At 40.1% G+C, this 57,671-nt stretch carries 50 protein-coding genes and 4 tRNA genes (2 of these 54 cut by a window edge); 18 read left to right on the plus strand and 36 right to left on the minus strand.

From position 1 onward, the window contains the following. The 16 genes from truB to recN all read right to left on the minus strand — a co-directional run. Positions 1-237, minus strand: the 5' portion of a protein-coding gene (truB, locus tag FHK88_RS08025) for a tRNA pseudouridine(55) synthase TruB (RefSeq protein WP_227430223.1). The gene continues 777 nt to the left of window position 1, outside the view; 237 of the gene's 1,014 nt are visible here — the first part of the coding sequence; its start codon is at positions 235-237; the stop codon falls past the left edge of the window. 20 nt (positions 238-257) lie between these two features. Beyond that, the gene (locus tag FHK88_RS08030) at positions 258-650 is read right to left on the minus strand and encodes a ribosome-binding factor A (protein WP_227430224.1); all 393 of its coding nucleotides are present in this window, start codon (positions 648-650) and stop codon (positions 258-260) included. A gap of 142 nt (positions 651-792) precedes the next feature. Beyond that, on the minus strand, positions 793-3,513 hold the full coding sequence (gene infB, locus FHK88_RS08035) for a translation initiation factor IF-2 (protein WP_227430225.1): 2,721 nt from the start codon (positions 3,511-3,513) through the stop codon (positions 793-795). A gap of 14 nt (positions 3,514-3,527) precedes the next feature. After that, the gene (gene nusA, locus FHK88_RS08040; RefSeq protein WP_227430226.1) at positions 3,528-5,015 is read right to left on the minus strand and encodes a transcription termination factor NusA; all 1,488 of its coding nucleotides are present in this window, start codon (positions 5,013-5,015) and stop codon (positions 3,528-3,530) included. Positions 5,016-5,233: 218 nt separating this feature from the next. Next, entirely contained in the window at positions 5,234-5,731 is a 498-nt protein-coding gene (gene rimP / locus FHK88_RS08045; RefSeq protein WP_227430227.1) for a ribosome maturation factor RimP, read from the minus strand. 495 nt (positions 5,732-6,226) lie between these two features. Then, a tRNA-Met gene (locus FHK88_RS08050) sits at positions 6,227-6,303 on the minus strand. Between the two features lie 176 nt (positions 6,304-6,479). Beyond that, positions 6,480-6,564, minus strand: a tRNA-Leu gene (locus FHK88_RS08055). Positions 6,565-6,698: 134 nt separating this feature from the next. Continuing rightward, entirely contained in the window at positions 6,699-7,019 is a 321-nt protein-coding gene (gene secG / locus FHK88_RS08060) for a preprotein translocase subunit SecG (RefSeq protein ID WP_227430228.1), read from the minus strand. 30 nt (positions 7,020-7,049) lie between these two features. Then, complete coding sequence (tpiA, locus tag FHK88_RS08065) at positions 7,050-7,871, minus strand: triose-phosphate isomerase (protein ID WP_227430229.1); 822 nt, start codon at positions 7,869-7,871, stop codon at positions 7,050-7,052. Positions 7,872-8,173: 302 nt separating this feature from the next. Further along, positions 8,174-9,640 (minus strand): anhydro-N-acetylmuramic acid kinase, encoded by a 1,467-nt coding sequence (locus FHK88_RS08070; RefSeq protein WP_227430230.1) that lies wholly within the window; start codon positions 9,638-9,640, stop codon positions 8,174-8,176. Between the two features lie 107 nt (positions 9,641-9,747). Beyond that, positions 9,748-10,686, minus strand: coding sequence for a site-specific tyrosine recombinase XerD (gene xerD, locus FHK88_RS08075; protein WP_227430231.1), 939 nt, complete (start codon positions 10,684-10,686; stop codon positions 9,748-9,750). Between the two features lie 33 nt (positions 10,687-10,719). Next, on the minus strand, positions 10,720-11,022 hold the full coding sequence (tusA, locus tag FHK88_RS08080; RefSeq protein WP_227430232.1) for a sulfurtransferase TusA: 303 nt from the start codon (positions 11,020-11,022) through the stop codon (positions 10,720-10,722). A gap of 71 nt (positions 11,023-11,093) precedes the next feature. Then, positions 11,094-11,561, minus strand: a complete 468-nt coding sequence (locus tag FHK88_RS08085) for a hypothetical protein (RefSeq protein WP_227430233.1) — start codon at positions 11,559-11,561, stop codon at positions 11,094-11,096. A 14-nt stretch (positions 11,562-11,575) separates the two neighbouring features. Continuing rightward, the gene (gene ruvX / locus FHK88_RS08090) at positions 11,576-12,046 is read right to left on the minus strand and encodes a Holliday junction resolvase RuvX (RefSeq protein WP_227430234.1); all 471 of its coding nucleotides are present in this window, start codon (positions 12,044-12,046) and stop codon (positions 11,576-11,578) included. 99 nt (positions 12,047-12,145) lie between these two features. Further along, the gene (locus tag FHK88_RS08095; protein WP_227430235.1) at positions 12,146-12,718 is read right to left on the minus strand and encodes a YqgE/AlgH family protein; all 573 of its coding nucleotides are present in this window, start codon (positions 12,716-12,718) and stop codon (positions 12,146-12,148) included. Positions 12,719-12,809: 91 nt separating this feature from the next. Next, entirely contained in the window at positions 12,810-14,537 is a 1,728-nt protein-coding gene (gene recN / locus FHK88_RS08100) for a DNA repair protein RecN (RefSeq protein ID WP_227430236.1), read from the minus strand. A gap of 531 nt (positions 14,538-15,068) precedes the next feature. Here recN and FHK88_RS08105 point away from each other — a divergent pair. Together FHK88_RS08105 and rlmB are read left to right on the plus strand one after the other, a co-directional pair. Next, entirely contained in the window at positions 15,069-15,404 is a 336-nt protein-coding gene (locus tag FHK88_RS08105; RefSeq protein ID WP_227430237.1) for a pyrimidine/purine nucleoside phosphorylase, read from the plus strand. 8 nt (positions 15,405-15,412) lie between these two features. Further along, positions 15,413-16,186 (plus strand): 23S rRNA (guanosine(2251)-2'-O)-methyltransferase RlmB, encoded by a 774-nt coding sequence (rlmB, locus tag FHK88_RS08110; protein WP_227430238.1) that lies wholly within the window; start codon positions 15,413-15,415, stop codon positions 16,184-16,186. A gap of 146 nt (positions 16,187-16,332) precedes the next feature. Here rlmB and coaE read toward each other — a convergent pair whose 3' ends face one another. From coaE to pilB, 4 genes are all read right to left on the minus strand, one after another. Next, complete coding sequence (coaE, locus tag FHK88_RS08115; protein WP_413680472.1) at positions 16,333-17,034, minus strand: dephospho-CoA kinase; 702 nt, start codon at positions 17,032-17,034, stop codon at positions 16,333-16,335. 151 nt (positions 17,035-17,185) lie between these two features. Further along, entirely contained in the window at positions 17,186-18,088 is a 903-nt protein-coding gene (locus FHK88_RS08120; RefSeq protein ID WP_227430239.1) for a prepilin peptidase, read from the minus strand. An 8-nt stretch (positions 18,089-18,096) separates the two neighbouring features. Then, positions 18,097-19,320 carry a type II secretion system F family protein gene (locus FHK88_RS08125; RefSeq protein WP_227430240.1) on the minus strand — a complete coding sequence of 408 codons (1,224 nt, stop codon included), beginning with the start codon at positions 19,318-19,320 and terminating at the stop codon, positions 18,097-18,099. 113 nt (positions 19,321-19,433) lie between these two features. Continuing rightward, a complete protein-coding gene (gene pilB, locus FHK88_RS08130) occupies positions 19,434-21,137 on the minus strand; it encodes a type IV-A pilus assembly ATPase PilB (protein WP_227430241.1) in 1,704 nt (567 codons plus the stop codon). 709 nt (positions 21,138-21,846) lie between these two features. Between pilB and fabF the strand changes: the two genes are divergently transcribed. Both fabF and FHK88_RS08140 read left to right on the plus strand, forming a co-directional pair. Then, positions 21,847-23,172 carry a beta-ketoacyl-ACP synthase II gene (gene fabF, locus FHK88_RS08135; protein ID WP_227430242.1) on the plus strand — a complete coding sequence of 442 codons (1,326 nt, stop codon included), beginning with the start codon at positions 21,847-21,849 and terminating at the stop codon, positions 23,170-23,172. 256 nt (positions 23,173-23,428) lie between these two features. Beyond that, positions 23,429-24,034, plus strand: a complete 606-nt coding sequence (locus FHK88_RS08140) for a hypothetical protein (protein ID WP_227430243.1) — start codon at positions 23,429-23,431, stop codon at positions 24,032-24,034. A gap of 43 nt (positions 24,035-24,077) precedes the next feature. Here the strand turns inward: FHK88_RS08140 and FHK88_RS08145 are convergent, their stop codons facing one another. The 7 genes from FHK88_RS08145 to rsmH all read right to left on the minus strand — a co-directional run bounded on the left by FHK88_RS08145 (position 24,078) and on the right by rsmH (position 33,279). Next, a complete protein-coding gene (locus FHK88_RS08145; RefSeq protein ID WP_227430244.1) occupies positions 24,078-25,046 on the minus strand; it encodes a putative RNA methyltransferase in 969 nt (322 codons plus the stop codon). Then, positions 25,047-26,168 carry a phospho-N-acetylmuramoyl-pentapeptide-transferase gene (gene mraY, locus FHK88_RS08150; RefSeq protein ID WP_227430245.1) on the minus strand — a complete coding sequence of 374 codons (1,122 nt, stop codon included), beginning with the start codon at positions 26,166-26,168 and terminating at the stop codon, positions 25,047-25,049. Positions 26,169-26,171: 3 nt separating this feature from the next. Then, positions 26,172-27,719, minus strand: coding sequence for a UDP-N-acetylmuramoyl-tripeptide--D-alanyl-D-alanine ligase (locus tag FHK88_RS08155; RefSeq protein WP_227430246.1), 1,548 nt, complete (start codon positions 27,717-27,719; stop codon positions 26,172-26,174). A 241-nt stretch (positions 27,720-27,960) separates the two neighbouring features. Then, the gene (locus tag FHK88_RS08160) at positions 27,961-29,535 is read right to left on the minus strand and encodes a UDP-N-acetylmuramoyl-L-alanyl-D-glutamate--2,6-diaminopimelate ligase (RefSeq protein ID WP_227430247.1); all 1,575 of its coding nucleotides are present in this window, start codon (positions 29,533-29,535) and stop codon (positions 27,961-27,963) included. Between the two features lie 25 nt (positions 29,536-29,560). Continuing rightward, positions 29,561-31,651, minus strand: a complete 2,091-nt coding sequence (locus FHK88_RS08165) for a peptidoglycan D,D-transpeptidase FtsI family protein (RefSeq protein WP_227430248.1) — start codon at positions 31,649-31,651, stop codon at positions 29,561-29,563. After that, a complete protein-coding gene (locus FHK88_RS08170) occupies positions 31,648-32,136 on the minus strand; it encodes a cell division protein FtsL (protein ID WP_227430249.1) in 489 nt (162 codons plus the stop codon). Before FHK88_RS08170 ends, FHK88_RS08165 begins: the two co-directional genes overlap by 4 nt. A gap of 141 nt (positions 32,137-32,277) precedes the next feature. Continuing rightward, complete coding sequence (gene rsmH, locus FHK88_RS08175; protein WP_227430250.1) at positions 32,278-33,279, minus strand: 16S rRNA (cytosine(1402)-N(4))-methyltransferase RsmH; 1,002 nt, start codon at positions 33,277-33,279, stop codon at positions 32,278-32,280. Positions 33,280-33,689: 410 nt separating this feature from the next. Here rsmH and gltX point away from each other — a divergent pair, with 410 nt between their 5' ends. The 5 genes from gltX to FHK88_RS08200 all read left to right on the plus strand — a co-directional run bounded on the left by gltX (position 33,690) and on the right by FHK88_RS08200 (position 38,085). Further along, a complete protein-coding gene (gene gltX, locus FHK88_RS08180) occupies positions 33,690-35,213 on the plus strand; it encodes a glutamate--tRNA ligase (protein ID WP_227430251.1) in 1,524 nt (507 codons plus the stop codon). A 146-nt stretch (positions 35,214-35,359) separates the two neighbouring features. Continuing rightward, the gene (locus FHK88_RS08185; RefSeq protein ID WP_227430252.1) at positions 35,360-35,830 is read left to right on the plus strand and encodes a hypothetical protein; all 471 of its coding nucleotides are present in this window, start codon (positions 35,360-35,362) and stop codon (positions 35,828-35,830) included. A 320-nt stretch (positions 35,831-36,150) separates the two neighbouring features. Next, positions 36,151-36,226: transfer RNA gene (locus FHK88_RS08190), tRNA-Ala, on the plus strand. A gap of 110 nt (positions 36,227-36,336) precedes the next feature. Next, positions 36,337-36,412, plus strand: a tRNA-Glu gene (locus FHK88_RS08195). A gap of 584 nt (positions 36,413-36,996) precedes the next feature. Further along, positions 36,997-38,085 (plus strand): hypothetical protein, encoded by a 1,089-nt coding sequence (locus FHK88_RS08200; protein WP_227430253.1) that lies wholly within the window; start codon positions 36,997-36,999, stop codon positions 38,083-38,085. Positions 38,086-38,381: 296 nt separating this feature from the next. Here FHK88_RS08200 and FHK88_RS08205 read toward each other — a convergent pair whose 3' ends face one another. Continuing rightward, complete coding sequence (locus FHK88_RS08205) at positions 38,382-39,734, minus strand: Do family serine endopeptidase (RefSeq protein WP_227430312.1); 1,353 nt, start codon at positions 39,732-39,734, stop codon at positions 38,382-38,384. 526 nt (positions 39,735-40,260) lie between these two features. On the opposite strand from FHK88_RS08205, the gene FHK88_RS08210 reads away from it, so the two are divergent. Further along, entirely contained in the window at positions 40,261-42,339 is a 2,079-nt protein-coding gene (locus FHK88_RS08210; RefSeq protein ID WP_227430254.1) for a cation:proton antiporter, read from the plus strand. A gap of 136 nt (positions 42,340-42,475) precedes the next feature. On the opposite strand, the gene tmk is transcribed toward FHK88_RS08210, so the two are convergent. Both tmk and mltG read right to left on the minus strand, forming a co-directional pair. Beyond that, complete coding sequence (tmk, locus tag FHK88_RS08215) at positions 42,476-43,105, minus strand: dTMP kinase (RefSeq protein ID WP_227430255.1); 630 nt, start codon at positions 43,103-43,105, stop codon at positions 42,476-42,478. 81 nt (positions 43,106-43,186) lie between these two features. Next, positions 43,187-44,398 carry an endolytic transglycosylase MltG gene (gene mltG / locus FHK88_RS08220; protein WP_227430256.1) on the minus strand — a complete coding sequence of 404 codons (1,212 nt, stop codon included), beginning with the start codon at positions 44,396-44,398 and terminating at the stop codon, positions 43,187-43,189. A gap of 158 nt (positions 44,399-44,556) precedes the next feature. On the opposite strand from mltG, the gene FHK88_RS08225 reads away from it, so the two are divergent. Then, positions 44,557-45,327: a DpnI domain-containing protein gene (locus FHK88_RS08225; protein ID WP_227430257.1), complete on the plus strand. Its 771-nt coding sequence runs from the start codon at positions 44,557-44,559 to the stop codon at positions 45,325-45,327. A gap of 16 nt (positions 45,328-45,343) precedes the next feature. Here FHK88_RS08225 and FHK88_RS08230 read toward each other — a convergent pair whose 3' ends face one another. From FHK88_RS08230 to FHK88_RS08240, 3 genes are all read right to left on the minus strand, one after another. Next, positions 45,344-45,790 carry a hypothetical protein gene (locus FHK88_RS08230; RefSeq protein WP_227430258.1) on the minus strand — a complete coding sequence of 149 codons (447 nt, stop codon included), beginning with the start codon at positions 45,788-45,790 and terminating at the stop codon, positions 45,344-45,346. 149 nt (positions 45,791-45,939) lie between these two features. Further along, positions 45,940-47,004: an aminotransferase class IV gene (locus tag FHK88_RS08235; RefSeq protein ID WP_227430259.1), complete on the minus strand. Its 1,065-nt coding sequence runs from the start codon at positions 47,002-47,004 to the stop codon at positions 45,940-45,942. Between the two features lie 116 nt (positions 47,005-47,120). Next, positions 47,121-47,831, minus strand: coding sequence for a hypothetical protein (locus tag FHK88_RS08240; protein WP_227430260.1), 711 nt, complete (start codon positions 47,829-47,831; stop codon positions 47,121-47,123). Positions 47,832-48,191: 360 nt separating this feature from the next. On the opposite strand from FHK88_RS08240, the gene aroE reads away from it, so the two are divergent. From aroE to FHK88_RS08260, 4 genes are all read left to right on the plus strand, one after another. After that, positions 48,192-49,001, plus strand: a complete 810-nt coding sequence (gene aroE, locus FHK88_RS08245) for a shikimate dehydrogenase (protein ID WP_227430261.1) — start codon at positions 48,192-48,194, stop codon at positions 48,999-49,001. A gap of 191 nt (positions 49,002-49,192) precedes the next feature. Continuing rightward, positions 49,193-51,013 (plus strand): acyl-CoA dehydrogenase C-terminal domain-containing protein, encoded by a 1,821-nt coding sequence (locus FHK88_RS08250; protein WP_227430262.1) that lies wholly within the window; start codon positions 49,193-49,195, stop codon positions 51,011-51,013. A gap of 244 nt (positions 51,014-51,257) precedes the next feature. Then, a complete protein-coding gene (locus tag FHK88_RS08255) occupies positions 51,258-51,803 on the plus strand; it encodes a DUF3124 domain-containing protein (RefSeq protein WP_227430263.1) in 546 nt (181 codons plus the stop codon). Positions 51,804-51,984: 181 nt separating this feature from the next. Further along, positions 51,985-52,515, plus strand: coding sequence for a hypothetical protein (locus FHK88_RS08260; protein WP_227430264.1), 531 nt, complete (start codon positions 51,985-51,987; stop codon positions 52,513-52,515). 27 nt (positions 52,516-52,542) lie between these two features. Here the strand turns inward: FHK88_RS08260 and FHK88_RS08265 are convergent, their stop codons facing one another. Then, on the minus strand, positions 52,543-52,911 hold the full coding sequence (locus FHK88_RS08265; protein ID WP_227430265.1) for a 5-carboxymethyl-2-hydroxymuconate Delta-isomerase: 369 nt from the start codon (positions 52,909-52,911) through the stop codon (positions 52,543-52,545). A 50-nt stretch (positions 52,912-52,961) separates the two neighbouring features. After that, positions 52,962-53,438, minus strand: coding sequence for a Cys-tRNA(Pro) deacylase (ybaK, locus tag FHK88_RS08270; RefSeq protein ID WP_227430266.1), 477 nt, complete (start codon positions 53,436-53,438; stop codon positions 52,962-52,964). Positions 53,439-53,547: 109 nt separating this feature from the next. Here ybaK and ylqF point away from each other — a divergent pair, with 109 nt between their 5' ends. Both ylqF and mutY read left to right on the plus strand, forming a co-directional pair. Continuing rightward, entirely contained in the window at positions 53,548-54,501 is a 954-nt protein-coding gene (gene ylqF / locus FHK88_RS08275) for a ribosome biogenesis GTPase YlqF (protein WP_227430267.1), read from the plus strand. A gap of 104 nt (positions 54,502-54,605) precedes the next feature. Continuing rightward, positions 54,606-55,874 (plus strand): A/G-specific adenine glycosylase, encoded by a 1,269-nt coding sequence (mutY, locus tag FHK88_RS08280; protein ID WP_264480644.1) that lies wholly within the window; start codon positions 54,606-54,608, stop codon positions 55,872-55,874. A gap of 66 nt (positions 55,875-55,940) precedes the next feature. Here the strand turns inward: mutY and FHK88_RS08285 are convergent, their stop codons facing one another. Further along, positions 55,941-56,702, minus strand: coding sequence for a DUF305 domain-containing protein (locus FHK88_RS08285; protein WP_227430268.1), 762 nt, complete (start codon positions 56,700-56,702; stop codon positions 55,941-55,943). A 216-nt stretch (positions 56,703-56,918) separates the two neighbouring features. Here FHK88_RS08285 and FHK88_RS08290 point away from each other — a divergent pair, with 216 nt between their 5' ends. Then, a protein-coding gene (locus tag FHK88_RS08290; RefSeq protein ID WP_264480645.1) for a lytic murein transglycosylase crosses the window boundary here: on the plus strand, positions 56,919-57,671 show its 5' portion. 633 nt of this gene lie beyond the right edge of the window; only the first 753 of its 1,386 coding nucleotides appear in the window; the start codon lies at positions 56,919-56,921; its stop codon lies beyond the right edge, outside the window.

The raw sequence follows: 57,671 nt of genomic DNA on the forward strand, positions 1-57,671 counted from the left end.
ACTTTTATTGGCATCTAACTGATAATGGCTAAACTTTGTCGCTTCACCCAAACAAATAGGCAGTAACCCTGTCGCCATTGGGTCTAGTGTCCCTGTATGTCCTGCCTTTTTACTATCATGCTGTGGCGACTTAAAGAGATATTTCACTTTAGAGACGACTTGTTGTGACGTCATTCCCTGTGGTTTATCAATCAGTATGACGCCACAGACTCGATGCTTTTGTATTGGCACGTTCATGGTCGTCCTCACTTATTTATCTACTTATCTGATGTCTGCGTCTCTTCAGTTTTAGCGACAGCCTGATGAATCAAATCCATCATATAATTACCATGTGCAGTTACTTCATCATAATGAAAGCGTAAGCGTGGCGTCGTTCTTGTTTTTAGACGATGGCTTAGCTCAGTGCGTAAAAATCCTGCTGCCTTATTTAACACTTGCAAACTTTGCTCATGGCTATATTTATTCATTGCATCGTTTAGCTCAGGCTCCATAACCGTCACATAAATGTCTGCATATCCTAAGTCAGAACTGACTTTCACACTTGAGATGGTCACAAACCCAGTCAATCGTGGATCATTGACCTCATCACGAATAAGTACCGCCAATTCTCGCTGAATTTGATCAGCCAAACGTTGTAAACGTTGATTCATTGTCATTCCCTACATTATAAAAACAATAAAAGTTATAAAAATAAAATTTAATACTTGATAGTTAATCATTCATAGTCATCATCATATAAAAAAGACCTAGCAGGAATATCCTGTTAGGTCTTTTATGATGATAACAGGTTTCCTAGATAGTGCGCTGGATTTCCTGAATTTCAAAGACCTCGATTTTATCACCGACTTCAACATCATAGCCTTTAACAGCCAGACCACATTCCATACCTGTACGTACTTCATTCACATCATCTTTAAAGCGACGTAGTGACTGTAGCTGACCAGTAAAGATAACCTGTTCATCACGTAATACACGGATTGGTTTATTACGATAAATCGTGCCTTCGACCACCATACAACCTGCTGCCGCACCAAATTTACTAGAGCGGAAGACATCACGAACTTCTGCCACACCAAGGATTTTCTCACGATGCTCAGGGGATAGCATACCACTCATAGCAGCTTTGACATCATCTATCAAACCATAAATCACACTATAGTAACGGATATCTAAACCAGCATCATCTGCTTTACGACGTGCTGCTGTATCTGCACGGACATTAAAGCCCAATAATACTGCTTCACTAGATTCTGCCAACGTGACATCAGATTCTGAAATTGGACCAACACCAGAGCTGATAACTTTTACTTTTACTTCATCAGTAGACAGCTCATCCAATGCAACCAATAATGCTTCTAGTGAGCCTCGAACATCTGTTTTTAAGATAATATTTAAGAAAGAAACATCACCTTGTTCCATCTGCTCAAACATACTTTCTAAGCGAGTTTTGTTCTGACGCTCTAGCTGACGCTCACGCTCACGATTGCTACGGAACTCGGCAACTTCACGTGCTTTTTTCTCATCGGTCACAACCAAGAACTCACTACCGGCTGCTGGTGTATCTGGCAGACCTAAAATTTCAACAGGAATAGAAGGACCTGCTGACTTAATACGCTCGCCGTTTTCATCCATCATCGCACGAACACGACCATAGAACTCACCTGCCAGAACCAAGTCACCTTGATTTAAGATACCTTTTTTCACTAGCAAGCTAGCAACTGCACCACGACCTTTCTCTAAGCGCGATTCAATGACCACACCTTGAGCAGCACCTTCAGTTGGTGCTTCAAGCTCCATCAACTCTGCTTGTAGACTAATAAGCTCTAATAGCTCATCTAGACCTTCACCAGTTTTGGCAGAAACTTTTGCCATTGGTGTATCACCACCCCATGCTTCTGTTACCAGCTCTTTACTGGTCAGCTCATTTAAAACACGGTCAGGGTCAGCAGTTTCTTTATCAATTTTGTTAATAGCAACAATAATAGGTGTACCAGCAGCACGGGCATGGTCAATGGCTTCTTCTGTCTGAGGCATCATGCCATCATCAGCAGCCACAACCAAAATCACGATATCTGTCGCCTGTGCACCACGTGAGCGCATTGCAGTAAATGCAGCGTGTCCTGGTGTGTCTAAGAAAGTAATCACACCTCTGTCTGTTTCTACATGATACGCACCCACATGCTGAGTAATACCACCTGCTTCACCAGAAGCAACCTTGGTTTCACGAATCTTATCAAGTAGCGACGTCTTACCATGGTCCACATGACCCATAATAGTCACTACAGGTGGACGCACCTGAACATTACCACTGCGTTTTTCTACAGCTTCTTGTAGATCATCTTCAACTTTAGTATCACTGACTGGAATTGGGTTATGCCCCATTTCCTCTACAACTAAGCTGGCAGTTGCTTGATCTATCTCATCAGATTCACCAACCATTTCACCCATTTTCATTAATAGGCGAATGACTTCACGAACTTTAACTGCCATACGTTGTGCCAAGTCAGACACAACGATTTGTTCACTAATCTCAACATCATGAACAATTTTTTCAACAGGCTTTTCAAATTTATGCTGTGATGCTTGTGATGATTTAAGACCATGACGGCGGTTTTTAATTTCACGCTCTTCTTGAACCTTACGACGACGACCACGTGCCGCAGTACTATTAGAGCCACGCTTAATCTCACGACGCTCTTTTTCAAAAGACTCTTCAAGTGCTGCACCAACCAGACCTTCTGCTAAAGGTTCATCTTTGCGTACTTCAGCAACAGGCTCTTTATCTGTATATTTACCTGCCATTTTACGCATTTGCTCTAGCGTTTTCTTCTGAGCTTCCTCAGCTTGTTTACGGCGAGTCTCAGCTTCAATTTTACGTAGGCGCTCTTCTTCAGCTTCACGTGCTTCGCGAGCTTTACGCTCTTCAGCTGTTTCTACTTTTGGTTTTGTTGGTGCTGGTTTTTTCTTCGCCTTACCTTTAGCCACTTCTTCAGCTTTACTGCCTTTTTTTACAACCACAGTTGCTGTGACTTCTTCATCACCATCATCACTAGAAGACTTGCTACCCAAGCTTGCTCGCATGGCTGCCAAAGTTGCCGCTTGACGTTCTTCAGCTTCTTTTTTCGCTTGCTCACGTTTCTTAGCTTCTTCTTCAGCACGCTGTTTTGCTTCGGCTGCCGCTTTTTCACGGGCAGCCACTTGCTCAGCAATCTTATTAGGATCTGGCTTTTCAAAGACTTTTTTCTTACGCACTTCAACATTAACACTCTTCGATTTTCCAGAAGAGCCAGTCACACGTGCAGTAGTGGTTGTTTTTGATTTTAAGCTGATGCGTCTTTTCTCTTGCTGACCATGGCTTTGCTTTAAATATGCCACGAGTTGCTCTTGCTCAAGCTCGGTGACTATGTCATCCTCGCCACGAGCAGGCAATCCAGCATCAACCAGCTGCTTTTTTAACGCACTGACTGATTTTTTTACCATGTCTGCTAATTCTTTGACGGTTTTGTCTGCCATTGTATAGTCACCTATTATTCTTCATTAAACCAAGATTCACGTGCTTTCATAATTAGCTTACCAGCAGTTTCATCATCTAACCCATCAATATCTTCTAGGTCAAAGACTGCCTGCTCAGCTAAATCATCTAAAGTAATGATGTCTCTTTGCGCCATTTTATAAGCCCAATCTACACTCATTCCTTCAAGATTTAAAAGCTCTTCACTTGGCTCTTTCATATTTTGTTGTTTGACTAGTTCATCTGCGATAACGACCTCTTTGGCTCGTTCCTGAATTATCTCAATCGCATCATCATCCAGTCCTTCAATATCGTAAAATGTTTCAACTGGCACATACGCCACTTCTTCAATACTGGTAAAACCAACATCTACTAAAGCTTGTGCCAAGTCTTGATCTACTTCTAAACGCTCATAGAACAGATCAATATAAGCCTGTGTTTCATTCTTTTGACGCTCTAAATACTCTTCTTCTAGCATCATATTTAGACGATAACCTGTTAACTCAGAAGCCAGTCTGACATTTTGTCCTTGTGAGCCAATGGCTCGTGCCAATTGGTCATTAGCAGTAAAGATAATATCAGCTGTTTTAGCATCTTCATCCAAAATAATGCTATTCACATCTGCTGGCTCTAGCGCACTAATAATATACTGTGCAGGGTCATCAGACCATACAATCACATCAATACGCTCACCGTCTAGCTCTTGCTGTACTGCTTGAATACGTGTACCACGCATCCCAATACAAGCCCCTACTGGATCGATGCGGTGGTCATTTGTCTTAACAGATATTTTTGCACGGACACCGGGCTGACGTGCCACACCACGTACTTCAATAATTTGCTCAGCAATTTCTGGTACTTCTTTTTGCATCAGTGCAGATAGCATATCTGGATGGGTACGTGATAACAATAATTGAGCGCCACGGTTATCACGATTGACATGATACAAAATCGCATTGATACGTGATTTGACTCGAAGTTGCTCACGAGGCAACATCTGATCACGGGCTAAGTAACCTTCTGCATTATCACCTAAATCAATGATAAAGCCATCACGAGTTTGTTTTTTAACTTCTCCATACATCATCTCACCGATACGTGGCTCAAAAGCATCTGCAACTAAAGCACGCTCTGCTTCACGAATCTTTTGGATAATAACTTGTTTGGCTTGAGTAGCAGCAATACGACCAAATTCAATAGATTCAATCTGTTCTTCTTTAATATCACCGATTGACCATTCATTTTCATCCAAATCACTTATCGCTAACTGACAAGCTGGCATCTCATGATCTTCATCAGCGACAACTGTCCAATAACGGTAAGTATCATAGTCACCAGTTTTACGGTCAATATCAACTCGTATGGCCACTTCTGGTTGATCGGTATATACCCGTTTTTTTGTAGAAACAACCAAAGCCTGCTCAATTGCCTCAAAGATATCTTCTGGATTCAGCCCTTTTTCATTACTGACTGTTTCTACTACCGTTAAAATTTCACGACTCATGTCACACCTATCCTCACATCTTAAAGTTTTATATCGTTATGCCATGCTAATGGACAATCTTTCTTTTCAGCAATCGACTACAAGTCGTCTTTTTCAAGTATCCGTTTTTAGTTTACAACTTTTAAATATGACCGTTTTAAATAGGACTGTTTGACAGTGTTATCTAACAAAGTTAATTGTTAATTATTGTGCAAATAGTCACAAAACTCAATAGTCTATTAAGGTTGATAAACCAAGTTTGCTTTATCTATATTATTAAGTTGTATCTCAAACTGCTCTTTTTCTGCGGTCGTAATCATTAACTGGTTATCATCAATGCTTTCTAACTGACCTGCAACCTTACGACGCTTTGTACTACCAGTACCAATAGCATGTATTAGACGTAAATTAATCTTTTGTCCAATATAATCCACCATTTGCTTAGCATCAAAAAAAGAACGATCCAACCCTGGAGAAGACACTTCTAACACATACTCTCCAGCTATTGGGTCATGTACTTCTAGTACACCACTGACTTGGTGTGTTACAGCAGTACAGTCTTCAATTGTAACTTGCTTACCTTGAGCCTTTTCTTCTTCTGTTGCTTCAATATAAATACGCAACAAAGAGCGACGACCTTGAGGGATAAATTCAACGCCCCATAATGTCACATCACAGGCTTCTACTGCTGGTGCAACAATCTCAGTAAGTTCTGCCACTTTGGTGGATAATTTCATAAACCTTCATTCATTACATTAAAGTTGTCAAAACAAATATATCTGTCATTAATGACATCTACTATCTGTAGCTTTTTATATTAGCAAATACCTATAGTACCTAGTATAACAAAAATATATTTTTATCTGGTATTAATACGTAGCTATCTCTTGATATTTCTTTATAATTTTGAATATCTATCACTCTAAACACTTGGTATTACTAATACTTAACCAAATCTTGTAGAGATATCAATTACGTACCTCTATAACTACAAATAATTATAGGGATTGGAGGGAAGTAAGGACATCTTAACCACAGTTTTTTTACTTGCCCAAGACATCACATATATTATGTGCTATCTGGCTAACGCACTATGATACTGCCAGAGAGTAACTTAGTAATGTAGAAGATAGATGACTGACATTAATAATTAGATAAAAATAAAATAATCAGATACAAAAAAACCCACAATCAATATGGTGGGTTTAATAAACAATAACTGTCTAAGAAAGTGGTAGCGGGGGCTGGATTTGAACCAACGACCTTCGGGTTATGAGCCCGACGAGCTACCAGACTGCTCCACCCCGCATCAATCTAGGCTGGTAATTATATATATAGGTCTAATCTTTGTCAAGGATTATTTCCTATCAACTTATTTTTATGATACATCAATGTTATATTAACAACTGATGCAGTGAAACAAGTTTTTATCAATTACCTTTTATCATCAAATAAACATATAACTGAATATGGTTTTTGATAATTTGGTGCGATTGGAGGGACTTGAACCCTCACGGCTTGCGCCACTACCCCCTCAAGATAGCGTGTCTACCAATTCCACCACAATCGCTGATGACTTTTGTCTGACTACTTTGCTTTATACTCTTAATACTAAATATTAGTAAATAAATAATCCGTAAAGAAACCAAGAGCAAAGTAGGCGCATATTCTACGCTGATTTATTTATGGTTGCAAGTTGTCGGTTTATTCTGTTGGCGTTGGTGCTTCAGGAAGCGTTGTGTCTGTTGCTGGTAAGCTACTCTCGACTGGGTCTAGTCGGTTTTGGCTATCTGCTTGCTGACGTGCATGTACAGCTAGTGTCAAACTTGTCATAAAGAAAATTACTGCCAATACTGCTGTCGTTCTTGTCAAAAAGTTTGCTGAGCCAGCCGCACCAAATACTGTGCCTGATGCACCTGCACCAAATGAAGCACCTGCATCTGCACCTTTGCCGTGTTGGATGAGAATCAAACCAATCATAGCAATAGCCACAATGATATGTAAGGCTAAAATTATCGTAAACATGATACACCTTTAAATTTTGCCATAGCCCTATTATTTATTAGGGTTAGCTACAAAAGCTTGTGCAATGGCTATAAAGCTGTCTGCATCTAGTGCAGCACCGCCAACCAAGACACCATTAATTTCATGACTACTCGCAAAAGCTTCAGCATTATCAGGCTTAACACTGCCACCATAAATCACAGGGATATGCTGTAAGTCATTATGAATATTTTTTAATACCTGTCTGATGTGAGTATGAATCGCTGTGACTTCTTCAACGGTTGGTACTTTGCCTGTACCAATCGCCCATACTGGCTCATAAGCGATGATTAGCTTTGAGGTTAATTGTTTGATAACTTCTTCTGAGATACTGCCATTGTCTGTTTCTAGAGCACTGTCATCTTGCAAATACAAGGCTATGGCTTGTATTTGCTCAGTCAGTACTGCTTTAGTTTCTCCAGCTTCATAAACAGATTCAGACTCACCAATACACAAGATAGTTCCCATCTGATATTGCTGACAATGACTGAGTTTTTTTGCCAGCTCAGAGTTACTTTCAGCATAATATTCTCGGCGCTCTGAATGTCCAATAATGACCCAATCCACACCAGCATTTTGTAATTGTACTGCGGATGTATCTCCGGTAAAAGCACCTGTTTGTGCGCTTAAAGCACTGACATCTTGGCAAGCAAGTTGAATCTTTGAGTCACTAAGACACTGTGAGACAGCCGTGACATGAAGCATACTTGGCGCAACGGCTAAATTGCATCCTGAGATAGAAGCTGATTTTTTATTAATGGCATCTACCAATTCAATGGCTTGTTGTATCTTTGCAGGATTTAGCTTCCAGTTTCCAATTACCCAAGCGGACATAACTTACATACTCTTAAAAAAATACTCAAGGTTTGTTTGATAGTACAATATATTTTTATGACCAAAATGATGAATCATGTATATTTTGTATAAATACCATCAAATACAATATTTGTACTTTTGCTTACTGGTTAAATCTTCTACTCAATTTATACCTGTTATATTTAACCATCAAAGCAACCTGACATTATAACAAACTTTATCAGTTTATATAAGTTCTATAAGGAAGTTTCATATTGCCTATACTTTTTTATTGCTTTCTTGCTGATAAGTCTTCAAGTCAGAACTTGAGCTCAATCCATTTAAGCAAAGCATACTTGCCCTAATACCACACTTTTTTCTGCACCAGTAACCGCAGGTAAGTTACCAGATGCACCCATCATTTTTTGTCTTGCTAACCAAGCAAATGCACAGGCTTCAACCCAAGCAGGTGCTAGACCTAATACTTCTGTACTTTGAATATGTACTTGCGGTAGATGATGTGCCAAACGCTGTAATAAGTAGTCATTAAACGCACCACCACCACAGACATAAACACTATTTTGGTATGGTGTCTTTGATGTTAACTGCGCTTCACTAACGTTTTCTACCTGATTTTCATGCGTAGATATGTGTGCTTGCTGAGTTTTATACAAACAATGACTGATTTCTTGACTGGCAGACACTGCGGTTAGCTCTGTTAGTGTGGCTTGAACATCGGCTGAAGAATAACGCATATCAGGATAGTTTTTCTCAAAACGCTCTAGCTCTCCTTGCAACCAGTCTAAATTAAAATCTTCTCGCCCAGTGCTTTTGGGGGCAGTTTCAGCAAAAAACTTATGGTCTAATAACTGTGTTAATAATTCATGGATAACTTGACCAGAGCTTCCCCATGCACCACCTGCATCATATGCTTTGCCAATATGCTGGTTTGCCCACGCATCTAAGAGTAAATTTGCAGGACCTGTATCATAGCCAATCACAGTTTGACTAGAGGTTGCACTTGGTATCAAAGTTAGATTAGCAATACCTCCTAAATTTAACACCACTCGTGTCTGCTGAGTATGGGAAAATAATGCTCGATGAAAAGCAGGTACTAAAGGTGCACCCTGCCCTCCTACCGCCATGTCTCGGCGACGAAAATCTGTTACCGTCGCAATACCTGTCCTCTCAGCAAGCAAATTGGCATCTACTAACTGTAAACTAAACCCCATCTGTGGGCGATGCCTCACTGTTTGTCCATGACACCCAATTGCCATCACTTCTTCAGCACTCACATTTGCTTTTTTTAATAGCTCAAGCACCACCTCACTGGCAAAGATAGCATAGGCTCTACTCGCCCAACCAAACCAGTCTAACTCGCTGGTAAGCTCACTGCCAGTTGCATTTAAAGACAGCTCTTTTAAAGACAAGGTTTTATCTGTCAACACCTTATCTTTAAACGTATCTGTTAGGCTATTTGTGGCATTGGGCTGACATAGTGCCAATAATACGCTACGCAAGGTATCTGGTAAGGCAACTGAATGTGTCTGCAACAATTGCATAGACAATGCACCCACACTGAGTTCATTTTCTGCTGGCATATCCTGCCCAAATCGACACAATACAGCATCCAAAGCATCCAGACTTGTACCTGACATCATGCCAATATATAAACCTTCATCAAAGTTCTCAAATACTGTCGTTTCAAGAACATCAGCCAAAACTTCCAAATCCAACCCCGACGTTTCGGCTAACGTTTCTAACTGACCTTGATTCAAAGTCTCTAGTGATGTGGTATCAGCATTCATAGTGACCGCCTAAATAAAATCTGTTCAAAAATAAACAGTCCAAATAAAAATTATCCCTGTACATTACAGCTAAACAGGGTCAATGCTCAACACCTACGCAATGGTCATTAACCTCTTGGGTGATGTGCTTGATGCAATGCCTGCAAACGCGCCGTTGCCACATGCGTATAAATTTGTGTGGTTGATAAGTCGCTATGCCCCAATAATAACTGCACACTACGCAAATCCGCACCATGATTTAATAAGTGGGTGGCAAACGCATGACGCAAAGTATGTGGTGATATCTCTTTAACAATACCCGCAACTTTGGCATATTTTTTTATCATATACCAAAAGTTTTGCCGTGTCATATAGCCCCCTTGTGTTGTTAAAAACACCGCCTGACAGTTTCCAGACTTTAGGGTAGCAACCAACTCACCACGCGCATGGTTAAGATAATCTTCTAATGCTTCATTTGCATAATCGCCAAGTGGTACAAGCCGAGTCTTATTACCTTTCCCTGTAATCTGAAGCCAGCCTGCATTTAAATTCACCTGCTCTAAAGATAAATTCATCAACTCAGAAACCCGAAGCCCACAGGCATAAAGTACCTCTAACATAGCTTTATCCCGTAAACCAATAGCCGTACTGGTATCAGGGGCAAGCAATAGGTTCTCAACATCTGTTTCGGACAAATCAGATGGTAATGCCCTTCCTATCTTAGGACTTTTAATACGTGCGCAAGGGTTGTCCTCTCGGCGCTCATTGCCCACCATCCAAAAATAAAACTGACGTAAACTTGATAAAATACGTGCCTGTGTTCGAGGTGTTTTTCCTGCCTTATGTAGCTCACTCAAACAATGTAAAACGTCTGTTTCTGTCCAGCAAGTTAATGCGCTATGACTCATTAGCTCACATTGATGCAAATCTCGCACATAAGCATTACGAGTACGTGTTGATAATCCACGTGCCAACATGGCTTGACGAAAAGCCACCAAATACTCTGGCTCTTCTTCAACCACTAATGGCTTAGGCTGGCGAGGTTGAACAGCACGAACCCGACTCATATGCAACCCATCATTTCTATTGCAGTGATTGACCTAAGCACTTCTTTTTTTAACCACATAACGATAACGAGATACCTCTTCTATATCCTGCTCGCCATCACTCACATCGTTTGTAGTATTTTCTACTACCTCGTTTAATAGCAACTCATGCCCTAAGTGACGACAGAAATTAGGAATATCCCGAGTCGTTGCAGGGTCAGTTGCCAATATTTCAATCAACTCTCCAGCACCTGCTTGGCGAATACTTTTATGTAATAACATCACAGGCTCGGGACAAATCAGTCCTTGTGTATCCAAATGATGATGAATCTGGTCAGCCGTTAAAAAATCAGACATATAGCGCTTTTAAACCTTTTTAAACCTTAAAAAATCAAATGTTTTATCTCAAAAAATAACTCGAAACTACCCTAGGTCTGCTCATATATAAACTTAAAAAATCGTTTAAAATTTGCCTGAAACAAAAAAGCCACCCCTATCCAAGCAACGATGCCTAACCATAGCCAATCTACCAATTGAAATAACAAACAAATCAATAATAAACTCAGTGCAATACCAATACTTAAAATCAAAATCGAAGGCTGATTTAAACGATAACGATAAATAATAAACGCATCATACAACGTTAATGGCACAGATAACCCAACCAACGCATATGGCAAATAATGAAAAAGCTGATACAGTAAATCACTGTCATGAAAATACTGCACACTAGCAAGCGTACCGAAAAATACAAAACATGCCAATGCTAAGCACACCAAGTAAATGGCAATACGATTCAGTTTTTGTGCTTCTTTAATACGAGTAATGGCAAGTGGTGGAAATCCTGCTACTCCCCCAGATTCTTCTACTGGTTTTGTTGACTCTGATTGCGACATTGTATTTTTATCACCTACTTTGTTAATTCCATGGCTTGACTACTATCTGCAAAATAACTTGATAACAATAAACAGGCGGAAATATCATCAATTGGGTCATAAGTAGACTTTATCAAACCCAACTCCCAAGCCTTTTCTTTCGCCTCAATAGAAGTTAAACGCTCATCATACATTTTTACAACAACGGATAAATGTGCCTCAATTAACCGATGAGCCAAGCGCCGAGCAAACTTGTGCGCCCGTTTTGCCAGCATTGAATCACTACCATCCATATTTAATGGCAAGCCAACAATGACCTCTGCAACTTGCCATGTATTGATAATACCAATTAAATTGTCCCAATCAGGTTGTCCATTATTCATGGCTAAAATATCAAAAGGTCGGGCATCTTGCGTCAAATGATTTCCCAATGCCATCCCCATTTTTTTGACGCCATAATCTAAACCTAATACCAAACCTGTCATTGTATTATCAGGACTCATCATTGCCTCATCTACTGTGCATCTATTTTATTTATTGCCAAATTTTATTACTCAGCACTTCTATCATCCGTTTTAATAGAGTCTAACTACTTTCAATCCAACTTACGCATGACCAATGTCATCACTTAAAAAGTCCAAATGCACCCCAATTTTTTCACCCGCCTGATGCCAACGCTCATCAAAAGGAGTCTCAAATAACAATGACAAATCCGCAGGGCATAATAACCAGTCGCCCTGTGCAATCTCAGCTTCTAACTGTCCCGCACTCCAACTGGCATGACCAAGACATAAATAATAATGCCCAACTCCCTGACCCTGAGCAATATGTTGCAGAATATCTCGGCTGGTTGTGATACAGATATTCTCTGAAATGGCAAAAGAAGATGCCCAATGTGGCTGACCTGTATGTAAGACAAAGCCAATCTCAGGATACATCGGACCACCCTCTAATGCAGTATCATGGCGCACTTGATGGTCTGTGACATCAATGTCTAAATCTTCTAATAACTTACCCACGTTTGCATCCAAAATTGGTTTATTTATCACCAGTCCCAATACACCTTGTGGGTCATGGCGACAGACATAAATAAGCGCTCGATTAAAACGTTCATCAGGCATTTGTGGCGTTGCAACCAATAACTGATGGGTTAAATTATTTAATTTTTCTATTGCCATAAAATATGATTACCACTTTAGAATGTAAGAGCCTAAATTTATCACCCATAATATTCATACCTCATAACAGTATTTTAATGGATGATAAGGTTTAATGATGTGATGAATGTTGATAAACATCTGCCAACAAGCTACGAGCATGCTCACGAGTGACTTCAGTGATATGCACACCACCCGACATACGTGCTAACTCATCGACTTGTGCATCACCTGTTAAAATAGTAAGCTGACTACTGGTCTGAGTATCATGATGCTTTTGTACCAAAATATGCTGATGTGCCTGTGAAGCGACCTGTGCCTGATGGGTAATGGCTAATAACTGCCGTTGTCCACCAAGTTGCCTGAGCAGTTCACCGACCACTTGAGCCGTACCACCACTAATGCCCACATCAACCTCATCAAATACCAACATCGGCTCACTCACCACTGTGGGTACATGCTCTGACGAAGCATTAGAGGCATCAGTTGCCACTAAAACCTGCATCACCAATGCCATACGTGACAGCTCACCACCTGATGCAACCTTATACAATGGCTGAGCAGGCATACCAACATTGGCACTAAACATCAGCTCAATATCATACATACCCTGTGCATTAAACTGTGCTTGTTCTTTTTTATGAAACTCAAACTCACACTGTGCATTTGGCAATGCCAATGGCTGAAGTCCTGCCACTAACTGCTGGCTAATCTTTGATGCTACCGCCATACGTGCCGTATTTAATGCCTCTGCCGTACTTAAATACTCTTGCCAAGCTGACTGCACTTGCTCTGCCAATACATCACTACTGGGCTGACTGTGTAATGAATCCAGCTCTTCTTGCCACTGCTCCGCCTCTTCTACTAATACTGATACTGGCAAACCATGCTGACGAGATAAACGATGACCTAAGCTAATCAACCCATTGAGCATATCTAGGCGCTCAGGGTTGGGTAACTGTTGCTCAGCATAATCTGCCAAAGCCACAGTCGCCTCACTAATCTGCTGTTGTGCCAAATATAGCTGTTCTGATGCCTGAGCAAACGTCTGACTGACACTACTTTGTGAGTCACATATCTTTATTGCACGTCCTAACAACCCCATCACATCAAACGCATCCCCATCACCTGCTTCATTTTCTAGCAGATATAATGCTTGACTTGCCTCTTGCATCAGGCTTTCAAGATTTGCCATTTCCTCATGCTCTGCTTCAATTTGGGCATAATCAGTTTCTAATAATGGTGCAATCTCAGCTAACTGATTCTCAAGCAAGCGTATTCTATCTTGACGTTGACTTTCTGCCTGCTTACGTTGCGTTGCCTCACGTTGTAATGATTGATACTGGCGGTATTGCTCTGCCATTTTTTCTGCCTGATGTGTCAATCCAGCCATTTTATCTAGCCATTCCACCACAAACTGAGGCTTTAATAATGCCTGCTGAGCATGCTGGCTATGAATATGTACCAAACACCGACCCAACTCTTTTAATTCAGACAAACTAATTGGAACACCGTTAAGCCAAGCCTTAGAGCGCCCCTGTGCACTAATCTGACGGCGAATTAACACCCCATCATCTGCCACAAACTCACGCTCATTTTCTTGAAACCAAGTTTGAATCGCAGGTGAACTTACCTCAAACTGAGCATAAATCTCTGCATTTGCTTGACCATGTCGTACCATACTACTATCTGTCCGACCACCCACACACAGTGCCAGTGCGTCTAACAATAAGGACTTACCTGCCCCTGTCTCACCTGTAATTACATTAAACCCCGAACAAAAATTCAACTCATGATGCTCAATAAGAGCAAAGTTTTGCAAGGTCAATGATGTCAACATGATAAACTTCTCAACTTAATAAACGGTAACCTTATTATTATAAGGAATAAACGATAATAAATAATAAAAACTAAACCTAATAGTGAGTAAAATTCCAGTAAGAGGGCGAAATTTTAGGTCATAATATGGTAGCATTATCACTCTATCATCGGTGTTATTAAATACTACCAACCAATTGTGTTAAATACCAAACCACAATAACGACCGTGATACATAAAACATGGTAAAACTATAAAGTTATACAATATCCAGCTTCTATCACATATAGAAATAGAAGGTTTTGGGTTTATTTGAGATAGTGTTAGGTTTAAAGATATAGTAAGTTAGACATATGCAAGTGTGTACCATAGCCGATTCAAGCTCATTTGACCACAGTTTTTATCAACTTGCTTTATGCCTTTTATACTGTCAATTATGACAGCCTAACACCATTTAAATTTGTGATTAAATCGACATATTGACACAATACTTGCTGTATCCATAGAGAGACAGTACCCTATATCATAATCATAGCAAAAAAAGGATGTCACCATGCCATCGACAACATTTGACCATGTTTCTGTCGTAAAAAATGCAACCATTACCTATGATGGCCGTTGTAGTAGCCATACTCTGTTATTTGGAGACGGACGCAAAAAAATGCTCGGTGTTATTTTGCCCTGTGACGAAACCGTACCTGAGTATGACTTTCAAACACATACCTCAGAGCGCATGGAAATTATAAGTGGTGATTGTGAAGTCAAAATAGCGGGTGAAGATAACTTTACCTATTACCGAGCAGGACAAGCCTTTATGGTTGCTGGTAATAGCAGTTTTACTCTACGTACAGAACAGATTGTACAATATATCTGCCACTTAGAAGGATAAGCAATATTATGGCAAAGCCGACCTATTTTTATGGTATTCATGCTGTCATCGCTTTATTGCAACATCGTCCAACAGATGCCCGTGCTTTATTCTTACAACACAATCATGACGGTAACCAAAAACAAGACAGCCAAATTCAGCATATTATTGAATTGGCAACTCAAATGGGTATCAGCATTCAATATGCTCAAAAAGACAAACTCACTGCACTCTGCCACAGTCCACAGCATCAAGGGGTTGTCATACATGCCAAAGCCCAAAACTTTGCTGAAGAAAGTATTTTAGATGAGCTGGCTCAACGTCCAGACTGTTTGCTACTGATATTAGACCAAGTAACGGATGCTCATAACTTGGGTGCATGTCTACGTACCGCTGTTGCCATGGGAGTAGATGCCGTCATCTGTCCAAAACACCATTCTGCCAGCTTAACACCAACAGTTGCCAAAGTATCTGTTGGTGCAATGGAAATTATGCCTGTGATTGCTGTCACAAATCTTGCCCGTTGCATTGATCATCTAAAACAAGCTGGGGTTTTTGTTTTTGGTACCGCATTAGATAAGACAGCCAAACCACTAGCAAGCTGTAACTTCCAAGGAAAAGTAGCACTTATCATGGGCTCTGAAGGGGAAGGTATGCGCCGTCTAACAGCCGAAAAATGTGATGAGTTGGTATATATTCCCATGACTGGCAATCATAGTGGCAACTTACAAAGCCTAAATGTAAGTGTTGCAACTGGTATGGCTTTATACGAAATCAGCCGACAACGCTCTCATACAGCATAATCCATAATGTAACATAATGATTTACCATGTGATTATTGACTTAAACAGAGAGTTTAGTAACCACAAGACAAAAAAATGATTAACAAGCATAAAACCCTGTTAATCATTTAACACAAATCTGTTAACCACAATAAATATCAAGATGTCTACATAAAGCTTTTTATTGAGTAAATCGTATCTGCCATCTCTAAATACTTTGCATGTAATGGCTGTAATTGAGCATATAACTGCTCTAAATCACCATCATTTACCACCACATCGTCGGCTTGCTCTACCCTATCTTGACGAGATAACTGATTATCCATGATGGCCTCTATTTTCTGCACATCCTGCCCATCACGGCTACTTGCTCTTGCAATCTGCAAAGACTCTGGAGCATCAACAACTAAAATACGATGACAAAGATTAGCAAGTCCTGCTTCTGTTCCTTCTAGTAGTAAAGGAGCAGACAAGATTACATAAGTTGAAGTTGCCTGTGCTAGCTGTTTTTTTGCTTCCAACCGAATGGCTGGATGAGTAATACTCTCAAGTGTTATTAAGGCATCAGGACAAGAAAACACATGCTGTCTAACAGCCCGTCTATCCATCTCACCTTCATCTGTTAACACCCAGTCACCAAACTTACGTACCAATTTAGATAACGTTCGACTACCTTTTTTCATGATTTGGTGTGCAATTACATCAGCATCTATCACAGTAATCTGCTGTTGTTCAAACCACTGTGTGACAACTGACTTACCACTACCAATACCACCTGTCACACCCACAACCAAACGACTTTGTAATGGACTATTAAAGACTTGTGGCGCTTCATTCCTTGTTACATCTGTTAAACTATGCATATTCATACTTGGTTATTGTTACAGAGTATAAAGTGTATTATTACAGATAGATGAATGCAAATACTAGAACTCACCATTTCTCTAAATGAGAGCTTTTGATACAGTTAGTTTTCCACAAACTGCAAGTCTCTCTTATTTAGTTTATCTCACAACCCCACTAAAGCTGAGCATAACCTAAATACCAATCCATAATACGCTGTCCATATAACAGCGCTACCATACCAGCAATAGCAATATAAGGACCAAAAGCAAAGGGACGACTTTCACCATGTTTTCTCATAAGAAAAACACCCACAACTGCCCCCAATAAAGAAGAGAAAAGAATAATAAAAGGTAGCATCATCGGGCCCATCCATGCACCCAATACCGCCAATAACTTAAAATCTCCTTGCCCCATACCTTGTTTTTTAGTCAATAAGTAAAAGAGTTGTACTACCACCCACAACACTAAAAAACCAAGCAATAAGCCCCAAATAGATTGTGACGGTGAAACAAACCAGCTTTGAGAATTGACGGCCAATCCCAAACCTGCCAAGGGAAAAGTCAAGCGGTCAGGTAGTAACTGTGTATCAAAATCAATACCTGTTAAAGCAATAAGTGTCCACACTAACACTAACGCAGATAGTCCTTGTACTGTAACACCAAATTGATAAATCACCACTACTGTCAGTAGTGCTGTTATTAACTCAACCAATGGATAACGAAAGCTGATTGGCTCTGCACAACCAGAACAACGTCCTTTTAATAATACCCAACTAACTACTGGGATATTTTCATACCAACGAATTTTATGCTGACACTGTGGACAACGAGATGCCGGTCGACTTAAGGTCATTGGTATATCTTGTGCAATACTGTCTGCAATGGGCTTGATCTGTGCTTCAGTGATATCTTCTTGTTCTTTTAAAATGTCTACAGAGGCCTGACGCCACTCTTGTATCATCATCTGTGGCATACGATAAATCACCACATTTAAAAAGCTACCCACACACAGCCCTAACACTGCAAATAACACCCATGCAACCATTGGACTATCTTGTAATACTTGCCAAAACTGCATAAGTTTCCTTAACCTACTACTGCACCCATTTGGAAGATTGGCAAATACATAGCAACGACCAAGCCACCAACTAGTACACCAAGTACAGCCATGATTAGTGGCTCCATCAAACTGGTTAGTCCATCGACGGCATTATCCACTTCATTTTCATAGTAGGTCGCCACTTTATCCAGCATCTCTTCTAAACTACCTGACTCTTCACCAATACCAACCATTTGAATTGCTAGACTTGGAAATAGATTGGTGGTACGCATAGCAAACTGTAATTGCTGACCTGTGGCCACATCTTCCTTCACTTGTTGAGTAGCATTATAAAACACCACATTATTGGTAGCACCTGCCGTTGAATCTAAAGCATCAATCAATGGTACACCAGCAGCAAAAGTGGTAGATAAGGTACGTGAAAAACGGGCTATAATCGCTTGATATGCAATATTACCAAAAATAGGTAGTTTGAGTGTTATGTGATCTAAAAAATTACGAAATTTTTTGCTGCGTTTTTTTGCCTCACTAAAAGCAATAATAAATAATCCTATACCTAAAATTAATACAAACCACCAATCTTTCATCCATTCAGACATATTCACAACCATCTGAGTAAAAGCTGGTAACTCTGCACCAAAAGATGAAAACAGGTCAGCAAAAACAGGGACTACCTTAAGTAATAGAATAATAGTAACAATAATTGCTACCACAATCACAGCTATCGGATATTTTAAAGCTTTTTTAATCTTTGCTTTTAATAGCTCACTTTTTTCCTTATAAGTCGCTACCCGCTCTAACATGGTTTCTAAAGCACCTGATTGTTCACCAGACTCAACTAGAGAACAAAACAGGTCATCAAAATAACGAGGATGTTTCCGCAATGCTGACGCAAAGGTACTACCAGACTCAATTTCTGTTTTAATTTTTAAAACCAGCTCCTTCATACTAGGGTTGTCTAAAGAGTCTGCCACAATCTCAAAAGACTGTGTTAAAGGTACACCAGCTTTCATCATCGTTGCTAACTGCCGTACAAAAATAGCAATATCAAGTGCCTTAATTTTCTTTTTCATGGTAAACAAGGGCTTCGGCTTTTTCTTAATAGAACGTACCGTTATCCCCTGTTTTCGCAACTGAGCTTTTGCCAACTCAAGACTGCGACTGGTTGTTTCACCTTTTACCTTTTGCCCACGACGATTGGTGCCATCATAGACAAAATCTACCAGCATATCAGTTGCGACTTTCGCCATGTTGTTATCCTCTATTTTTCATTTTTCTACTATTGTTAAAAAATCATTAGCTATTTCAATCATACTGCTAAATATACAGCTAAAATACAAGGCTATATAACGACAGTCTCTCTTTATTCAGATGTCACCCGATACATCTCTTGAATACTGGTCAAGCCTTGCAATACTTTCATAATACCTGAGCGTCGTAGATCTCGAAAACCATTTTTAACGGCAGCATCTTTAATTTCAATCGCATTACCATCTTCCATAATAATACGTGAAATATCTTCATTGATTTTCATCACTTCATAAACACCCACACGTCCTTTATAACCTTCACGACATTCTGAACAGCCAACAGGCTCATAAATAACATTATCAGGATTTGCCAAATCTTCCTCTGTAAACCCTATTTCCAATAAGCTTTGTTTAGGCACAGAGGTGGGTTTGCGACAGTTTTTACATAGTCGACGTGCCAAACGTTGGGCAATAACTAAGTTAACAGAGGTCGCAATATTAAATGAAGCGACCCCCATATTGCGTAAACGAGTCAATGTTTCTGGAGCTGAGTTAGTATGCAATGTGGATAAAACCATATGCCCAGTCTGTGCAGCTTTAATCGCAATTTCTGCCGTTTCTAGGTCTCGAATCTCACCCACCATAACAATATCAGGATCTTGACGTAAAAAAGATTTAAGTGCACTGGCAAAAGTTAAACCCACTTTAGGGTTAACATTCACCTGATTAATCCCTTCTAAATTAATCTCAACCGGATCTTCTGCAGTTGAAATATTGGTCTCAACGGTATTAAGGATATTGAGCCCCGTATACAAAGAAACAGTTTTACCAGAACCCGTTGGACCTGTAATTAATAACATACCTTGAGGCTTATGCAATGCTTCTAAAAACATCTCTTTTTGATCTGGCTCATAACCAAGTGCATCAATACCCAGCATCGCAGAGGATGGATCTAAAATACGTAAAACAATTTTTTCACCAAATAATGTAGGCAGAGAGTTGACACGAAAGTCAATCGCCTTGCTTTTAGAGACTTTCAACTTAATGCGTCCATCTTGTGGAATACGACGTTCAGAGATATCCATTTGTGACATCACTTTCAATCTGGCAGCAATTTTATTTGCCAACTGTACAGGTGGAGATGCCATTTTTTGCATCACTCCATCGATACGAAATCGTACACGATAAGACTTCTCGTAAGGCTCAAAGTGTAAGTCTGATGCCCCCATACGAATTGCATCAACCAGCATTTTATTCACAAACTTAACAACAGGCGCTTCTTCAGCACCAGAAGTAGCATCAGTCGCTGAGTTATCTTCCCCTGACTCAACCCCGACATTTAAATCACCATCATCAAAATCATCAAAATCATTCATCGAATCAGTCAATGAGGTTTCAATATATTTTCGAAGCTTCTGCTCTTCAACCACAACGGTTTGTACAGACAATCGTGAGTTAAACTGAATGGCATCAATCGCATCCAATCGAGAAGGGTCACTCATTGCTACAAATAAGCGCTGTCCTCTTTTAAAAATAGGTAATGCCTGATATTTACGAATAATTTTATCATCAACCAAATCACTAGGAATCATACTGCGATTTAATTGATCAATATCAAATAATGGATCACCAAATTCTCGGGAAACAATCCATGCTAATCGGTCAGATGTGACCAATTTTTGCTCAACCAAATAAGAAACCAAGCTAATTTGCTGTTTCTGTGCCTCTGCTAGGGCTTTTTTCATCACATCGTCAGTAATCAAACCTTCTTGAACCAAACGATGTGCCAAACCACCAAAGCTTATTGGGGCAGACATGGTCACTCCTTACCAATAGTAGTAAGCATTAGAAATATTAAAACACTATCGTCCAATAAAACCATCTAAATTCACCAATAACCTTATTCTTTAGATATCTTGTTAGACTAACAAAGGCTTCATATCACTTTATGAGCTTACTGATTTTAATTTATTATCATATCAATTAGTTTATTATGATATTCATCTACCAAAAGTAAATGATACCTGCCAATTAAAGTTGCTTTTATAAACTGAATACTAAATTCAATATGAAATTTATCCAATTGCTAAAATTATACAAGATTAGTGCGCTAGCGTATAGATTTATACTGATTTTAATAACTACTTTGTATCTAGGTCAAAAGAGAATAGGCATGGTATGTATTTATTGTCACCCATATCCATACAAACAATTCAAAATAACAGCTTGCTATTCAATCATTTGACCACAAGTCATTGAAGCATAATCATTCAACCTTTTCCATAATTCTCTGCAAATATATGACTGACTTGTCTTAGAAAACAGATAAAGGCCCTGAGATATCAGCACTACTTACCCATGAATGCTACCCTATACCAAATTTAGTATTTAAAAACATAGTTTACGACTGTAAACTGATGTTTTTTTCATAAAGTCATGCTAATATGACAAGCCAGATACTAAGGATAGTCGATTAACTATTTTGCTCTGTTATTCATCATATTCATTTTCACTAAGAAGGTCTTTATGGCGCAAGGTAATTTACATAAAAAACCCATTCACCATCAAAAAACGGATGCCCAACGTGTTGTTATTACAGGTATGGGTGCAATAACACCACTTGGGCTCACAGTTAATGACACTTGGCAACGACTCCTAAACGGTGACAGTGGAATTACACCCATTACACATTTTGATGCATCAGACTTCCGCTCACAGTTCGCAGGAACTGTAAAAGAGTTTGATGCTAAGATGTTTATGAATGCTAAAGAAGTCCGGCGTTATGATGAGTTTATGCACTACGCTACTGCAGCCTCTAGTATGGCATTACAAGACGCTGGTTTCATTACTGTTGCTGATGCAACAAATAGTCCAGTACAAAATGTCGATGCATCACGTTTTGGGGTGGTCATCGGTTCAGGTATTGGTGGTATTCAGACCATAGAGAATAGTCGTGATACCCTACAATCTAAAGGAGCTAAGAAGGTATCACCATTTATCATTCCTGGTAGTATTGTGAATATGCCTGCAGGATTGGTTGCTATTAAACATGGACTTAAAGGACCCAATCTAGCCACTGCAACCGCTTGTACCACCGCAACGCATGCCATTGGTTTGGCCGCACGACTCATTGCTTATGGTGATGCAGACGTGATGCTAGCAGGAGGAAGCGAAAAAGCATCCAGCCCATTAGGTATGGCAGGTTTTGCTGCTATGCATGCGCTCTCTACTCGTAATGACGAGCCAACCAAAGCTTCTCGTCCTTTTGATAAAGATCGCGATGGCTTTGTTCTTGGTGATGGAGCAGGTATTTTGGTCTTAGAAAGCTTAGCACATGCCAAAGCACGTGGAGCAACCATACTAGCAGAGTTGGCGGGCTTTGGAATGAGTGATGATGCTAGTCATATTACTGCTCCTCCAGAAGATGGAGAAGGTGCAGCACGTGCCATGCAACATGCTCTTAATGATGCGGGTATTAAGGCTACACAAGTTGGTTATATTAATGCACATGGCACCAGTACACCTGCTGGTGATGTCGCGGAGTCACTTGCTATTGAGTCAGTATTTGCTGATTGTAAAGATAAGATTTTAGTGAGCTCTACCAAATCCATGACCGGGCATTTACTCGGAGCTGCTGGTGGTATTGAAGCTATTTTTACTATTTTAGCATTACAAAACCAAATCATTCCCCCAACCATTAATCTTGATAATGTTGATGAGCAATGCCGTCTAGATTATGTGCCGCATCATGCTCGCAAAGTCAGTGATTTAAACTATGCACTATCCAATAGCTTTGGTTTTGGTGGTACAAACGGCTCATTAGTTTTCGCACGCTGGTCACCATCTATCTAAAAAGCTCTGTCAAAATGATGAACATAAATATTATATTAGCAACTAACTACTTTAGTAGAAAATATTGAACAATAGATTGTAATAAGTAATATTTGAACACAATGTACGATGCTTATTAACATTAAGTTAGCGTTATAGCGTACATCTTCAATAAACCCTGCTAAAGTAACGCTTTTACACTTGCACCCCCTTGTCATGCTTGCGTATGATAGGGGGTCATTTGTTAGACTTTTATTTATTTTATATTGGAATATCCATGTCAGAGTATAAATTTTCACATCAGTTTTCCCAACGTTGGTTAACTGCACCACAACAAGTCAAGCAGGCTATTGTTCAAGAGCTTGAAGATATTATTACACTACTAGACAATGAAACTGACTTGAACAGCTTTCAGTTCCGTCAGCCTGATCTCAATGCTCATATCCAACACTTATATCAACAAGAACAAGAAGCAGCTCAAAAAAGTGAGCCACTTGAAGTCACACTACCTACTCAGAATAATATTACCAACAATCATATTTTGGATAATAATACTCACCTCTCTATGAGTGCATCTCATGACATACCTCATATAGAAGAAGTTACCCATGAAGATACTATAAATCAAGCGTCGCATACGACTATAAGTGATACAAAGCAACAGAATACTGAGCAACTAACAACACAAGAAAAGTCAGTTCATAATGAATTGACAGAAGCAGATAGCGAACAGAACACCACGGTCACTTCTACAGAATGCGAATCACTAATTTATGAACTAGAGTCACGTATTGATGATTACCTTAGTGAACAAATGGCTCAATTATCTATAGATCTTAAATCATGGCTAAGAAATGAAGTAAAACATTACTTTGATAAGTAACTTTAGAATATATTTTCATACTACACTTTGTAGCTATAAATTATCAATGGTGTTGCAACACATAGATAATAAACTTTGCTTCTGTTATAAATGGGGATATTTGTGCTTTTGCTAATAAAGCCTGACGCCTTTGCACTTTAGCACGGTAGGAGTATGGTGTCATGGTCAGCAAATCTTGTAGCTGACTTGCTGATAATGCCAATTGACTAGATACCTGCTCAGTTGCCAGTAACTCAAAGTCAGTGGATAAATGCTCCAAGAACTTATCTGAGTCATGACTACGCACCTGCTCAAATAACTCTTGACGCATACTTGCTAGATGGTTAATGTCAGGCTTTGCTATAATCAATAAACCACCTGCTTGTAATACACGTGCAAATTCATCTGGTAAAATTGGACTAAAGATACTACTCACGCCGTGAATAGAACCATCAGAAATAGGTAATTGCGCAGCACTGCTGACGATAGGATAAATACCTGTCGGTAATGGAGCTTCTGCTTCTATAGCATGTTTTTGATTATTTATTGTTTGGTTACTCTTGGCTTGCCACCATAGTTTACTTTGTTTTTTAAACCGCTTTGCCGTAGCACTAACCGCAGGTTTACTAATATCAATAGCAATTAACCGAGGAATCTCCTGAATATGGGCAATGGCATCTGTATAATAGCCATCACCACAACCAACATCCAGCCACAGCCCCTTTTTATCATCACACACCTTCGGTAAGTACTGCTCAATCATTCCTATCAGTGTTGTTCTTAGAGGCTGATAAAATCCTTGTTCAAGAAAACGTTGCCGAGCCATAATAGACTCTGCTGAGTCCCCTGGCTCTTTTGATTTTTTATGTTGCACAGGCAACAAATTAACATAGCCTTGACGAGCAACATCGAATGGGTGACAAATATGTTTTTGATGCAAACGACCATCACACCGCCATGTCTTATCCTGTATGATTAAGTCAGACTGACAATATGGGCAATAAAATAAACTTGCTGGCACAGTGGTTTTCATTTAACGTAACTTCAAGGTCATCAATCCTAACACTACCAACACAATGGCAATAATCCAAAAGCGTGCCACAACCTGTGTCTCTTTCCAACCCATCTCCTCAAAATGATGATGTAAAGGAGCCATTAAGAAAATCCGCTTTTTGCGCAATTTGTATGAGCCCACTTGTAACATAACAGATAGTGCTTCAACCACAAACAATCCACCCATAATCGCAAACGCAATCTCTTGGCGAGTCATCACTGCAATTGTGCCTAACATTGCTCCCAGTGCCAATGCCCCCACATCTCCCATAAATACTTGTGCTGGATGCGCATTAAACCATAAAAATCCCAAGCCAGCGCCAATCATTGAGCCACAAACAATCGTCACTTCTGAGTTATATGCGATATAGGGTACATGTAGATAGTCAGCAAAACGCACATCGCCTGAGACATAAGAGAATACACCCAGCCCAGCAGCAACTAAAACTACAGGTAAAATTGCCAATCCATCTAAGCCATCTGTCAAATTTACAGCATTAGATGAGCCATTAATCACAAAATAAGTAAAGAAGATAAATCCTAACCCAAAAGGAATGGCTGAAAAGGGAATGACCCAGTTCTTAAATATTGGAAATAGTAAGTCTTGCATCGCATTTGTGGTTGCTATATCTGGTTGCTGACTGGCAATAAAATACAGCGCACCACCAGCAAATAAAGCACCCACCGATAGCCAAAAATACTTTTTACGAGCAATCAAGCCTTTAGGGTCTTTATATTTAATTTTGAGCCAATCATCTGCCCAACCAACACCACCAAAAATCACCATGACAACCAGCAAAATCCATACATAAGGATTGGTTAAGTCTGCCCAACATAATGTTGCAAAGGCAATGGCAGATAAAATCAGCACACCTCCCATAGTTGGTGTACCAGTCTTTGCTAGATGTGACTTTGGACCATCATCACGAATCGCCTGTCCATACTTCAAAGTATGTAAGTATTTAATCGCACGACTACCCAGTAACATACTAAAGCCTAAGGCTGTAATTACTGACAGTAATACCCGCAATGTCAAAGAAGATACCGCTGAAAACGGTGTATAGATTTGGCTAAGCCAATTATTAAATAACCAATATAACACCGCTTACTCCTTATCAATCACGGAATCTGAATCAATTAACTGTTGAATAATGGTCTCCATCGTCATACTTCGAGACCCCTTAAACAACACTGTACAACACTGTCCCATTGCTTGCTGTGCCTGTATATATGCTTGCAAACTGCTAAATAAAGTCTGTTTATCTTTAAATGCTTGTGAATTAACAAGCCCTGCCTCTTTAGCATAAGATGCTGTATGAGAGGCCATCTCACCAACACAGAGCAATGCATCAATATCTTGCTGAGCAATATCTACCCCAAGCTGTTGATGTTCTGCTACAGAAGATGCACCAAGCTCGGCAATATCGCCTAGAACCATCACTTTATGCCCTGTTTGCCCAGCTAAAACTGCAGCCGCAGCTCTTACAGAATGTGGGTTGGCATTATATGTATCATCTATTAGACAGTGCCGTCCCAGCATGACCCTTGCCAAACGCCCCTTCGTAGGTTGAACTTGGCTTAATCCACTGGCAATCTCTTTCAAACTTATTCCCAAAGCATCAGCACAGGATGCTACTGCCAGTGCATTACTCACATTATGCGCACCAACCAGTGGCAATGTTATTGTTAAACTCTCACCTGCTATCTGTAAAACAAAAGTGCTACCTGTTGCAGTTAGTTGCACCTCAGAGGCTGATACGCAGTCACGTTGAGATACTAATTGTGCATTTGTGCTGGCATCAAGATGGTGCCAACCAAACCCTCGAATATCAGAGGTAAACTGACTGGCTTGTTGGTATAGCACATCAGCATAATCATCATCCATTGGAATAATGGCAATGCCTGACTGATTTAAAGACTGATAAATTTCAGCTTTTGTCTGGGCAATGACATCTCGCCCACCAAACTCACCAAGATGCGCACTACCAACATTTAAAACACATGCCACATCAGGCTGTACCAGCTGTGTTGTATAAGCGATTTCTCCACGATGATTTGCTCCCAACTCAATCACAGCATAACGATGTACATCAGTTAGCTCTAGCAACGTCATCGGGACACCCAAGTCATTATTTAAATTACCTTGAGTGATTAATGTTGGTGTGGCTGTAGCGTTTTGATTAAAAATACAACCCAGCATCTCCTTACAGGTTGTTTTACCACTAGAGCCAGTAATCGCAATAACTTTTAAATTAGGGTGCTGTTGGCGACGATAAGCGGCCAACTGTCCAAAGGCAAGACGGCTATCGGAGACAACTAATTGCGGCGCTGTTGAGATATCTTCTATGGGATGCTCCACAATGACAGCGACTGCTCCTTGCTGTAATGCAGAAGCAACAAAATCATGTCCATCGAAGTTTTCACCGGAGAGTGCTAAAAAGATATCTCCAGCTTGAATACGCCGTGTATCGGTAATAATACGCTCAGCGCATAAAGTAGATAGTGATGGTAGTGACATGGCATCATCTATAGTGTTACCATCACACCACCAATAACCTTGCACAGAATGGGTTGCTGTCAGCAAATTCTCTGCATACCAGCGATACCGACCCTGCCCGGTTGATTCATTAGCTTGATGACTTCTGGCTGTCATATACAATTCCTATCATTCATCTATTTCTTATTATACTGATGATGTTTTAGACGCTATTTATTTTATATAGCAAAAAAAGATGGTAGATATTTCTGATTAACAATATCTATCACAGCCTATAGCATCAGTAAATGGCTTGACATTCTAACAAAAAATCCCACTCCATAAAGGATACACGCAATGAAGCCTAGCAATGATGAAATCATTATGAATTTTTCAAATTGCCAGCAAAGCCAGTGTATTAAAGCGATGCAAGCAACTGGGTCAACACTTGCCTATCGTCAAAATTATGACGAACGCCCCGAATTTCCTGATAAGTTTCATGTCCTTTTCCAGCAATCACCACAATATCTTGCACTCCTGCTTGTTGCACAGCATATGCAATGGCTTGGCGACGATCGACTTCAACATGTGTCTTATCATGTTGTGCCTGTGTCATCCCTTCTTGCATATCTTGTAAGATTTGCAGAGGCTCTTCACTTCTTGGATTATCCGATGTCAAAATAACATAATCTGCAATGCTCAAACCTGCCTGCGCCATCAGTGGACGCTTTCCACGATCTCGATCACCACCACAACCAAATACTGCCCACAGCTTACCTTCACAATGTGCTTTAAGACTGCTCAATACTTGTGTTAAGGCATCTGGTGTGTGTGCATAATCTACAATAAAACACCCTTGTTTTGATGGTACTCGTTGCATCCGCCCACTTGCACCACATAAGTTTTTTACTCGTTCTGTAATCACCTCTAATGACTCACCCAGTGCCATCGTTGCTGCTACAGATGCCAGTAAATTTGCCACATTAAAACGCCCCAATAACGGGCTATATAAAATCGCCACACCAAAATCACTACTTAATTCAATCTGTGTACCTTCAAGGCTGGGTGTAATCTGTTGAGCATAAAAGGTTGCTTGAGGCTTGTTAGAGTCTTGAGGGTTAATAGAATAGGTCCAAACTGTCACCCCAGAGTCTGTTGCCCTTTTTATCATCATTTTTGCAAATTCATCATCAGCATTAATAATGGCATGTGTTAAGTGAGGAAAGTAATGGCGATCAAATAAACGAGCCTTTGCCTCTGCATAATCCTCCATGCTATCGTGATAATCCAGATGATCCCGACTCAAGTTTGTATAGACTGCCACCTTAACAGGAACACCTTGCAATCGTTGCTGATCCAGCCCATGTGAGCTGGCTTCCAAAGACAACATATCCACATTTAACATTGCCATTTTTTGCAAAAACTGTTGCACAGCCAATGCATCTGCTGTTGTATGCGTTGCCTGCTCAAGATTATTAAGCAAGCCATTACCTGCTGTTCCCATAACCGCACACTGCCGGTTCGGTTGCTGATATAACTGAGCCACTAACTGACTCACCGTTGTTTTACCATTTGTACCTGTCACTGCCACCACTTTAGGTAACACATAAGACTTGGATGATGAGGCAGATATGGCTAAGCTCACTTGTAATAATATGCCCAATATATCCCGTATATTGGGTACACTAACCAGCGGGCAGTCTAATGACAATGCAGAATCGGCAAGTAATAATTGCTCTTTTGGAATCTCAGATAATATAAAAGCCGCCTTTTTACTGGCAGACTGTGCATAACGACAACTGGATTCTATCGACTGTGTGCTACTTTTTAACAAAATAAATGCGTCTGATGTATCAACTTGACGGCTATCTAGTACCCAGTTTTGAAAAGGCATATCTAAAACTTGCTGCTGTTGCTGCAACTGTTGATAAGCCACCTGCTCACGTGAGTTTGATATAGGTAACTGTGCTAATATCTGGGCTAAAGTTTTCATAACTGTCTCAATTATTCATATTATCTTATTTACTATTTGCTAATGGCTTATCCAATGGCACATTATATAACCGCAACGCCTCTTTCATGACATTATGAAAAACAGGGGCTGCAACTTGTCCAGCATAATGTTGTTTTTGTGGGTCTTCAACCAAAATTACGGTCACTAAACGGGGATTCGATGCTGGTGCAATACCTGCAAACACATTGCGATGTTGATCACTATAGTAACCACCATCCGGATTAGTACGCCGAGAAGTACCAGTTTTACCAGCAATACGATAGCCATCTATCGCTGCCGCTCTACCTGTACCACCTGACTGTGTCACACTTTCTAACATTCGAACAATAGATAAAGCCTGATCTCTATCTAAAACTTGTCGGCTTGGTGGCAATACATCTGTTTTTACCAATGTCAATGGATGCATCACACCACCAGCACCTAATGTTGCATAAGCCTGAGCAATCTGCGCTAATGTCACTTGTAACCCATAACCATAACTAAGAGTTGCTCTTCTAGCTATTTCTTTTTCTTTAGGAGTAGGCACAAAACCCGCCCCTTCACCCGGAAAATTAAGTGCCGTTTTTTCACCAAAACCAAAGCGCTTTTGTATACTACTAATACCATCCGGTGGCAAAGATAAAGCAATTTTTGTCGACGCCACATTACTTGACTTTTTCAGCAAGGTCGCCAAGCTAATACTACCTAGATTTCCATGATCACGAATGGTATAACCCTTAATACGTATCGAACCTGGACTAGTATTAATCAAAGAATGCTCTGTAAATTTTCCAGAGTCCAAAGCCGCCGCCACAGTAAATGGTTTCATTACCGAACCAGGTTCAAAGACATCAATCAATGCCCGATTACGTTGGCTATCACCTGTCATTCCTGCCAAATTATTAGGGTTAAATGAAGGCCAAGTCGACAACGCTAATACTTCACCAGTATGTACATCAACCACAATACCTGTTGCCCAGCGTGCACTTTGTACACGCCCTACTTCCTCTAGCTCTTTGTACAATAAATATTGTAGGCGTGCATCTATGGTTAAAGTGACATTTTCTCCAGACACTTCTGGTGTAATTTCTTCAACCTCTTTGAGCATATTGCGACGAGCATCATTTAACACCAAAATTTTTCCATCTTGCCCTGCCAACTCACGCTCATACTGGCGCTCAATACCTGAACGCCCAATATACCCCCCTTCTGGATCATTACTATTTTGTCCCATAAACCCAATAAGCTGAGCATTCGGTTGTGGCTGTGGATAGTAACGCTTAAAAAACTCAGAGCTATAAACACCCGTAAAGTCTAACGCCACTACAGCTTCAGCAATCTCAGGCGTTACTTTGGTCAACAGTGGAAAATAGTGAGAGCCAGAACCAGAGGGTAAAGCCTTTTTGACGGCTTGCTTATCTGTTACATCTAAGTCTGTTTTGATACTGACTGCTTGTTGCAAGTCTTCTAGTGATGCCCCAGAAACACTGGCCAACCGTCTCAAGTCCATCTTTGCCAACCGCTCTTTTAACCGCTCTTGCATTTTTGGCTTATCAGGATTGAGTGCGATTTCTTTTTGCAAACTATAATAAGCCAGCGCATAATCATATGGACTAAATGATACGGTCACCAAGGGCGCACTCACTGCCAACGGCAAATGATTTCTATCTGTAATGATGCCTCGATAAGATGCAACTCGACGCTCACTGGTGATTAACTTATCTCCTTTTTGCTGATAAAACTCAGCATTTGCAATCTGTAAGTCAAACGCGCGCCAAAGCAGTATCAGCAGGAAAGCTATTGCAATACCCCAGACTACCTGAAAGCGACTTAAATCACTCTCCAAACTACCTCTTGGAGATGCACCAGATGCTTTTTTAAGGATAAAATTCTGGCGATTTTTTACACTGGTATAAGCACCTTGGTCCGTCTGCTTTTTTGCAAACAGACGTTTTAAAAACCCTGAACTCGTCGACTTTTTTTGTCTAGACTTAGTACTTCCTGTTTTACTGCCGACTTTTTTTTGCGAAGTTTTACGAGTTTTTTTTAAGGGTTTAGTCACTTTCCCCTGTGCATTTTTATTCTGCGGATTTTCAGTAGATTTTTTGCGTGTCATCGCCCTGCCTCCACGACTTGACTCTGCTCTACCATGCTGTCATTCGTCTCATTATTGTCATCGATAGGATTGCTATTTGTTTGTCTCTGTACTGTGGGTTGTAATATCAACTTATCTTGTACTGAAGGAGAGTACATCCCCAACTCTGTCACTGCACGACTGGCAATCTGTGGTGTCGCACTAAATGTCTGCTGTTCAATCAGCAAGCGCTGGTATTCTACTTGCAATCGACGCTCCTGACGCTTCATATCTTGTAATATCAAATAGTCTTGACGATAACTTTGGATTTGCTCAGTGGTCAAAACTCCTGTCCAAATGATGGCAATGGCTATTAGCAACATCACTACTGCATAGACACTGATACCACGATAACGCTTTGACAAAATATCACTGATATCTTGCGTCATCTCTCCAGAGCTTTGAGGCTTTTTTGACGTACCGCCCTTATTAGAAGGACGGTGTATTAGATGGGATAAACGGGACATTTGACTCTCAAAATCAGACACAATCAGAAACTATCATTGTAAAGCTTAAATTACCATCAAAGCACAATTTAACAAAAATCATCCAATACCATGTTCAGGTCAATTTTGGCTTTAATATCTTCATACTTTAATATTTTCATACTATGGATAAGGGTAAACACCTTCTCGACGCTGTGCCATACGCAACCAAGCACTACGAGAGCGAGGGTTATGAGCGACTTCTTCTTTACTTGGTGCAATACGCTTAGGTTTATCAAAATATTTAGGTCGTACAGGTGCAATAGGCATCGTCTCATCTTCAGGATATTTACCCTTGCTATGCCGTTGCAAAAACTGCTTAATACGTCTATCTTCTAGTGAATGAAAGCTAATCACAGCCAAATGACCTTTAGGTGCTAACACCGCCAATGCTTGCTCCAAAAAGCTATCAACATCACCCAACTCATTATTAATAAATATCCGTATCGCCTGAAAGCTTTGGGTTGCTGGATGTTTACCACGTTGCCAGTTTGGGTGTGCTTGTTTAATTACCTCTGCAAGCTCTAGTGTTGACTCATAGCTATCCATTTGTTTAATGGCTCTGGCAATACGACGGCTATGACGCTCATCACCATATTCATATAAAACATTTGCTAATGTCTCTTCATCTACCTGAGCTAGCCATTCACCCGCAGTCATACCTTGGCTGGTATCCATACGCATATCAACCACACCATCACGCATGAAACTAAACCCACGACTGGCATCATCAAGCTGGGGAGAAGAAACGCCCAAATCTGCCATGATGCCATCAACCTGCTCAATACCCAAACAGGTCAAATTCTGGTACAAATTAGCAAAACTGTCATGAATCACCACCACTCGTGCATCTGTTTTTGCCAGTGCCTCTGCTACAGCAATGGCTTCTGGGTCTTTATCAAACACCAACAGTTTTGCAGTATCACTTAAATGCTCAAGTAACAAGCGACTATGCCCACCACGTCCAAAAGTAGCATCAACAAAAACGCCTGATGCCTTTGATATATCAGACACACCAGTGACTTTGGGCAATTTTTTTAAGCCGAGTACTGCAGCGACAGTTTCATATAATAAGACAGTTTCGTGACTAAAGTTTTGATGGTTTGTTGTAGTATTTACAGTCATTTTATATATCGACTTATTGTATTGTTGATAAGGTTATATGGGCTTATGAAACACGCAATACTATAAATAGTAAACTCTATCTATATTGATACTATCACACTAGAGGCATCACACTGGAACAAGCAGTCCGCAGTTATGACAATGCATTTATAGATTACGTATCTAGATTAGAGTAGTACAAATATACCTTATAGAACCGTCCATTATCTCAAGTTGCTATCCAGTGTCAAGCAAACGATGCACAAAAGCAGAATTTAGCCTATCAGTACACAAACTTAGCAAACAAGCAATGGACTTTTATTTCCGTAGCATATACCTGCTATAATACAAGAAATCTTATAAAGCCCAACCTTATAAACCCATATTTACACCATTTGCATTCATTACTTACAAAAAACTTTGAGAGCCCTATGACACAACAAGCCCAACCAAATAACCGACCTGTTCGTACCCGTATTGCGCCGTCACCCACTGGTTTCCCACATGTTGGTACTGCCTACATTGCCTTATTTAACCTCGCTTTTGCCAAAGCACATGGCGGTGAATTTATCCTTCGTATTGAAGATACTGACCAAACCCGCTCAACCGAACAATCAGAAAAAATGATTCTCGATGCCTTACGCTGGGTCGGACTAGATTGGGCAGAAGGCCCTGATGTTGGTGGCGCACATGCACCCTATCGCCAAAGTGAACGTAGTGACATTTATAAAAAATATGCTCAAGAACTGCTTGATAAAGGACATGCTTTCCGTTGTTTCTGTACCCCTGAAGAGTTAGACGCGATGCGTGCAGAGCAAATGGCTCGTGGAGAAAACCCACACTACGATGGACGCTATGCAGACTTGTCTAGAGAAGAGTCTGACAAACTAGCAAGCGAGGGCAAACCCTTTGTCATTCGTATGAAAGTGCCTACGGAAGGTGTGTGCAAGGTACAAGATATGCTACGTGGAGAGGTTGAGATTCCATGGGAGCAGGTAGATATGCAAGTGCTACTAAAAACAGACGGCTTACCTACCTACCATTTAGCTAATGTGGTTGATGACCACTTAATGAAAATCACCCATGTTATTCGTGGTGAAGAATGGCTAAACTCTGCCCCTAAACATCAACTTTTATATGACTACTTTGGCTGGGAAATGCCTGTACTGTGCCACATGCCTCTACTGCGTAACCCTGATAAGTCAAAGCTGTCTAAACGCAAAAACCCCACCTCCATCACTTACTATCGTGATGCTGGTGTCTTGCCCGAAGCCTTGCTTAACTATCTTGGACGCATGGGTTACTCACTACCAAGTGAGCAAGAAAAGTTTACCTTAGATGAAATGATTGCCAGCTTTGATATCACCCGTGTTTCACTCGGTGGTCCTATCTTTGATATTGAAAAACTGAACTGGCTTAATGCTGAATGGCTCAAGGAAATGACCCCAGAGCAACTGAAAAACGCCATCTTAAACTGGGCAAATGACTCAGACAAACTTACTGCCATTGCGGCTGCTATTCAGCCTCGTATCCATCTACTATCAGACGCGGTCAACTGGGCAGGATTTTATTTCCAAAACTTACCAGAAATTAACGCTGATGACTTTGCCCATAAATCGCTAAGCCAAGAACAAATCATCGAAATCTTACAAATCGCTACATGGAAGCTAGAAGCGTTGCCTGTATGGAGTGAAGAGAACATCTATGCCACCCTAAAAGGATTAAGTGGTGCAATGGATATCAAACTGCGTGACTTAATGCAGCCATTTTTTATCGCCATTGCTGGTAGTAGCTCATCAACACCAGTGATGAACTCCATGTATGTGATTGGCGCAGATATGACTTTAACTCGCCTACGTCATGCGGTAGAAGTGCTTGGTGGTCTAGGTAAAAAGAAACTGAAAAAGCTAGAAAAAACCGCCAATGAGTTGCCAGATTTTTTGGCAGAGTCATAAACCATACCATCTAATTTGTATACTGTGACGTTATTGTAGGGTGTATTGATCATGCAATACACCCTTTTTAATTGACACCTCTACCACTTTTTCTCTCATAATAACGATTTCTTAGCAGTTATTTTTTCGCCATCGGATCATTAGCCATGTCACAAAAACACCTTTACACCCTACCCCTGCTCTTTATGATAATCATGGTAACTGGTTGTGCCTCTGTACCACCTTACCAACCACCTGCCAATGCCCCGTTAGCTTTTATTTCCAATAGTATATCCCCTACTTATAGCCGTAATGACTCTATCAATATTGGTATTCATCTAGATAACACCAACCAAATATCTACTCTATACGATATAGATAGCTCATCTGTGAGACCAGAAGGAAAAATTGCTATAGAAGCCAATAAACCGCTCAAATTTTCCTATGCTGAGGCAATCTCAGATAGATACTGTCTTATTAAGGCTGAAGCAATACTCAAACCAAATAAAAACTATAGCTTTATTGGCGGTGCTACTTTTGAAAAAAGTATCATACCTTTTTTACCAAACCGTGGCTGTGAATTTGCCATTATAGAAGCAGATACAGGTAATATCGTATCTCACGAGCCAACAAAATAGCCTTCGAATTAAACATTAGGGTCTGTTGAACGTTCACCCCGTTAGGCTAATATCTACAAGGGATAAAGCTACTTTTTACTTTCATGTAAAAATTGGCTAAATTTGCCTTATTCTGCGTTAATGAACTGGTTAATATCCAGATATTGCCTGCGTTCATTGCCTTGACTAAGACAAATTTTTCTCAATTTTTCCTATGAAGATGAATGTTCAACAGACCCTAGCAGAAATAAATGCTAAAAATCTTGTTCTTCTGCAACTTAGCATAAAAAAGTCTTGACAAGACCTACTTACTTGCCTAAAATACGCCTCACTCTTAACGAGGGGCTATAGCTCAGTTGGTAGAGCACTTGCATGGCATGCAAGGGGTCAGCGGTTCGACTCCGCTTAGCTCCACCAATAAATATATTTTATAGCTTTATTAATCGTTAAGATTCTGTATCAGCACCTAGGCAACCTTATGAAATATTCATAAGAATTCTGATACAGTTATAGCAAGTCTCTATTGTGTCCCGTTCGTCTAGAGGCCTAGGACCCCGCCCTTTCACGGCGGTAACAGGGGTTCGAATCCCCTACGGGATACCACCTATTCCTTTAGAAAATCATTGTATAAATGATGTTTTCTAGCAAAACCCCCATCTTAATATAAGACTGGGGGTTTTTTGTGCTTATTACTTTCTGTATCATTTACTATATAGAACGAATTTACATTTATCCATGATGAACTTTAAACTTTAGCAGATAAGCTAATTTCCCAATTTCCTCCCTATTTTTTATCTCATTATTTATCTGCTCAGCTCGAAGAATAAGCTACCTTATCTACCTTGCTACATATAAAACCAGCTTCTTTACACCAAAATGAGCGACAAATAATCGTGAAGTTATTGGTGACTTATGTTAGTTTATGTTTACCTAACTCCTCACTGTTAGCATATTTATCACACTTTCCTTGCTTTTTTTACATAATTGATGTCATAAACTTACCAAAACACCGCAAAAAAGGGGGTTTGTCTCCTATATCATCTTCATATCTGATTTACGGTTAATTTATTTCATACACTTATTTAAGTATGATTTAATTTTACTATTTTAAATATCGCACAATAACAGTGGATATATTTTCTATTGTAAGTTGTGCCATACATCTATATGGAGATGGAGGATATTTTATGACACCAAATTACACACCCCAACGCCGTCCTTCTTGGAGAGGTGTTTTTGCTGGTCTATTAATGGGACTTATTGTCGTTATGGCAATGCTAGCCTTAGCTTTAGTCTTTAGTTCATTTTTACCATTTGACCTAAAAGGCACAAGTATTGGTGCAGGTATTTATGCTGTGATTACAGCCTTAATTAGTGCTTTTGTGGCTGGTTACTTTGCTGTGAAATGCTCTGCTCCTGAAGCACTATTCGGTGACGGAACAGACATTGACCCTAAAGATGCAACATTAACTGGTATGTTAACCGCAGCATCTATTATCTTTATTACTACTTTCTTTACTATGAGTAGTGCAACCAGCATTTTATCAACTGCAACTCGTGCTGTTGGTAGCACTGTTAGCACAGTCGCTAGTGCAACTGCTTCTACTGTTGGGGCAAGTGCCAATGCTGTTGGTAATGTTGCTGGTGCAGTAATGCAGAACTCTGATATCAATATTCAGCAAGAAGCAAAACAAGTATATCAGCGTGTTTCTGGTGAAATCAGCCGTTCAGATGTTGAAGGCTGGGTTGCTAAAAATACAGACAACTTAAGTGAAGACCAAGTCCGTGCAACCACAAATGTCATCGAAGAGATGATCAATGAGACAAAAGCAGATGTTGAGTCTTTAGACTTCACAGACTTGGAAACTTGGGGCAAAATTGATGATTATGCTAAACAGCGTATGTCTCAAATCGAGCAAATCTTAACTGGTCCTGAGATTATTACTCGCTTAGAAGCTCAAGGTTTGAGTGAGCCTGAAGCACTACAAGTGCGTCAAGAAGTCGTTAGCTCATTTAATCAATATAAAGCTGAAACAGAGCAAGCGATTGCTACTGCTAAGCAAAAAGTTGAAGAAGGTAAGCAACGAGTTGATGAAGCGTTAGTACAAGCTGAAGAAACTGCTCGTAAAGCAGCACTATACACAGGTCTATTCTGGTTAATCAGTGCATTATTGACCTTTGTTGCTAGTATCTCTGGTGCGCGTAAAGCTGCAGCAAGTTACCGCTTAGAAAAACCTATTGTAACCTATCGCAACATGGGCAACAACACTCACTAATCATGAGACAGCTCAAGTAAGGTTATCGTTATAAATAAAAGCGCATTTATCTTCTGATAAGTGCGCTTTTTGTTACCAATTATTTTATTTTCTAATTATTGTGCTTACTACAGTTATCATCAGCCACTACGCTAGAGTAGCTGATGATAAATTTTATCTTCATAGGAAAAATTGAGATTTAGCCAATTTTTACATAAAAATGAAAAGCAGCTGTGCCTCGTGCAAATATTGGTCTAACAGGGTAAATATTCAATAGCCCCTAGTTAATTCTTTGACTTTACAAGCATACAAGCATTTTATTCGATACGTAAACCAATAATAATGGGCAGACCTTGACGAATCACTTCAATGGTTACAACACCTTCTTTAGGCAGCTGTCTGACTGTTGTCGCAAAGTCAGTCACATTACTAATAGGCACTTGGTGCAAGTTGGTAATCACATCACCAGGTTGTAAGCCTGATCTGGCAGCCAGTCCAGTAGGGTCAACTGCGGTAATCAATACGCCCAAACTGTTTAGATGACGTTTCTCTTCTGCACTCATATCACGTAAACGTAACCCTAGACGTACAGTTGGTACTGCTTCATTCATGTCATCAGAGGTTACATCTGTTGGTGCAAGACCCAATGTCCCTTGCAATTTGATAACCTTTCCTGCTCGCAATACATCTACTTCAAATCTATCGTTAGGACGACTACGATTGACATCATTGATTAGGTCTGATGCCAGACTAATCTCATGTCCATTATAGCTTAAAATAATATCTCCCGACTTTAATCCTGCCATTTGAGCAGGAGAGTCTGCGGATACTTTTGTCAACAATGCACCTTTTGGACGCTCCAGATGGTAGGCTTCTGCTAGATTACGGTCAATATCTTGTGGGAAGACACCAAGATAGGCTCGAGAGACTTCACCTGTATCTTTTAGCTGGTTGTAAATATCCATCGCTACATCAATAGGAATGGAAAAAGACAGCCCCATATAACCGCCCGTTCCACTAAAAATCCGTGAGTTGATGCCGATAACTTCACCGCGTTGATTAAACAGAGGTCCACCAGAGTTGCCGGGATTGAGCGCCACATCTGTCTGAATAAAGGGAACGCTGATATCACGTGAAAAGTTGCGTGACTTTGCACTAACAATACCTGCCGAGGCAGAGTAGTCAAAACCAAAAGGAGAGCCAATTGCTAATACTGGCTCTCCTACTCTCACTGCATTGGAGTCTCCAATGGGTAGTGCAGGATAACGTGTTCCAGCCGGTGCCTTGACTTTTAATACAGCAACATCAGAGCGCTCATCACTCCCCACCAATGTCGCATCCAGCTCTGTACGGTCGTTGAGTGTGACAGTAATGGTATCTGCACCCTCAATAACATGATGGTTCGTTAACAAGTAGCCATCATCCGTTACAAAAAATGCTGTTCCATAGTTGTGCTCAATCGCAGGCTGAGATTGTGATCGTGGAATATTCACACGATTACCAAAAAACTGCCTTAGCAGTTCTATTTGTTGCGCTTTTGCCAACTCAGCCTCACTGATTTCTTTAGTAACATTGACGCGGGCAACCCCCGGAGAGACAGCTGTGACTAGGTTAGAGAAGTCCATTGTCGTCACAGCTGCTTGCGCTGAGTTAGCCGTCACAGCCACCATAGGAGAGAATGTAAAAAGACAGGTTGCTAAAATGGTGGATAAAACCTTTTGTCGTCCAGATTGTGGATATATTGTCTGCTTTTTAAAATGATGATATAACATAGCATATCCTCTATTAATGGTAATCGATAATACAACTGATAGTAATTATTGAAAATTGCCTTCAGTTTACACCATAGTAGAAGTATTTAAAAAGCACCATAAAAAAAGTAACAATATCTTCATATCACAACAACTTTACAACAACAAAACCCGGAAACGTTAAATCATGGTATGATAGCCAACAAAATTAACTTACATAAGTCAGTCATACGTCGTCATAGACTTAGTCGCATTATCTAATAACGATTTATCTAATAACTATTCAAATAGTATTTCATTTATCTATCAGTCTGATGAATATATAGCCAAACAGCTAACCCATCGTGAAGCCTCTGGCTTTGGTCACTGCTTTAATGATGTGTCACCATAACGTCATAACTGAATGCGCCTGCGTGCCACGTATCACTGACTAAAGGATGATTTCATGGATACCGCCTTATTATTATCTGGCGTTTTGGGTCTTGGTATAGCAGCACAATGGCTGGCTTGGTATTTAAAACAACCCTCCATCTTATTTCTCTTGCTCATCGGTATTCTCGTTGGCCCTGTCTTACACTATCTTAATCCCGATGCTGTACTTGGAGACTTACTATTTCCCTTTATTTCACTTGGGGTTGCGGTAATTTTATTTGAAGGCTCGCTGACTCTAGAGTTTGAGGAGATTAAACAGCACGGTAAAGTCGTACAAATGTTGGTATCTCTTGGAGTAGTAATTACCATCGCCGTTGTTGCACTATCAACATACCTATTATTTGATGTCGATCCACTGATAGCCCTACTCTTTGGCTCTTTGGTCTGTGTGACTGGTCCAACAGTGATTATGCCTCTGCTACGCAGTGTGCGACCTAACAAAACCATTTCTAATATCTTAAAATGGGAAGGCATCATCATTGACCCGATTGGGGCAATTGCGGTGGTCTTGGTCTATGAATATATCATCTCTGGTGACGAAGCCAATGGCTTGTTGTTATTTGGTGAGATTGTCGTTATCGCCTCAGTTATTGGTATGTTTGGTGCATGGGTACTGGCATTTTTAATGAAAAAACACATGGTGCCAGAGTATTTACGTAATGTATTTACCCTTGCCTTTGTACTGGTACTATTTTCTATTTCCAACCACCTAGAGCATGAGTCAGGGCTACTGGCTGTTACGGTGATGGGAGTCGCACTGGCGAACTGGAAAGGTTTTCCACGTGACCATATATTAGAGTTTAATGAGTCCTTAACCGTTCTATTAATCTCTGTACTCTTTATTGTCCTAGCAGCTCGTGTAGAGCTAACAAGCTTATTAAGTGTTGGTTTTGCTGGCTTAACACTGCTGGCTATTGTTATGTTTGTTGCTCGTCCACTGGCAGTATGGGCTTCATCCATCGGCTCATCACTAAAAACTTCAGAAAAATTGATGATTAGCTGGATTGGTCCTCGAGGTATTGTGGCAGCAGCCATCTCATCCCTATTTGCCATTCGTCTACAAGAGTATGATATTAAGGGTGTTGAGTTATTAGTTCCTTTAGTGTTTATGGTCATTATCGGTACGGTACTGATTCAAGGTCTGGGGGCAAAGCTAATTGGTAACTTACTTGGTGTACGTGAACCTGCCAGCAACGGGGTACTGATTGTTGGTTCAAACCCAGTGGCATTACTGGTAGCAGAGTCGTTAAGAGACCAAGGTTTTGAAGTATTGGTCGCGCATAACAACTATACCAATATCGCCAAAGCTCGTATGAATGGGCTACGCACTTATTTTGGTAATCCGGTTTCTGACCATGCAGATCGTCATTTAGATTTAATCGGGATTGGACATCTGTTTGCTATGAGTATGGATAAGGAAATGAACACTCTTGCCGAGTTACATTTCCGCCATGAGTTCGGTGAACAGAAGATTTACCGTTTAAAATTTAGCGATGATAAATCGAAAAATGAACGAGATGAAAAACAATCTAGCTTTAAATCACGCTGGTTATTTGGTAAAGATGCCACTTATACCAAAATGGCAAGTATGATCTCCAAAAAAGCACGCATTAAAATTACTAATATCACTGATAGCTACAGCTTTAGCCAATACCGTGCAGATAACAAGCAATTTATCCCACTATATACTGTCGATAAAGAAGGTCGATTGGGGGTAATTACAGATAGCTTTGATAACGAAATCCCTCAAGACCGTAAACTGGTTGCACTGGTGATTGAAGATGAAGTTCAACCTAAAGTAGTCGATGTCACAGAAAAACAGGAGCAAGCTCGTGCTTTAGCAGATGCTCACTTTGAATCAACCGCTAAAGCACCTGAAAAGCGTAAACACAAAGAGTTGCTAGAAGAAGCCATCTTGGGGTCAACCTATACCAATACTGCAAACTTAGAAGCAGTTAAACGACCAGTAGAGCCAACGACTAAAAAGTCAATTGCCTCACATACCAACGGCAATGCACAAGCACCCAAAAAAGCAAATGGCGCACTTGACCCTAAGCGACTACCAGATACTGATGCTACAAAAGACAGTTAAGTTATATATGTGGCATCTTGTCTCATAGCTAATCAGTCAATAACCATAATCCATAAAAAAGCTGAGTCTTAGGCTCAGCTTTTTATTATTATCATTAGCTTAAATTGAATCTTAGACTCTTAAATTCAAGCAATCATCACAACTCACAGTTATGAGAAATAACCTGCCATACTCGCTGAGCCACCTCATCCACATCACCACTGGCATCCACTCTCTGTACTCGCTTAGGGTCTTGCTGATGCTGATACGCATATCCCTGATGCACTCTACTAAAAAATGCCACCGCTTCTTGCTCAAATCTATCAGCCACACTACGTTTTGCTGCTCTTTCAATGCCTTCTATCACTGGCAAATCTAGCCAAATGGTAATATCTGGTAGCCGAGAGACAAACTGCTGAATCAAGCCTTGCACCTTGTCTAAAACAAGTGCATCACCACAACCACGCCCAAAACCCTGATACGCCATACTCGAATCAATAAAGCGATCACAAATCACCCATTTGCCTGCATCTAATGCGGGTAAAATAACTTGCTGTAAATGGTCACAACGGGCAGCAAACATTAACAACAGCTCTGTATCATCACTAATCTGAGTTTCAGGGGCTAATAATAACGTCCGTAACTGTTCTGCAAAGTCACTGCCTCCAGGCTCACGGGTACGCACAAAATCTATCCCTTGCGCTTGTAAACGCTGACATAGCTGATTAATGGCGGTCGTCTTTCCAACACCTTCTGTTCCCTCAAAGCTAATAAAACGTGCGTGCATAACAACTCCAAATAAGACAAGCAATAACTATCAATAAGAATGTAGCACCTAAGAGCATACCAGAGTCACCATCACTTCTGGTTACTGCGACTGCTGGCGAATGACTTTTAGGTACTCTTGGACAGCACGATTATGCTCTGCTAATGTTTTACTAAATTTATGCCCACCTGTCCCCGTAGCCACAAAATATAACGCATCACTATCAGCAGGATGCAAGGCTGCCTCAATAGAAGCTTTTGAAGGTAGTGCAATCGGGGTTGGTGGTAGGCCATCTATTTGGTAAGTATTATATGCCGTTGCCTCATTGATATCTTTACGGCGAATATTACCGTCATAACGCTCACCCATACCATAGATAATCGTTGGGTCTGTTTGTAAGCGCATACCTTGATTGAGGCGGTTCACAAACACTGCTGATACCAATGGACGCTCACTAGCAATGCCTGTTTCTTTCTCGATAATGGATGCCATAATCAGTGCTTCATATGGCGTTTTATAAGGTAAATTCTCTGCTCGAGAAGCCCAAGCTTCATCTAAAGCTTGCTGTTGTATTTGGTATAAATCTGCCAAAATCTGCTTATCTGTTGTGCCTTCAGCATAATGATAGGTGTTTGGGCTAAACCACCCTTCCAGATTATCAACAAACTCACCCTCAGGTGTATAAGCATCAATCCCCAACGCTTGCTTTAATGGCATTTTTGGACGACCCTGCTCATCTAATACTTCTAATGTCACACCTGATGTATTGGCTAAGTTATGATATAAATCTTGTGCCGTTTTACCTTCAATAATCTGTATCTGTACTAAAGCGATCTGCTCGCCCGCCTCAAGTACATTAAGCATCTGCATTAAACTGGGGTTTTCTGGAAGCTCGTAAGTACCTGCATTTAATGGTGTATTAACTTGTGTTTTGATATAAAACTTCGCTAAAGTGGCAGAAAATAAAGGCACAGCTCCCTGAAACTGAGGCAATAAACCATAATAAGTATCCCCATCACTGACTTCTATTTTTTGTGCAGGTTGAGTCAGGTGACCAAATAATGTCTGATAAGTCATCACTGCTAAAAACAGCAACATTAATCCAAACACTAACAAAAGCTGATAGCTTCTTTTTGCAAATATAGAGACATCATCTTTTCTATATTTTCTGGGCTTGCCTTCACAAATTAGAGTGCTGTCTTTGACTGGTACGCTATCTTTACTTTCTGGTTTTGTGCTTGATGCTATCGCTTTTGATGTGTCGTTGTTAGACAGATGAGCCGTTTCAGGTATCTGGTCGTTTTGGTTACTCATATGCAGATCACAGAAAAAAATTTGCTAAAATCTAGCATTGTATGGGTAAGTTTTCAATGGGTTTTCACAATGAGACCATAAAAAGCATTATTACTTCGCTTCACAATCTATCATCATGTTAAACTAATTTTTTCTCAAACAGACTAATAAATGAGCCAATGAACTTACAATTTAACCAAAGTTTGGCAAAAAACTATCGCTCAGCATCACAAATTATCAGAGTATTAAGTGAAGCATGGGTAAAAGATAATGGCTACTGCCCTCTTTGCGGTCATTTCCCTTTAAACGGATTTACTAACAACAAGCCTGTTGCAGACTTTTTTTGTTCACATTGTCATGAACAATATGAACTTAAAAGTAAAAAAGCTAAATTAAGCAATATCATTAATGATGGGGCATATGCCACCATGATTGAGCGCATCACTTCTGATAATAATCCTAACTTCTTCTTTTTGACTTATTCTCCACAGTTTTATGTCAATAATTTTATTATTATTCCCAAACACTTTTTTTCTACTGAAATGATAATCAGACGAAAACCCCTACCAGCATCAGCAAAACGGGCAGGCTGGATAGGATGTAATATTGATTTAAGAAAAGTTCCTGAAACTGGTAAGGTGTTTTTAGTTAAAAATCAAAAAGTTATTAATCACGATACTGTAAAGCAACAATTTCACAAGACACTCTTTCTACGCCAACAAAAACTAGAAGTAAGAGGCTGGACGCTATCTGTTCTACATTGTATTGAAAAACTACCAACTCAATTTACTTTACAACAAGCATATGAATTTTCAGAGATTTTAAAACAAAAGTATCCAAATAATAATCACATTAAAGCCAAAATACGTCAACAACTGCAATTGCTCCGTGACCATGGAATGATTGAGTTCCTAGGTAGAGGAAAATATAAAAGACTCGAAAAAAGTTAAACACAAATAAAGTCTTTTATAGATGGTTTCTATCCTGCTCATCCCTGTCATTCCAAAGAGGTAGCAAACTACTGGCAACTATGCGGTCATGGTAGATATGAGGTGGATATTCATCATCTATCTCATCATCTATCTCATCATTTATCTTAAAAAAGTGCTGACCATCAAAATACGCTACCAAACGATTTTTAACTGTATGATTCCACTGCCATAACATTGTAAAAGGATTGTTCACTGGTTTAGTAAATGCTTGAGAGCAAACAGTGAGAGAGCAGGATATTTCCTCATTAGGAGTAATATAAACGCCTTGCTTTTTTATTTCGTCCGCATTGTTTGCATATTGATAAATACCACCATAAGCAATAAATTTTTTAAAATCAGAAAAATAGATAACACCAACTGCCTGTGATGTCCAACTGTCAATATGGGTTATCTTATTTGGATTTTTTTTGCAAGTCGACATAAGTCATCAAATACACAATAACGACGATACATCAACGGTAAGCGGTTATCTAAATAAATAGTACTCATTTTTCATTCTATTAAACAATTAATTTGAAAAAATTATTGATCAATAAAATATTTCAAACAACCTTTACTTACAATAATAGATCAATTGTATAGAACACTTGCGTAGGCAAAAGTTATCTTATTATCATCAACGATCAACTCAGCCACAGGCATAATGCCTCGTACCGCATTACAAAAAAACAAGCCTGTTAACCTTGTAATGTCCTTATCTTCCAAATGTCTTTCTATGATGGGATAGGTAGTCTTATCAAAACTATCCATTAAAACCTGACGCATTACACCATTTACACCAGAGCGGTCTATTGGTGGTGTAAACCACTGTGCATCTGTTGCATCTGTATCTAGTTGATAAAAAACATTACTCATTGTTCCTTCAACCCAATACCCGAACATATCCTGTACCAGTCCCTCTGCTAATGGGTTTGACAAATGAGCAGGCATTCTTGCTTGCTGTTGCTTTAACTCAGCACTTGCCAAGACATTATCCAGACGATTTAATGTTTTTAGTCCAGCTAGTGTGGGAGGAATACAAGAAATTCTGGATTGCAGGGTCATAGCAGTAATAGCAGGTTGAATAGGGACTTCTGCTAAAATTTGGGAGATTAAAGAATAAGGTAACTGGGAGGCTAATAAATTTGTTATTTTTGGTGGTGGCTCTGTTGCCCATACACCAATATAAATATCACATCCATTATCCGTATCATGAATAGAAAATCCATAACCACGTATATTTTGTGCTTGGCGTGTGACAATGACTTTTATCATGCCTATATCAATGATACGTGCATAATAGCTAATGTGTTGCCACAATAAAAGTTGTTGTGATTTAGGCAAATAGAGCTGTAGGGCTGTTGCATGAGTATGAATACGGTGCTGATGATATTTCTGCCAATAGACCTTACCAGCTTGTACTTTCATGGTGCTAAAAAAACCATCACCATACGCTATTGCCCGATGACTAACTGGCAACAAGGGCTCGATAAGCTCAGCATCATTAGTTTTATCAATATCACTGCAATCATCAGTGACTGACTCTGTCTCTATTACCTCTAGAGCTTCAGGGCTAAAACGAAACCAACGCATTTTAGGTATAAAATGCGCCCTACTCTGTTGAAAAGCCACTGGTGAGGATAAGGCAGAGTTCATCACTGAGTACATCAATTTATTTTGAGAAAAAGATTTTAAGTGTTTGTGAGTGGTGAGTCATTATCAAGCCACCACGACAAACTTAAGTTAAAATACGCTTAATATAGGTTCTAAGATTATTTTTTCAAAATCAACATACAGCTATAAAACTCACATTTTGCCAGTTCAACTTGCTGTCCACCCACTTCTTTATTTTTAACAATCTGTCCCATTAAAATATTTTCTACCAAAGCACCACCACTTTCTCCCATCAGATTATGAGCCAATTGATAGGCTTTTTTGGCATGCTCAATACTGGTTTTCTTTTCAGCATCTGAGTCTTTAGGGTTGGCATAATACCAGCCAATTTCCAAATAATCATTTGAATCTATGATATCAAGATAGGGATCATTATCTTTCACAAAGCGATATTTTGTCGCAGAATTACTGGCATAGTCTAAGCTGTTTTCATCACTACTGGTCACTGAGCCAAAAACTTTTTTCATTTTATCAATTTCATTGATAGCATAAGTATCACCACTGCCTGATGACCAGCTTTTTGTATCATACACAACGGGTGTACCCTGCTCATCTGCATTGGTTGCTTGACCTGTTGTATTCGTCTCTTGCTCAGCACTGCTACTACCATTGACTTCAACTGAGGCTTCTTTTTCCGTATCTGCCTCTGGTGTGACACTATCAGCTTGTTTATTACAAGCAACCAGTGCAAAGCTCATTACCCCTACCAGCAAAGAAGCGCTGATACCCTTATATAAAGAAGCAGATTTTTGACTGCTGGTATGAAACCATGATAAGCACTGATTGGCAATATGCGACTTTTTAATCATAGTGAATCTCAACCTTCTTGAATAGTTTGCATGCTACGATAATATAAAATGATGACAAAATAAGCGAAAACTACCTTATTGGAGGTATCATAAGTATCAAGCGTATTTATAGACGCTTTTTCTTATTATTTTTCGTTTATGTTCATCTAAATCATATGATATAAATATCAGGTATTTATCGCTATTATCCTGTAGTGTACCTAAGTTCTTTTAATTTAACTATACCTAGTATTTATCACAATATCAGTACTATTTCGCATACCTCACATTGTATATGTATATTTGTTATTATTGCTTAATATATCATCAATAAAATAAGCCAAATCAATCAAGATATCAATTCTAATTTAGGAAGCTCAAATGACCCAGCATTTTATCGTTATTGGCAATCCCATTGCCCATAGTAAATCCCCTGACATTCACCAAAACTTTGCCCAGCAAGTTGGCTTAGACATTCGTTATGCTCGCCAATACTGCCCTGATGATAAAGACAGCTTTACCGCAGTGGTTGAGGCATTTTTTGCAGGTGGTGGTGTGGGGGCAAATGTCACCGTACCTTTTAAACAGATGGCATTTGAGCTATGTGCAGGGCGAGGTGGGCTATCCAATCATGCCCAAGTTGCAGGGGCAGTCAATACACTACTGCTTAAAGATGGGCAAATCTTTGGTGATAATACAGACGGTCAAGGCTTGGTCAATCATATTATGCAATTAGGCTGGCAGTTAGAGGGGGCAAATATTGCCATTATTGGGGCAGGTGGGGCAACTCGAGGCGTTATTTTGCCGTTGATAGAAGCAGGAGTCAGGCAGATAAGTATTGCCAATCGCACCCTAAACAAGGCTGAAACACTTGTCCAAGAGCTACAACATGCCAGCCCACAAATCGCCCAAGCCAAGATATCCGTATCCACCATTGAGCAGTTAACTGGGCAGTTTGATATGATTATCAATGCCACGTCTATTGGGCTATCAGGTGACATGCTACCACTATCTGATACCCTAACTTGCAACCATGCTTACGATATGATGTATGGTCGAGAATTGCCCTTTTTACAACACTTTACTAAGCAAGGGGCAACAATCTCTGATGGTTATGGTATGTTAATTGGGCAAGCAAAATTAAGCTTTGAGCGATGGACGGGGAAAATTGTAAAAAATACCCTAATATAAAAAGCAAATCAGCTAAGTAACTAGAAACTCAAGCAATATCATAACTAATATTTCTCAAACACCTGTTCACCAATGAATAAAAGTTATTGGTTATATTTAATGTCATAGAAATTGTTTATACTAATTTATATAGAATCATTATTGTTATTCTCACCATACTAAACTCACAAGCACAATGAATAAGGACTGATATGTTAAAGTACAAAGCCCCCCTACGTGATATTAAATTTTTGATTAATGATGTGTTTGATTTTCAGACACACTATAAAGACCTAAATAATGGCGAAAATGCCGACCCAGAAACGGTCGATATGATTTTGCAAGGTTTTGCAGATTTTTCTGAAAATGTACTTGCACCGCTTTACCAAGAAGCAGATGCTGAAGGCTGTCACTTTAAAGATGGTGAAGTGACCACCCCCAAAGGCTTTAAAGAAGCCTATGACCAATTTGTCGAAGGTGGTTGGCAAGGTATCTCTTACCCAGAGCAATACGGCGGTATGAATCTGCCCATGTCACTAAACCTTATCAAATCTGAAATGATGGGCACGGCAAACTGGCCGTGGGCAATGTACCCTGGTTTATCGACTGGTTGTATCAACACCATGATGCAATATGGTACACAAGAGCAAAAAGATTTATATCTGCCAAAACTGGTGGAAGGCACATGGTCAGGTACAATGTGTTTGACTGAGCCACAATGTGGTACCGACTTAGGACAGGTAAAAACCAAAGCCGAACCACAAGAAGATGGTACTTATAAAATCAGCGGGACGAAAATCTTTATCTCAAGTGGTGAGCATGACCTAACTGAAAATATCATTCATATTGTCTTAGCCCGCCTTCCTAATGCACCAAAAGGTACAAAAGGTATCTCACTATTTATCGTACCTAAGTTTACCCCAACAGAAGATGGCGAGGCAGGCGAGCGTAACGGTGTGACTTGTGGCTCAATTGAACATAAAATGGGTATCAGCTCATCATCGACCTGTGTGCTAAACTTTGACGGAGCGACAGGCTATCTGATTGGCGAGCCTAACAAAGGCTTAAAAGCCATGTTTACCTTTATGAATACAGCCCGTATCGGTACTGGTATTCAAGGCTTGGCTCATATGGAGTTATCTTTCCAAAACGCCCTACCCTACGCCAAAGAGCGCCGCTCTATGCGTGCATTATCAGGTACTAAAGAGCCTGATAAAGTCGCTGATGCCATCATCAATCATGCTGACGTTCGCCGTATGCTATTGACCCAAAAAGCATTTGCTGAAGGTGCTCGCTCAATGATTTATCATGCAGCTCGCTATGCAGACAAAATGGCTCAAGGCGTTGCCACTGGCAATGATGAAGAATTTGAAAAATGGGATGATAAATTAGGCTTTTATACACCAATTATCAAAGGCTTCTTAACTGAGCTAGGTATTGAAGCAGCCAAACATGGTCAGCAAGTCTATGGTGGACACGGTTATATCAAAGAATGGGGCATGGAGCTGATTGCTCGTGATGCTCGTATCGCTACCATGTACGAAGGCACAACGGGTGTACAAGCATTAGATTTATTGGGTCGTAAGGTTATCTTACAATCTAAAGGTAAGGTCATTCGTGACTATACTGCCAGCATCATGAGATGGTGTGGTGAGTATGCTTTAGATAAAAACATGCGTCAATTTGTCTGGGCATTGACCAAGCTATGTGCTGAGTGGAACACCCTCACTGTACGTCTTATGCTCATGGCTCGCAAAGACCGTGAAATTATCTCGGCTGCCTCAGAGGACTTTTTGATGTACTCAGGCTATGTGATGATGGGCTACCACTGGGCAAGAATGGCAGCCATTGCTTATGACCGCCTAGAAAATGGTGGTACAGAGTCACCAGAGTTCTATAAAGCGAAAGTACAAACGGCTGAATTCTACTTTGACAAAATCTTGCCTCGCACTTCAGGGCTTGCTGAAAGCATGGTTGCCCCAAGTGAGAGCATGATGGCAATGGATATTGAGAGCTTTGCGTTTTTAGATTAATTCATTCTAAGTCATACATCTGTATAAAACCTAAAAAAGCGTCCAAATTGGGCGCTTTTTTACTATCTATCACCGATAAGGTATTTTACAAACCTTCAATCCAGCGTATGATAGTTAGAATATGTCATTCATAATAGTAACTTATGCTGACAAAAACTTAAAAGCAGATTATTAAAACGAATATTTATCCAAAATAGGAAGGTCACCATAATAGCTCCTTCCGCATCATATTAGAGGTGTGATTATGCGAATGACTCCTACTGCCCTACTTATCCTATCATTAGTCGCTGGTAGTTTATCTGGATGCAAGCCACCCACCAATGACCCTAATGTCCTATATTCAGAAGATCATGAAAATCCCCTCAAACAGCTAGAAACTGATAAAGACATTGAGCATCATCAGTTTGATTATCAGCAGGCATTTTATGTGCCTATTTATTCTGATATTTATGTTGATGAAGATAATCCCAAAGTATTGCTATCAGCGACTTTGAGCATTCGTAATACCAGTCTACATGACAGCTTATATATTACAAAAATTGACTACTATAATACCAAAGGTGATTTTGTGCGCTCTTATTTGGATAAGTCCATTGAGCTACCACCAATGGGAACGCTTAACTATATCGTTGAGAAATTGGATGATACAGGCGGTTCTGGTGCAAACTTTGTGGTCAATATTGACAGTCCCAACGCTGAGTTTACTCCAGTGATTGAAGCAATCATGATTGGCAATTATAGTAATAAGGGCTTTTCATTTAAAACTGATGCTGTGCCGATTTCACTATAACAATTTCATAATAAGTCAAAAAGGACTAAAATTAGATAGTAGATAATTTGATTGTCAAGCAAATGAGGTCAACACCATAGCGGTTTAGCGCCTCTTTGACTAACGATATATAAGCTATATATCACCTCAATAAGTAGTGACACAGCATATAATGATAAAAATAAAATAATAAGGATTAGTTATGATAAAACCTTTTAAACTGCTAACAATATTAGGTATCTCACTCCTTAGTCAGCTTGGCTGTGCGACAACACCAAGTGACACGACCAATAATGATGCTACATACCATCGTATGGCTGATATGCCTGTTGATAACGCTATGTTGTCATCTCCATCAACAGCCACTGTTATACATTTTGCATCAGGGGCAATCAGTCAAAACATAACAGGCAAGTTATTACCCCAACAAGACGCTCACTGGTATCAATTTTCTGCACAACAAGGGCAGTATGCCATTATCAACCTAACACAAACAATGGCTCAGGGTGCAACTGAGATTGCTAATGTTGCTGACTTACATTTTCCGGATGGAGGGCAAGATGGGAATAAGGGCGGTATCATTTATCAAGGCTGTTTACCACAAACTGGAAATTATCGCTTGCGTATAGCCCGCAATTTGATGGCAACTCATGGCGGTATTGCCAGCTATCACGCTGAGGTCATTGTATTGCCTCGCTATGCCAGTCAGTCACTATGTTCTGCTCATTCCTAAACAAATATGTAACGACACAAAACACCATTATAAAAGCTGTTTGTGATACACCTGTGCAATTTCTAACACCTCCACACATAGCTGTACGCTCACCCGATTGGATTTGTGTATCATCAAATGCTGTTTTAAGGTCTCACTAAGTGCAGAAGCCAGCTTTTGTTTTACCTGCTCATCACGCCCTGCCAGCAAACGTAACTGCACATAAACAAACCCTTGCGTTTGTTCATCATCTTCCACCCCAACTAAAAATGCTTCTATTGGTAAAATACGCGCCTTAATGTCATTGGGTTGCCGAAACTCACCGCTATCCCATAATGCTTGATTTAAAGCTCTTAATAACGTCTCAGGCTGTTTAATAACCACGTTTGCTGTGGCTTGAATGGTCAAATGTGGCATATTTTTATCCTATTATTTAGGGTATTTAGCAATTTAAGAAAAATATTGGCTTAAGGGGTATCTTGGGTAATTTGAGCAAAACTGGCTGACAAACTCTCTGCAAGCTGGTTTGGTGGCAGTTCAATCTCCAACCCACGCTTACCAGCACTGACAAATATCGTTGTTTGTGGCTGAGCCGAACTGTCAATCACTGTTTTAAGTCGTTTTTTTTGTCCCAGTGGACTCACGCCACCGAGTACATAACCCGTACTACGCTCGACCTTTTTCGGCTCTGCCATTTGTACCTTTTTACAGCCCAATGCCTTTGCCATTTTTTTAAGATTTAGCATTGTCGTCACAGGCAACACTGCCACTGCCAACTCACCTGACTCGTTTTCTACCACCAATGTTTTAAACACCTGCTCACCTGCGACATCCAGCTTCTCGGAAGCTTCAAGTCCATAGGATTCAGCACTGGCTTCATGTTCATATTCATGAAGTTGGTAATCTAATTTTAATTTTTTAGCAAGTTTCACAGCAGGGGTCATGGTAATATATGCTCCTTTTTATAATTAGTGACCGATAGATTTGACAATAATAGTAAATTACCATAACGTCATCTCTATTATGCTATAACACATAAGGATTAATAATCAAATGAACAAACCGAGCATTCAGTGGTTTCCAGGGCACATGAACAAAGCCCGTAATGAAATTAAAGAAATCATGCCCCAAATGGATGTGATTATCGAAGTGTTGGATGCTCGTATTCCTTATAGTAGCGATAACCCAATGGTAGCTCAGTTACGAGGGGATAAACCTGTCATTAAAATCCTTAATAAATCTGACCTTGCTGACCCACAGTTAACCCAGCAATGGCAAGATTATCTGGAGCAAGAAAACGGCGTAAAAACGCTGACTTGTGAACAAGACAAAAACGCACAAGCAAAACAAATCATTGAGCTTTGCAAAAAACTTGTCCCCAATAAAGTGGGTACAGGACGACAAATCAAAGCCATGATTATGGGTATTCCCAATGTTGGCAAATCTACTCTGATTAACAGTCTAGCAGGACGTAGTATTGCCAAGACAGGTGATGAACCTGCCGTCACTAAGTCGCAACAACTTATCAAAATTGATGACGACATCATGCTTTATGACACCCCCGGAATGCTGTGGCCAAAAGTAGAAAACCCTAACTCTGGCTATCGTTTGGCAAGCACAGGGGCAATTCGAGATACCGCCTTTAATTATGAAGACATCGCCAGTTATACCGCCGAATATCTATTACAAGCCTATCCAGAGCTATTACAAGCCCGTTATAAAATAGATGAGCTACCTAAAAATGACTGGGTGTTTTTGGAAATGGCAGGTAGAAATCGTGGTTGTATTCGCTCAGGCAATCAGGTCGATATGCAACGTATTTCTGAGATACTAATTAATGAGCTACGCAGTGGCACAATTGGACGTATTACGATGGAAACGCCTGAAATGCGAGAGCAAGAAGAGATTTTAGTCGCTGAAATACGGGCAAAAGCAGAAGCAAAAAAACAAGCCAAACTGGAAGAAAAACGGCAACGTAAATTGCGAGCAAGGAAGAATCGGAAGTAAAGAATAGAGCTTAAGCCATACTTGTACTCGCTCAATCCCAACCATGCTAAAATAGCCTGCCATATTCAAACAACTGTAAATACCATCAGCCACAAGGATTTTTCTTGCCAGCTACGCTTCCCAAAACCAAATCCAAAACTGATTGCCCACAGACCAATTTCTCTCAAAACAGCAAAGCCCTAGACAGCTTTGCTCCACATATTTTGGATTGGTTTGCTGATAATGGTCGTCATGACCTACCGTGGCAACAGCACAAAACCGATAATCCAAATCCCTATATCGTCTGGCTATCAGAAGTCATGCTTCAGCAAACGCAAGTCACTACTGTTATCCCTTATTTTCAGCGATTTATTAGCTCATTTCCTACGGTGCAAGACTTGGCAAATGCCGATTGGGAGATGGTTGCTGAGCATTGGGCGGGGCTTGGCTACTACGCCAGAGCCAGAAACCTGCACAAAGGGGCAAAGCAGTTGGTTGAGATTATCAATAAGACTGGCAACTTTCCACAAACCGTCGATGATTGGGAGAACATCTCAGGGGTAGGACGCTCAACGGCAGGGGCAATTGTGGCGATGGGCTTGCATGGCTACGGGGTGATTTGTGATGGCAACGTCAAGCGAGTATTGACACGTTGGGCAGGCATTGATGGTGACATTACTAAATCGGCAACCAATAAACAATTATGGGCTTTGGCTGAGCGCCTAACCCCTGCTGGACAAAGTGGCGAGTTTGCCCAAGCGATGATGGATATGGGGGCAACTTTATGCACTCGTAACAAGCCAGCTTGCTTATTATGTCCACTACAAAATGATTGTATCGCCCATCAACAAGGGTGCGAGACGGCATATCCTGTCAAAGCTAAAAAACAGCCCAAGCCAAGCAAATATAGTCATGTTTTATTATTAAGCAATCCACAAGGGCAGATGTTGTGGCTACAGCGTCCTGAATCTGGGATTTGGGGTGGGCTATGGAGTTTGCCTTTGCATTTTCTAAAAAAAGAGAGCGTACAAAAAACACAAGGTAAAAAGGTATTAGCCACAGCTAATGATGATAAGACTTATGAGGCAGAGTTTACCGTTGCTGAACAAATTATTGATGCCTATTTAGAGAAACATTTAAATAAAAACTTAAATAAGAGTCTCAGCGATATAACTACCCATAAACAACCATTTGATAAAGATACTATCAAACACACTTTGACTCATTTTCATTGGTATTTAATGCCCATCACCATCACTTTAGATGAGACACAAACTGATGAATTATCCAAGCAGTTAGCAAAGGCAGATATTGTATTTATATGGTGCGATGATAGCCATGCCAAATCTTTGGGACTGCCCAAAGCGATGCTCAAAGTCTTGGCAACTTTATAACTATTCAGAACTACCATCACACTGTTAATGTATTAAGGTAATGTATTAAGGCTCTCAGCTTAGCTATTATGAATGATTACTTATCCAGTTTTGCATTAGCTCAATCTCAGCTTGTTGGGCTTTAATGATATCTTCTGCCAATTTTCGCATGGCATCATCTTTACCATATTTTAGCTCTACCTCTGCCATCGCTACTGCTCCCTCATGATGCGGTAGCATGCCTTTAGCAAAAGCCATATCAGGGTCAGGCTCACTAATACCTGCCATCATATCGCCATGCATTGCCTGCATACTGTTATGGTAAGCCTGTTGCATCGCTTCGGTGTTGTCTTGTTTATCTGTATCAGGATGCTCCGCTATCCAGTTTTGCATCTGCTCGATTTCAGCTTGTTGGGCTTTAATGATGTCTTCTGCCAATTTTCGCATGGTCGCATCTTTACCATATTTTAGCTGTACTTCTGCCATTGCTACTGCCCCTTGATGATGCGGAAGCATCCCCTTAGCGAAAGCCACGTCAGGGTCATTTGCCATCATGCCTGCCATCATATCGTCGTGCATTTTTGCCATGCCCTGTAGATAGGCTTGCTGTACTTCATTATCAGCATTGACTACCATTTGCGACATATCATGATGGTTATGATGGTCATGAGCATGCTCATCTGTATTCACCTCACTATTTTGCACTGGAGCATCTGGCGTTTCCACCGCTTGAGACTGTTCAGTATTTGTTGCCGTGTCTGTTGTTGTATTACTTGGCTGACAAGCACTCAAAAATAAAACTGAGCCACATAAGCAAGTGAGCAATAGATGGTTTTTTTTATATAACATGATAAACTCCTAAATAACTATCAAAGCAATTATCAAGAGAAACTATCAAATGTAACTGTTGATTTTTACTTCTGTTGCTGTAAATGACAAGTATGGATGCACAGCATACACCCTATAGGTTACGCTATTTTATTGGATTTGCAGGCATTATATAACCAATTTTCTAAGTGTATAAATAAGTAGCCTATTTTATAGATATTTTATCGAGAAATGATTATGACCACGAAAAACTCCTCCATTTATTTATTTTGTCTTTTGTTGCTTTCAGGTTGTGCAGCGCACCAACCTATCAAACAAACAACAATTACTCATCACTACCCTCAGCAAAGACAAAGTCAATCTCATCAACATAGTACATCGGCTCACCAACCAGCTCAAACTCATACACCTGTTATCATTCAGCAAACGACTACCATTACTCCAATAACAAAACCACAGACTCCTTCCACCCAAACTCAAGCGTCTCAAGTCCAAGCTCCAACCAACCACAATTATGGCAACTTTGCAGACTGGAAGGCTGACTTTTCCAGACGTGCAATTAATGCAGGCTATAACCGTTATGCAGTACAACAGCTTATCAATTCAGCTCAGCTTAATCAGCAAGTACTTTCATTAGACTCAGGTCAGCCTGAATTTGCCAAAATGCCTTGGGAGTATGTGGATTCAGCAGTCTCAGGAGGACGTGTTAATAGAGGAAAAAATAAATTTGCGGAACAACGTAGTTTACTCTCACGTTTAGAAACTCAATATGGTGTTAATGCAGATATCATTGCTGGTATCTGGGGTATGGAATCTTCTTATGGGGCTGTCACTGGTAATAGCGATCTACCCAGCGCTTTATCTAGCCTTGCCTATGATGGCAGAAGAAGAAGCTTTGCTGAGTCACAGCTATTAGCCATGTTACAGTTAATTCAGCGTGGTGATATCTCACCTTATGATCTCAAGGGTTCGTGGGCTGGGGGTATGGGG

Origin of the sequence: Psychrobacter sp. I-STPA6b (genome assembly GCF_020662265.1) — a bacterium.
Classification (GTDB): Bacteria; Pseudomonadota; Gammaproteobacteria; order Pseudomonadales; family Moraxellaceae; genus Psychrobacter.

Bases quoted from the DNA above. Each gene is read 5' to 3' on its own strand.
- FHK88_RS08070 (WP_227430230.1), bottom strand. From the start codon at position 9,640: ATGAATGCTGATACCACATCACTAGAGACTTTGAATCAAGGTCAGTTA.
- tmk (WP_227430255.1), bottom strand. From the start codon at position 43,105: ATGCACGCACGTTTTATTAGCTTTGAGGGAACAGAAGGTGTTGGAAAG.
- FHK88_RS08120 (WP_227430239.1), bottom strand. From the start codon at position 18,088: ATGCAGTTTTGGCAAGTATTACAAGATAGTCCAATGGTTGCATGGGTG.
- FHK88_RS08205 (WP_227430312.1), bottom strand. From the start codon at position 39,734: ATGGTGGCTGTGACGGCTAACTCAGCGCAAGCAGCTGTGACGACAATG.
- FHK88_RS08225 (WP_227430257.1), top strand. From the start codon at position 44,557: ATGAACTTACAATTTAACCAAAGTTTGGCAAAAAACTATCGCTCAGCA.
- FHK88_RS08145 (WP_227430244.1), bottom strand. From the start codon at position 25,046: ATGAAAACCACTGTGCCAGCAAGTTTATTTTATTGCCCATATTGTCAG.
- FHK88_RS08285 (WP_227430268.1), bottom strand. From the start codon at position 56,702: ATGTTATATAAAAAAAACCATCTATTGCTCACTTGCTTATGTGGCTCA.
- FHK88_RS08250 (WP_227430262.1), top strand. From the start codon at position 49,193: ATGTTAAAGTACAAAGCCCCCCTACGTGATATTAAATTTTTGATTAAT.
- FHK88_RS08165 (WP_227430248.1), bottom strand. From the start codon at position 31,651: ATGACACGCAAAAAATCTACTGAAAATCCGCAGAATAAAAATGCACAG.
- FHK88_RS08160 (WP_227430247.1), bottom strand. From the start codon at position 29,535: ATGAAAACTTTAGCCCAGATATTAGCACAGTTACCTATATCAAACTCA.
- FHK88_RS08085 (WP_227430233.1), bottom strand. From the start codon at position 11,561: ATGTCGCAATCAGAGTCAACAAAACCAGTAGAAGAATCTGGGGGAGTA.
- FHK88_RS08240 (WP_227430260.1), bottom strand. From the start codon at position 47,831: ATGATTAAAAAGTCGCATATTGCCAATCAGTGCTTATCATGGTTTCAT.
- FHK88_RS08255 (WP_227430263.1), top strand. From the start codon at position 51,258: ATGCGAATGACTCCTACTGCCCTACTTATCCTATCATTAGTCGCTGGT.
- FHK88_RS08155 (WP_227430246.1), bottom strand. From the start codon at position 27,719: ATGACAGCCAGAAGTCATCAAGCTAATGAATCAACCGGGCAGGGTCGG.
- tpiA (WP_227430229.1), bottom strand. From the start codon at position 7,871: ATGTCCGCTTGGGTAATTGGAAACTGGAAGCTAAATCCTGCAAAGATA.
- coaE (WP_413680472.1), bottom strand. From the start codon at position 17,034: ATGAATATGCATAGTTTAACAGATGTAACAAGGAATGAAGCGCCACAA.
- recN (WP_227430236.1), bottom strand. From the start codon at position 14,537: ATGTTGACATCATTGACCTTGCAAAACTTTGCTCTTATTGAGCATCAT.
- rimP (WP_227430227.1), bottom strand. From the start codon at position 5,731: ATGAAATTATCCACCAAAGTGGCAGAACTTACTGAGATTGTTGCACCA.
- secG (WP_227430228.1), bottom strand. From the start codon at position 7,019: ATGTTTACGATAATTTTAGCCTTACATATCATTGTGGCTATTGCTATG.
- FHK88_RS08200 (WP_227430253.1), top strand. From the start codon at position 36,997: ATGACACCAAATTACACACCCCAACGCCGTCCTTCTTGGAGAGGTGTT.
- FHK88_RS08030 (WP_227430224.1), bottom strand. From the start codon at position 650: ATGAATCAACGTTTACAACGTTTGGCTGATCAAATTCAGCGAGAATTG.
- xerD (WP_227430231.1), bottom strand. From the start codon at position 10,686: ATGAGTCGGGTTCGTGCTGTTCAACCTCGCCAGCCTAAGCCATTAGTG.
- rsmH (WP_227430250.1), bottom strand. From the start codon at position 33,279: ATGACTGTAAATACTACAACAAACCATCAAAACTTTAGTCACGAAACT.
- pilB (WP_227430241.1), bottom strand. From the start codon at position 21,137: ATGTCTGCCCCAATAAGCTTTGGTGGTTTGGCACATCGTTTGGTTCAA.
- FHK88_RS08265 (WP_227430265.1), bottom strand. From the start codon at position 52,911: ATGCCACATTTGACCATTCAAGCCACAGCAAACGTGGTTATTAAACAG.
- FHK88_RS08210 (WP_227430254.1), top strand. From the start codon at position 40,261: ATGGATACCGCCTTATTATTATCTGGCGTTTTGGGTCTTGGTATAGCA.
- FHK88_RS08105 (WP_227430237.1), top strand. From the start codon at position 15,069: ATGCCATCGACAACATTTGACCATGTTTCTGTCGTAAAAAATGCAACC.
- FHK88_RS08095 (WP_227430235.1), bottom strand. From the start codon at position 12,718: ATGGCAATAGAAAAATTAAATAATTTAACCCATCAGTTATTGGTTGCA.
- FHK88_RS08235 (WP_227430259.1), bottom strand. From the start codon at position 47,004: ATGAACTCTGCCTTATCCTCACCAGTGGCTTTTCAACAGAGTAGGGCG.
- FHK88_RS08140 (WP_227430243.1), top strand. From the start codon at position 23,429: ATGTCAGAGTATAAATTTTCACATCAGTTTTCCCAACGTTGGTTAACT.
- mltG (WP_227430256.1), bottom strand. From the start codon at position 44,398: ATGAGTAACCAAAACGACCAGATACCTGAAACGGCTCATCTGTCTAAC.
- nusA (WP_227430226.1), bottom strand. From the start codon at position 5,015: ATGAGTCGTGAAATTTTAACGGTAGTAGAAACAGTCAGTAATGAAAAA.
- ruvX (WP_227430234.1), bottom strand. From the start codon at position 12,046: ATGATGAGTCCTGATAATACAATGACAGGTTTGGTATTAGGTTTAGAT.
- FHK88_RS08170 (WP_227430249.1), bottom strand. From the start codon at position 32,136: ATGTCCCGTTTATCCCATCTAATACACCGTCCTTCTAATAAGGGCGGT.
- fabF (WP_227430242.1), top strand. From the start codon at position 21,847: ATGGCGCAAGGTAATTTACATAAAAAACCCATTCACCATCAAAAAACG.
- rlmB (WP_227430238.1), top strand. From the start codon at position 15,413: ATGGCAAAGCCGACCTATTTTTATGGTATTCATGCTGTCATCGCTTTA.
- gltX (WP_227430251.1), top strand. From the start codon at position 33,690: ATGACACAACAAGCCCAACCAAATAACCGACCTGTTCGTACCCGTATT.
- FHK88_RS08230 (WP_227430258.1), bottom strand. From the start codon at position 45,790: ATGTCGACTTGCAAAAAAAATCCAAATAAGATAACCCATATTGACAGT.
- FHK88_RS08260 (WP_227430264.1), top strand. From the start codon at position 51,985: ATGATAAAACCTTTTAAACTGCTAACAATATTAGGTATCTCACTCCTT.
- ylqF (WP_227430267.1), top strand. From the start codon at position 53,548: ATGAACAAACCGAGCATTCAGTGGTTTCCAGGGCACATGAACAAAGCC.
- ybaK (WP_227430266.1), bottom strand. From the start codon at position 53,438: ATGACCCCTGCTGTGAAACTTGCTAAAAAATTAAAATTAGATTACCAA.
- FHK88_RS08185 (WP_227430252.1), top strand. From the start codon at position 35,360: ATGTCACAAAAACACCTTTACACCCTACCCCTGCTCTTTATGATAATC.
- aroE (WP_227430261.1), top strand. From the start codon at position 48,192: ATGACCCAGCATTTTATCGTTATTGGCAATCCCATTGCCCATAGTAAA.
- tusA (WP_227430232.1), bottom strand. From the start codon at position 11,022: ATGTCTGATTTTTTAACGGCTGACCAGATTCATCATCATTTGGATACA.
- infB (WP_227430225.1), bottom strand. From the start codon at position 3,513: ATGGCAGACAAAACCGTCAAAGAATTAGCAGACATGGTAAAAAAATCA.
- FHK88_RS08125 (WP_227430240.1), bottom strand. From the start codon at position 19,320: ATGGCGAAAGTCGCAACTGATATGCTGGTAGATTTTGTCTATGATGGC.